We start from the raw sequence: 54,888 nt of genomic DNA on the forward strand, positions 1-54,888 counted from the left end.
GCCAACTGGAGGGCAGCCCGCTCGTCCAGTCCACGATCCTGGTCGGCGCCAAGGACGTCGAGGAAGTCGGCACCGAGAGCGTCGAGGGCGCTGCGACCATCCACTACCGGGGCACGGTCACGAACCAGGGACTGAAGGACGCCCAAAGTGCCGCCAAGGGCAAGGAGACCTGGGAGCTCCGGACCCACAGCCGCGACCAGTTCATGAGCCTGCGCCTGCGCGTCGGCAGCGCACTGGCCATGGACCTGTGGGTCGACGAGGACGGCCGGGCCAAGCAGTTCCGGCTGCGGGGGCGGACCAGTGCGCTGGACGGCGACGGGCGCTGGGCCGACACCGGCCCGCTCGACCTGACCTACACCTTCCTGGACGTCGGCCGGCCGGTGACCGTCGACACCCCGGCGGCCGAGGACACCGTGGACCTCGGGGAGCTGGTGGACGGGGCCGGAGCGGGCTGAGCGGCCGCCCCCGGGACCGGATTTGCTTGACAGGGATACGGTCCCGTACTCTTCCGAAGAAGCCAAAGACCGCTGGTCGTCGCCGTGTGCTTGTGAGAGGGCACGGTGGCCGAAGGATCCGCTGAACTGCGGACGACCCGCGCAGGTGACTGTGGAAGTTGCTCCTGGTCCGGTTCCGTCTTCGTACGGAATTCGTCCGGTCGAGCCACGCCCCGAGCGCCTGCGCCGGGGCGTTTCGTTTTCCCCAGCCCCTTCCGAGCGGTCCTCATCACCCGGAAGGAGGCCGACGCTCTATGGCAAGGCCCGACAAGGCTGCCGCGGTGGCCGAGCTCACGGAGCAGTTCCGTAGCTCGAATGCCGCCGTGCTGACCGAGTACCGGGGTCTCACCGTGGCGCAGCTCAAGACGCTGCGTCGTTCGCTCGGTGATGACGCCCAGTACGCCGTGGTGAAGAACACGCTGACCAAGATTGCGGCCAACGAGGCCGGGATCTCGACGCTCGACGACCTGTTCAACGGTCCGACGGCAGTCGCCTTCATCACCGGTGACCCGGTGACGTCGGCGAAGGGTCTTCGTGACTTCGCCAAGGACAACCCCAACCTCGTCATCAAGGGCGGTGTCCTTGACGGCAAGGCGCTGTCCGCCGACGAGATCAAGAAGCTTGCGGACCTCGAGTCCCGCGAGGTTCTGCTCTCCAAGCTGGCGGGTGCCTTCAAGGGCAAGCAGTCCCAGACTGCCTCCCTCTTCAAGGCGCTTCCCTCGAAGCTCGTCCGCACCGTGGACGCCCTTCGCGCCAAGCAGGACGAGCAGGGCGGTGCCGAGTAACTCGGCTCGCGAAATGACCGCCGCCTGAGGCTCCGCGCCCGAGGCAACGGTCGTAGCGGGCCGATCGTACGCCCGCCAGACATGTACATACCGGCACCAGCCGAATTAGTGGAAGGATCGCCCATCATGGCGAAGCTCAGCCAGGAAGACCTGCTCGCGCAGTTCGAGGAGATGACCCTCATCGAGCTCTCCGAGTTCGTGAAGGCGTTCGAGGACAAGTTCGACGTCACCGCTGCCGCCGCCGTCGCCGTCGCCGCCCCGGGTGCCCCCGGCGCCCCGGCCGACGCCGTCGAGGAGCAGGACGAGTTCGACGTCGTCCTCACGGGCGCCGGCGAGAAGAAGATCCAGGTCATCAAGGTCGTGCGTGAGCTGACCTCCCTGGGCCTGAAGGAGGCCAAGGACCTCGTGGACGGCGCTCCGAAGCCCGTTCTCGAGAAGGTCGCCAAGGAGGCCGCCGAGAAGGCTGCCGAGTCCCTCAAGGCCGCCGGCGCCTCCGTCGAGGTCAAGTAAGGCCTCGCTGGTCCGCCAGCTCTCCTGGATCCGCGAGGATCCGTGCGGGACGGTTCCGGGGCGAGTGTCAAAAACTCGTTCGAGGCTGTAACGCAAACGTACCGAAGGGCGATCACCCAACTGGGTGGTCGCCTTTCGGCGTTCGGGGACGTCGAGTGACGGCTGCCTTGCACTGCCGGTGGCGACGAGTATGGTGATCTTCGTTGTGCCTCCGACGCCCTGGGTGACGAGCCGCGAGTGACGATCGCGGCACCCGGATCGGGTATGAGGGGCCTTGACGAACTGCACGCAGCGCGCAATTCTCAGGACGCGTCGTCACACCGATCCGAACTCCGAGGCATGGATCGACGGCGAAGAGGGCAGTATCAACGTGCATTGAGGGCGTGGGCTTGCGTAGGTGTCGAGAACAACGAGGGTCTCAAAAAACCCGCACTGGACATCAGTGTGCCAAGTGGCTACACTGACCCTTTGCGCTGCCTGTTAGCTGTCCCCTGCCCGTCACCAGGGGCATGCCCTCACTTGAGCATCGACGAACAGACCATTCCTGACCTGGCCCTATCCGTCAGTTCAGGAACTGCCTGCTCTCTTTGCACAGGAGAGGGGCCGGTACGCGCGTAGTGAGTCCGAGCCCTCGGAAGGACCCCCTCTTGGCCGCCTCGCGCAACGCCTCGACCTCGAATACGAACCCAGCCGCCAGCACTGCCCCGCTGCGCATCTCTTTTGCAAAGATCAAGGAGCCTCTCGAGGTTCCCAACCTGCTCGCGCTGCAGACCGAGAGCTTCGACTGGCTGCTCGGCAACACCGCCTGGCAGAGTCGGGTCGAGGAGGCTCTGGAGAACGGACAGGACGTCCCCACCAAGTCCGGTCTGGAGGAGATCTTCGAGGAGATCTCCCCGATCGAGGACTTCTCCGGGTCGATGTCTCTGACGTTCCGCGACCACCGTTTCGAGCCGCCGAAGAACAGCATCGACGAGTGCAAGGACCGCGACTTCACGTACGCGGCCCCGCTCTTCGTCACGGCCGAGTTCACCAACAACGAGACCGGTGAGATCAAGTCCCAGACGGTCTTCATGGGCGACTTCCCGCTCATGACCCACAAGGGCACCTTCGTCATCAACGGCACCGAGCGTGTCGTGGTGTCGCAGCTGGTCCGTTCGCCCGGTGTCTACTTCGACTCCTCGATCGACAAGACGTCCGACAAGGACATCTTCTCCGCCAAGATCATCCCGTCCCGGGGTGCCTGGCTGGAGATGGAGATCGACAAGCGCGACATGGTCGGTGTCCGTATCGACCGCAAGCGCAAGCAGTCCGTGACCGTCCTCCTCAAGGCTCTCGGCTGGACCACCGAGCAGATCCTGGAGGAGTTCGGCGAGTACGAGTCCATGCGCGCCACCCTGGAGAAGGACCACACCCAGGGTCAGGACGACGCGCTGCTCGACATCTACCGCAAGCTGCGTCCGGGCGAGCCCCCCACGCGTGAGGCCGCGCAGACGCTTCTGGAGAACCTGTACTTCAACCCGAAGCGCTACGACCTCGCGAAGGTCGGCCGTTACAAGGTCAACAAGAAGCTGGGTGGGGAGGCTCCGCTCAACGCGGGCGTCCTGACCGTCGAGGACGTCATCGCGACGATCAGGTACCTGGTCAAGCTGCACGCCGGCGAGACCGAGACGACCTCCGACAACGGCACGTCGATCGTCGTCGAGACCGACGACATCGACCACTTCGGCAACCGTCGTCTGCGCAGTGTCGGCGAGCTCATCCAGAACCAGGTCCGTACGGGTCTGGCGCGTATGGAGCGTGTCGTCCGCGAGCGCATGACGACCCAGGACGTCGAGGCGATCACGCCGCAGACCCTGATCAACATCCGGCCGGTCGTCGCCTCCATCAAGGAGTTCTTCGGCACCAGCCAGCTGTCGCAGTTCATGGACCAGAACAACCCGCTGTCGGGTCTCACCCACAAGCGCCGTCTGTCGGCTCTTGGCCCCGGTGGTCTCTCCCGTGAGCGGGCCGGCTTCGAGGTCCGTGACGTGCACCCGTCCCACTACGGGCGCATGTGTCCGATCGAGACGCCCGAAGGCCCGAACATCGGTCTGATCGGTTCGCTCGCCTCCTACGGCCGCGTCAACGCGTTCGGTTTCGTGGAGACGCCGTACCGCAAGGTCGACGGGGACGTCGTCACCGACGAGGTCGACTACCTGACGGCCGACGAAGAGGACCGGTTCGTCATCGCGCAGGCCAACGCCACGCTCGACGACGACATGCGCTTCACCGAGAACCGCGTCCTGGTCCGCCGTCGTGGCGGCGAGGTCGACTACGTCCCCGGTGACGACGTGGACTACATGGACGTCTCGCCGCGCCAGATGGTGTCGGTCGCGACCGCCATGATCCCGTTCCTCGAGCACGACGACGCCAACCGTGCCCTCATGGGCGCGAACATGATGCGTCAGGCCGTGCCGCTCATCAAGAGCGAGGCCCCGCTCGTCGGCACCGGCATGGAGTACCGCTCCGCCGTCGACGCCGGCGACGTGGTCAAGGCCGAGAAGGCGGGTGTGGTCCAGGAGGTCTCCGCGGACTACATCACCACCACCAACGACGACGGCACGTACATCACGTACCGCCTGGCCAAGTTCGCCCGCTCCAACCAGGGCACCTCGGTCAACCAGAAGGTCATCGTCAACGAGGGCGACCGGATCATCGAGGGCCAGGTCCTGGCCGACGGTCCGGCCACCGAGAACGGCGAGATGGCGCTGGGCAAGAACCTGCTCGTGGCGTTCATGCCGTGGGAGGGTCACAACTACGAGGACGCGATCATCCTGTCGCAGCGCCTCGTGCAGGACGACGTCCTCTCCTCGATCCACATCGAGGAGCACGAGGTCGACGCCCGTGACACCAAGCTCGGCCCCGAGGAGATCACCCGGGACATCCCGAACGTCTCCGAGGAGGTCCTCGCCGACCTCGACGAGCGCGGCATCATCCGTATCGGTGCCGAGGTCGTCGCCGGTGACATCCTCGTCGGCAAGGTCACGCCCAAGGGTGAGACCGAGCTGACCCCCGAGGAGCGTCTGCTCCGCGCGATCTTCGGCGAGAAGGCCCGTGAGGTCCGTGACACCTCGCTGAAGGTGCCGCACGGCGAGATCGGCAAGGTCATCGGCGTCCGCGTCTTCGACCGCGAGGAGGGCGACGAGCTTCCCCCCGGTGTGAACCAGCTGGTGCGCGTGTACGTGGCGCAGAAGCGCAAGATCACCGACGGTGACAAGCTCGCCGGCCGTCACGGCAACAAGGGTGTCATCTCGAAGATCCTGCCGATCGAGGACATGCCGTTCCTGGAGGACGGCACCCCGGTCGACATCATCCTCAACCCGCTGGGTGTGCCGTCCCGAATGAACCCGGGACAGGTCCTGGAGATCCACCTCGGCTGGCTCGCCAGCCGCGGCTGGGACGTCTCCGGTCTCGGTGAGGACTGGGCGCAGCGCCTGCAGGTCATCGGCGCCGACCAGGTCGCCCCGGGTACCAACGTCGCCACCCCGGTGTTCGACGGTGCGCGTGAGGACGAGCTCGCGGGTCTGCTGAACCACACCATCCCGAACCGCGACGGCGAGCGCATGGTGCAGCCGACCGGCAAGGCGAGGATGTTCGACGGCCGCTCCGGCGAGCCGTTCCCGGACCCGATCTCCATCGGTTACATGTACATCCTCAAGCTCCACCACCTGGTCGACGACAAGCTGCACGCTCGGTCGACCGGTCCGTACTCGATGATCACCCAGCAGCCGCTGGGTGGTAAGGCCCAGTTCGGTGGCCAGCGCTTCGGTGAGATGGAGGTGTGGGCGCTGGAGGCTTATGGCGCCGCGTACGCCCTCCAGGAGCTGCTGACCATCAAGTCCGACGACGTCACCGGCCGCGTGAAGGTCTACGAGGCCATCGTCAAGGGCGAGAACATTCCCGAGCCCGGCATCCCCGAGTCCTTCAAGGTTCTCATCAAGGAGATGCAGTCCCTGTGCCTCAACGTGGAGGTGCTGTCCTCGGACGGCATGTCCATCGAGATGCGCGACACCGACGAGGACGTCTTCCGCGCTGCGGAGGAGCTTGGCATCGACCTGTCCCGGCGTGAGCCGAGCAGCGTCGAAGAGGTCTGACGGGAGTTCGGAGGCCTTCGTGACGAAGGCCTCCGGCCCCAGGACCCCCGTATCAGACCCCATGACTTACAACCCTGAGAGGGATTGACGCATAGTGCTCGACGTCAACTTCTTCGACGAGCTCCGGATCGGTCTGGCCACCGCTGACGACATCCGTCAGTGGAGCCACGGCGAGGTCAAGAAGCCCGAGACGATCAACTACCGCACGCTCAAGCCCGAAAAGGACGGACTCTTCTGCGAGAAGATCTTCGGTCCGACCCGGGACTGGGAGTGCTACTGCGGCAAGTACAAGCGTGTCCGCTTCAAGGGCATCATCTGTGAGCGCTGTGGCGTCGAGGTCACGCGCGCCAAGGTGCGCCGTGAGCGGATGGGCCACATCGAACTGGCCGCTCCCGTCACCCACATCTGGTACTTCAAGGGCGTTCCGTCGCGGCTGGGCTACCTGCTCGACCTCGCCCCGAAGGACCTGGAGAAGGTCATCTACTTCGCGGCGTACATGATCACGTACGTCGACGAGGAGCGCCGCACCCGCGACCTGCCCTCCCTGGAGGCGCATGTCTCCGTCGAGCGGCAGCAGGTCGAGAACCGTCGCGACGCCGACCTCGAGGCCCGCGCCAAGAAGCTCGAGACCGACCTGGCCGAGCTCGAGGCCGAGGGTGCCAAGGCCGACGTGCGCCGCAAGGTGCGCGAGGGCGCCGAGCGTGAGATGAAGCAGCTGCGCGACCGTACGCAGCGCGAGATCGACCGTCTCGACGAGGTGTGGACCCGGTTCAAGAACCTCAAGGTCCAGGACCTGGAGGGCGACGAGCTCCTCTACCGCGAGCTGCGTGACCGCTTCGGCACGTACTTCGACGGTTCGATGGGTGCCGCGGCGCTGCAGAAGCGCCTGGAGTCCTTCGACCTGGACGAGGAGGCCGAGCGCCTCCGCGAGATCATCCGCACCGGCAAGGGCCAGAAGAAGACCCGTGCGCTCAAGCGCCTCAAGGTCGTCTCCGCGTTCCTGCAGACCAGCAACAGCCCCAAGGGCATGGTGCTCGACTGCGTGCCGGTCATCCCGCCGGACCTCCGCCCGATGGTGCAGCTGGACGGTGGCCGCTTCGCGACCTCCGACCTGAACGACCTGTACCGCCGTGTGATCAACCGGAACAACCGACTGAAGCGGCTTCTCGACCTCGGCGCGCCCGAGATCATCGTGAACAACGAGAAGCGCATGCTCCAGGAGGCCGTCGACGCGCTGTTCGACAACGGTCGTCGTGGCCGTCCGGTCACCGGTCCCGGTAACCGCCCGCTGAAGTCCCTCAGCGACATGCTGAAGGGCAAGCAGGGTCGATTCCGTCAGAACCTGCTCGGCAAGCGTGTGGACTACTCCGCGCGTTCCGTAATCGTCGTCGGTCCGCAGCTGAAGCTGCACCAGTGCGGTCTGCCGAAGGCGATGGCGCTGGAGCTCTTCAAGCCGTTCGTGATGAAGCGGCTCGTGGACCTCAACCACGCGCAGAACATCAAGTCCGCCAAGCGCATGGTGGAGCGCGGCCGCACCGTCGTGTACGACGTCCTCGAAGAGGTCATCGCCGAGCACCCGGTGCTGCTGAACCGTGCTCCCACCCTGCACCGCCTCGGCATCCAGGCCTTCGAGCCGCAGCTGGTCGAGGGCAAGGCCATCCAGATCCACCCGCTCGTCTGCACCGCGTTCAACGCGGACTTCGACGGTGACCAGATGGCTGTGCACCTGCCGCTCTCCGCGGAGGCGCAGGCCGAGGCCCGCATCCTGATGCTGTCCTCGAACAACATCCTCAAGCCCGCCGACGGCCGTCCGGTGACGATGCCGACCCAGGACATGGTCCTCGGTCTGTTCTTCCTCACCACCGACGGCGAACTGCGTGACACCAAGGGCGAGGGGCGTTCGTTCGCCTCCACGGCCGAGGCGATCATGGCGTTCGACGCCGGCGAGCTCGCGCTGCAGTCCCAGGTGGACATCCGCTTCCCGGTGGGCACCATCCCGCCGCGTGGCTGGATGCCGCCGGCGCGCGAGGAGGGCGAGCCGGAGTGGCAGCAGGGTGACAGCTTCCGGCTGAAGACCACGCTGGGCCGCGCGCTCTTCAACGAGCTGCTGCCCGAGGACTACCCGTTCGTCGACTACTCGGTGGGCAAGAAGCAGCTCTCCGAGATCGTCAACGACCTGGCCGAGCGCTACCCCAAGGTCATCGTGGCGGCGACGCTCGACAACCTGAAGGCGGCCGGCTTCTTCTGGGCGACCCGTTCCGGTGTCACCGTGGCCATCTCCGACGTCGTCGTTCCCGAGGCGAAGAAGGAGATCGTCCGCGGGTACGAGGCGCAGGACGAGAAGGTCCAGAAGCAGTACGAGCGCGGTCTGATCACCAAGGAAGAGCGCACGCAGGAGCTCATCGCGATCTGGACCAAGGCGACCAACGAGGTCGCCGAGGCGATGAACGCGAACTTCCCCAAGACCAACCCCATCTTCATGATGGTTGACTCGGGTGCCCGAGGAAACATGATGCAGATGCGGCAGATCGCCGGTATGCGTGGTCTGGTGTCGAACGCGAAGAACGAGACCATCCCGCGTCCGATCAAGGCCTCGTTCCGTGAGGGCCTGTCCGTGCTTGAGTACTTCATCTCCACGCACGGTGCCCGTAAGGGTCTGGCGGACACCGCCCTGCGTACCGCCGACTCGGGTTACCTGACCCGTCGTCTGGTGGACGTCTCGCAGGACGTCATCATCCGCGAGGAGGACTGCGGCACCGAGCGTGGTCTGAAGCTGCGGATCGCCTCGAAGGACGAGACCGGGGTCCTGCGCAAGGCCGAGGACGTCGAGACCAGCGTCTACGCCCGCATGCTCGCCGAGGACGTCGTCATCGACGGCAAGGTGATCGCGCCGGCCAACGTGGACCTGGGCGACGTGCTCATCGACCAGCTCGTGCACCACGGTGTCGAGGAGGTCAAGACCCGCTCGATCCTGACCTGTGAGTCCAAGGTCGGCACGTGTGCCATGTGCTACGGCCGCTCCCTGGCCACCGGCAAGCTGGTCGACATCGGTGAGGCGGTCGGCATCATCGCCGCCCAGTCCATCGGTGAGCCCGGTACCCAGCTGACGATGCGTACCTTCCACACCGGTGGTGTGGCCGGTGACGACATCACGCAGGGTCTGCCGCGTGTCGTCGAGCTCTTCGAGGCCCGTACGCCGAAGGGTGTCGCCCCGATCTCCGAGGCGGCCGGTCGCGTCCGCATCGAGGAGACCGAGAAGACCAAGAAGATCGTCATCACGCCGGACGACGGCAGCGACGAGACGGCGTTCCCGATCTCGAAGCGCGCCCGTCTGCTGGTGAGCGAGGGCGAGCACGTCGAGGTGGGCCAGAAGCTCACCGTGGGTGCCACCAACCCGCACGACGTGCTGCGCATCCTGGGTCAGCGTGCCGTCCAGGTCCACCTGGTCGGCGAGGTCCAGAAGGTCTACAACTCGCAGGGTGTGTCGATCCACGACAAGCACATCGAGATCATCATCCGGCAGATGCTCCGCCGCGTGACGATCATCGAGTCCGGCGACGCCGAGCTGCTGCCCGGTGAGCTGGTCGAGCGTTCGAAGTTCGAGACCGAGAACCGTCGTGTGGTCCAGGAGGGCGGTCACCCGGCCTCCGGTCGTCCGCAGCTGATGGGTATCACCAAGGCCTCGCTGGCGACGGAGTCCTGGCTGTCGGCCGCCTCCTTCCAGGAGACGACCCGAGTGCTGACGGACGCGGCGATCAACGCCAAGTCCGACAGCCTCATCGGCCTCAAGGAGAACGTCATCATCGGTAAGCTCATCCCGGCCGGTACGGGTCTGTCCCGCTACCGCAACATCCGGGTCGAGCCGACCGAGGAGGCCAAGGCCGCGATGTACTCGGCCGTCGGCTACGACGACATCGACTACTCGCCGTTCGGCACGGGCTCCGGCCAGGCCGTCCCGCTGGAGGACTACGACTACGGTCCGTACAACCAGTAGGCGAGCGGTAGCAGTTGCTTGAGTTGAGGGGCGGTCACCTTCGGGTGGCCGCCCTTCGGCGTGGGGTACGGGTGTTCGGTGTGGCAGAACCGGGACGAAACTGGGGCAGGGAACCCGTGCCCAGGGCCGGGCGTTGGAGCATCATGGAGGGACAACCAGTCCGGGGGAGTGTTTCTCGTGTCGAACCCGTCGTGGCAGCCGATGCCGTGGCAGCAGGCGCAGGGCAACAGCCCTTCTCTGCTCGCCGCACATGCCGACCGTGAGCGTGCCGTGGATGTGCTGAAGGCGGGCTTCAGCGAGGGCCGCCTTCCGCAGGACGAGTACGAGAGGCGCGTGGAGAGGGCCTACAAGGCCCGCACAGTGGGGGAACTGGCCCTGCTGGTCGCGGACCTGCCCCAGGGCCCCTCAGGGATGCAGCCGACCGCGATGGCGGCCCCGATGGCTCCCATGGTTCCGAGAACCTTCATGCCGGCGCCCGCACTGCCCCCGCCGACCAACGGCAAGGCCGTCGGCTCGATGGTGTGCGGTGTCCTCACCACCATGACGCTGGGCCTCACCGGCATTCCGGCGGTCGTCCTCGGCCACACCGCCCGCGCCGAGATGAAGCGCACCGGCGAGGGCGGCGAGGGCTTCGCCCTGGCCGGTCTCATCCTGGGCTGGCTCTCCGTGGCGGGCTGGGCCTTCTTCCTCATGATCATGATGATCGCGGGGGTGTCGTCGAGCAGCGGAGTCTGAGCCCCGCGGCGGTGCCCGTCGGCGCGGAAGCGACCGCCCTTAAACCCCCGCCTGTCCATTTGTTTTGACCATAGCGAATGAGGTAGGTACGCTCAGACCTTGTGCCTGGGGTGTGCCCTGGCTCCCGTGCGTGCCTTCAACCGCACAGGGGGAGCCGCAGCGGCCACCGTATTCTGCGCTCTTTCTGCCTCGCGGCGGGAGTCTGCAGTTTCGACACACCCGACCGCGTGGGTCGGCGAATGTTCCAGGTTAGCTTCACCATTCGGCACACAGAAACCGGAGAAGTAGTGCCTACGATCCAGCAGCTGGTCCGGAAGGGCCGGCAGGACAAGGTCGAGAAGAACAAGACGCCCGCACTCGAGGGTTCGCCCCAGCGTCGCGGCGTCTGCACGCGTGTGTTCACGACCACCCCGAAGAAGCCGAACTCGGCCCTGCGTAAGGTCGCGCGTGTGCGTCTGACCAGCGGGATCGAGGTCACTGCTTACATTCCGGGTGAGGGACACAACCTGCAGGAGCACTCCATCGTGCTCGTGCGCGGCGGCCGTGTGAAGGACCTGCCCGGTGTTCGCTACAAGATCATCCGCGGTTCGCTTGACACCCAGGGTGTCAAGAACCGCAAGCAGGCCCGCAGCCGCTACGGCGCCAAGAAGGAGAAGTAAGAATGCCTCGTAAGGGCCCCGCCCCGAAGCGCCCGGTCATCATCGACCCGGTCTACGGTTCTCCTCTTGTCACCTCGCTGATCAACAAGGTGCTGCTGAACGGCAAGCGCTCCACCGCCGAGCGCATCGTGTACGGCGCCATGGAGGGCCTGCGCGAGAAGACCAGCAATGACCCGGTCATCACGCTGAAGCGCGCTCTGGAGAACATCAAGCCGACCCTCGAGGTCAAGTCCCGCCGTGTCGGTGGTGCGACGTACCAGGTTCCGATCGAGGTCAAGCCCGGTCGTGCCAACACGCTCGCGCTGCGCTGGCTGGTCGGTTACTCCCGCGCCCGTCGCGAGAAGACCATGACCGAGCGTCTGCTCAACGAGCTTCTCGACGCCTCCAACGGCCTCGGTGCCGCTGTGAAGAAGCGCGAGGACACCCACAAGATGGCCGAGTCCAACAAGGCCTTCGCGCACTACCGCTGGTAGTCGCTACCCCCATCGAGACCGAGAGAAGACCGAAGCCTTATGGCTACCACTTCACTTGACCTGGCCAGGGTCCGCAACATCGGGATCATGGCCCACATCGACGCGGGCAAGACGACCACCACCGAGCGGATCCTCTTCTACACCGGCGTCAGCTACAAGATCGGTGAGGTCCACGACGGCGCCGCCACCATGGACTGGATGGAGCAGGAGCAGGAGCGTGGCATCACGATCACCTCTGCTGCCACCACCTGTCACTGGCCGCTCGAGGACGACGACTACACGATCAACATCATCGACACCCCGGGGCACGTCGACTTCACGGTCGAGGTGGAGCGTTCGCTCCGCGTGCTCGACGGTGCCGTCACCGTGTTCGACGGTGTCGCCGGTGTCGAGCCGCAGTCCGAGACGGTGTGGCGTCAGGCCGACCGCTACGGCGTGCCGCGCATCTGCTTCGTGAACAAGCTGGACCGTACCGGCGCCGAGTTCCACCGTTGTGTGGACATGATCTCGAGCCGCCTGGGTGCCGTCCCGCTCGTCATGCAGCTGCCGATCGGCGCCGAGATGGACTTCAAGGGCGTTGTGGACCTGGTCCGCATGAAGGCGCTCGTGTGGTCCGCCGAGGCCGCCAAGGGCGAGATGTACGACGTCGTCGACATCCCGGCCACGCACACCGAGGCTGCCGAGGAGTACCGCGGCAAGCTGGTCGAGGCCGTCGCGGAGAACGACGACGAGATCATGGAGCTGTTCCTGGAGGGCCAGGAGCCCACCGAGGAGCAGCTGTACGCCGCGATCCGTCGCATCACCATCGCGACCGGCAAGTCCGACGGCGTCACGGTCACCCCGGTGTTCTGTGGCACCGCGTTCAAGAACAAGGGCGTCCAGCCCCTGCTCGACGCGGTCGTGCGCTACCTCCCGACCCCGCTCGACGTCGAGGCCATCGAGGGCCACGACGTGAAGGACCCGGAGCTGGTCGTCAAGCGCAAGCCGTCCGACGACGAGCCGCTGTCGGCGCTGGCGTTCAAGATCATGAGCGACCCGCACCTCGGCAAGCTCACCTTCGTCCGGATCTACTCCGGTCGCCTGGAGTCCGGCACCGCCGTGCTGAACTCCGTCAAGGGCAAGAAGGAGCGCATCGGCAAGATCTACCGTATGCACGCGAACAAGCGTGAGGAGATCGAGTCGGTGGGCGCCGGCGACATCGTCGCCGTCATGGGCCTCAAGCAGACCACCACCGGTGAGACGCTGAGCGACGACAAGCAGCCGGTGATCCTGGAGTCCATGGACTTCCCGGCGCCGGTCATCCAGGTCGCCATCGAGCCCAAGTCCAAGGGTGACCAGGAGAAGCTGGGTGTCGCCATCCAGCGTCTCGCGGAGGAGGACCCCTCCTTCCAGGTCCACTCGGACGAGGAGACGGGCCAGACCATCATCGGTGGTATGGGCGAGCTGCACCTCGAGGTGCTGGTCGACCGTATGCGCCGTGAGTTCAAGGTCGAGGCCAACGTCGGCAAGCCGCAGGTCGCCTACCGTGAGACGATCCGTAAGGCCGTCGAGCGCGTCGACTACACGCACAAGAAGCAGACTGGTGGTACCGGCCAGTTCGCCAAGGTGCAGATCGCGATCGAGCCGATCGAGGGCGGCGACGCGTCGTACGAGTTCGTGAACAAGGTCACCGGTGGCCGTATCCCGAAGGAGTACATCCCTTCGGTGGACGCCGGTGCGCAGGAGGCCATGCAGTTCGGCATCCTCGCCGGGTACGAGATGACGGGCGTCCGCGTCATTCTTCTCGACGGTGGCTACCACGAGGTCGACTCCTCCGAGCTCGCCTTCAAGATCGCCGGTTCGCAGGCCTTCAAGGAGGCCGCGCGCAAGGCGTCCCCCGTGCTCCTTGAGCCGATGATGGCCGTCGAGGTCACCACGCCCGAGGACTACATGGGTGAGGTCATCGGTGACATCAACTCCCGCCGTGGTCAGATCCAGGCCATGGAGGAGCGGGCCGGTGCCCGCGTCGTGAAGGGCCTCGTGCCCCTCTCGGAGATGTTCGGCTACGTCGGAGACCTCCGCAGCAAGACCTCGGGTCGCGCAAGCTACTCGATGCAGTTCGACTCCTACGCCGAGGTTCCGCGGAACGTCGCCGAGGAGATCATCGCGAAGGCCAAGGGCGAGTAACGCACAGCGTTCGCACGCTTTAGGCTTGACTCCGGAGCCTCAGGGGGCAAACACCCGCAAACACGGGTGTTTGCCCAAGGACCCGGACTTTCCAGCAAAGATCACCTGGCGCCGATGAAGTAAGGCGTACCAGAACCACTCCCAGGAGGACCCCAGTGGCGAAGGCGAAGTTCGAGCGGACTAAGCCGCACGTCAACATCGGCACCATCGGTCACATCGACCACGGTAAGACGACCCTCACGGCCGCCATTACCAAGGTGCTGCACGACGCGTTCCCGGACCTGAACGAGGCCTCGGCGTTCGACCAGATCGACAAGGCTCCCGAGGAGCGCCAGCGCGGTATCACGATCTCGATCGCGCACGTCGAGTACCAGACGGAGACCCGTCACTACGCCCACGTCGACTGCCCCGGTCACGCGGACTACATCAAGAACATGATCACGGGTGCGGCGCAGATGGACGGCGCCATCCTCGTTGTCGCCGCCACCGACGGCCCGATGCCGCAGACCAAGGAGCACGTGCTCCTGGCCCGCCAGGTCGGCGTTCCGTACATCGTCGTCGCGCTGAACAAGGCCGACATGGTGGACGACGAGGAGATCCTGGAGCTCGTCGAGCTCGAGGTCCGTGAGCTGCTCTCCGAGTACGAGTTCCCGGGCGACGACCTGCCGGTCGTCAAGGTCTCGGCGCTCAAGGCCCTTGAGGGTGACAAGGAGTGGGGCCAGTCCGTCCTCGACCTGATGAAGGCCGTCGACGAGAACATCCCGCAGCCCGAGCGTGACGTCGACAAGCCGTTCCTGATGCCGATCGAGGACGTCTTCACGATCACCGGTCGTGGCACCGTCGTCACCGGCCGTATCGAGCGTGGTGTCCTCAAGGTCAACGAGACCGTCGACATCGTCGGTATCAAGCAGGACAAGACCACCACCACGGTCACCGGCATCGAGATGTTCCGCAAGCTGCTCGACGAGGGCCAGGCCGGTGAGAACGTCGGTCTGCTCCTCCGTGGCATCAAGCGCGAGGACGTCGAGCGCGGCCAGGTCATCATCAAGCCCGGTTCGGTCACGCCGCACACCGAGTTCGAGGCCCAGGCCTACATCCTGTCCAAGGACGAGGGTGGCCGCCACACGCCGTTCTTCAACAACTACCGCCCGCAGTTCTACTTCCGTACGACGGACGTGACCGGCGTGGTGACCCTCCCCGAGGGCACCGAGATGGTCATGCCCGGCGACAACACGGAGATGAAGGTTGAGCTCATTCAGCCCATCGCCATGGAAGAGGGCCTGAAGTTCGCCATCCGTGAGGGTGGCCGGACCGTGGGCGCCGGCCAGGTCATCAAGATCACGAAGTGATCTTGAACTGACCCGGTAGGTCTCAGGACCCGGTCGGGTCCGAGGACTCGGTAGTTCTCTGGAGAGGCCCGTACGACTTCGGTCGTACGGGCCTCTTCTGTTTCCCTCAGCGCCCTTGTAACGCCTTTCCCGCCCCGGTCCAAGTACAAGTGACAGCACGACCGACCACGGGAGGTACGTACCTTGGCACCGGACAGCAGAAGCCGCGGCGGTCCGCCGGGAGGCAGCATGTACGATCCGGCGGCCTTCGAGGTGTTCTACCGCCGTCATGTCGACGCCGTCACCCGCTTCATGGCCCGGCGGGTCACCGATCCGCACACCGTCGCCGATCTCACCGCCGAGACCTTCCTCGCGGTGATCGACTCCGCCCGCACGTACCGCCCCGACCTCGGGAGCGAGACGGCCTGGCTCTACGGCATCGCGCGCAACGTGGTCGCGGCGGAGGCGCGGCGCAGTGCACGGCAGAGCGCGCTCGGCGGCCGGATGGCCGGCCGTCGGCTGCTGGAGGCCGACGACATCGGCCGACTGGAGGACAAGCTCGACGCCGAGGCGGCCGGACGGCGGGCGCTGGCCGCGCTGGACGGGCTCCCCGAGGGTGAGCGCGCGGTCGTCGAACTCGTCGCCGTCGACCAGTTGAGCGTCTCCGAGGCGGCCGCGGCGCTCGGGATACGCAAGGTCACGGCGCGCGTACGGCTGCACCGGGCCAGGCGGACGCTGCGCTCGGCAACGGTGGTCAGTGATCATCCGGCAGGGCTCAGCTACGCAGGGGGAGAGGCATGACGACGAGGACGACGAAGACCTTCGAGGACCGGCTGCTGGACGAGCTCCAGCGGGAGATCGCGCTGCGGGCCGAGGATGTGCCCGAGCCCGTGATCCGCCGCACGATCACCACGCGGCGCGCGCTCGTCGCCCTCGCGGCGTGCGTCGCGGCGGCGGGGGTGGTGGTCGGGCTGCCGTCGTCGACCGGTGGGGCGCAGGCGTACGCGGTGGAGCGGAACGACGACGGCACCGTCACCGTGACCGGTGAGGAACTCGCAACCTGGGAGCACCGGGGCGAGCTGGCAGAGCAACTGCATGACGTGGGCATTCGGACGAGTTTCGACAGGCCCAGGAGCGGCTACGTCTGTGCGAAGCCGCGTGGCGAGACGCCGGGGCCGGAGAAGGTCACGGATCCGGGCGCTCTCTGGACGTACACCCTGCGTCCCGGCGACACTCTGGTCTTTGAGGACCCGGAGCCGATCAAGGACTCGGTCAGCCCGGCCGGGGTCATGTACGTGGTCAAGGGGAAGGCGAAGCCCTGCCGGGAGGTGCCCTATGAGGGGTTGGCGGAATTCGAGGCGTCCTTGAAGTGATGCGGCCGAGTGGCCCGCACGGCGCCGACCGTGCGGGCCGCTCCGGGGCTTCGGTCTTCGAAACTATTCGGCGCGTACGACCCGTTGTCCCCTCGCTTCACTCCCTCCACCATTTGTCATGGCGCTGAGCAAATTCAGCCTTCGGGATGACCGGTCGAGGGGTGGGGCATGTCCGCGGACGTCAGCCGTAGAACCGTTCTGGGAGCGGGCGCAGGTCTCGCCGTCTTGCCCGCCCTGCCGGGGGTGGCGCGGGCGGAGGAGGTGTCGGCGGAGGGTGTGTCGGGCGGGCCGCGGGTCACCGACCCCGGTGCGTACATCTCCTTCACCGGCGGGGCGTTCGCGCTGGTCGGGGCCCCGGTCGTGGTCAGCCCCGAGGATCACCCCGGAGTCGTACGGGCCGCGGGGGATCTGCGGGACGACATCGAGCGGGTGACGGGGGAGCGGCCCGGGAGCGCGATGGCGGCCGAGGTCGTGCTGGTGGGGACCATCGGCCGGAGTCCGCTGATCGACGGGCTGATCGCCGCCGGGAAGCTGGATGTCGGCGGGGTGCGGGGTGAGTGGGAGACCTCGTTGCAGACGGTCGTCGATCGGCCGATGCCCGGGGTGAAGCGCGCCTTCGTCGTCGCGGGCAGCGATCCGCGGGGCACGATCTTCGGGGCGTACGACGTCTCGTACGGCCTCGGTGTCTCTCCCTGGTACTGGTGGGACGACGTGTCGCCGGTCCACCGGGAGGCGGTGTACGTGCGGGCGGGCCGCTTCAGCCAGGGGACGCCGGCCGTGAAGTACCGGGGCGTCTTCATCAACGACGAGAACCCGGCGCTCGGGACGTGGGCGCCGGCGTACTTCGGGCCCGGGAAGGCGCCGGGGCATCCCGGGGGCTTCAACGCGGACTTCTGGGCGAAGGTCTTCGAAGTGTTGCTGAGGCTGAAGGGGAACTACGTCTGGCCGGCGGTGTGGGGGCGGGCCTTCGCCGAGGACGATCCGGAGAACCACGCGCGGGCGAAGGAATACGGGATTGTCATGGGCACGTCGCATGAGGCGCCCATGATGCGGGGGATCGAGGAGTGGAACCGGCACGCGGTCCCTGCGGTGCGGGACGGCGCGGGCAAGGTGGTGACCCCCGGACGGGACCCCTACGGGGGTACCGGGGAGTGGTCGTACCGCCGGAACGCCGAGGCCGTCAGGGCGTACTGGCGGGACGGCATCAAGCGGATGGTGGAGCAGGACTTCGAGGGTGTCGTCACGCTGGGCATGCGGGGGAACGGCGACACCAGCCTGCCCGACGGCGACGGCATCGAGCTGATGCGGGAGATCATCGATACCCAGCGGCGGATCATCGCGGAGGTGACCGGCCGCCCGGCGGAGGAGACCCCGCAGGTGTGGACCCTCTACAAGGAGGTCCAACGGTACTGGGACCGGGGGCTGCGGGCGCCGGACGATGTCACGGTCGTCCTCACGGACGACAACTGGGGGAACATCCGTAAGCATCCGGACCCGGGGGAGCCCGTACGACCCGGGGGTTACGGGTTGTACTACCACTTCGACTACGTCGGTGTCGGGCGCAACTACAAGTGGGTCGACACGGCGAACCTCGCGAATCTGTGGGAGCAGCTGCACCAGGCCGACGCGTACGGCAACCACGGTCTGTGGGTGGTGAACGTCGGCGACTTGAAGGGGAACGAGCTGCCGACCGAGTTCTTCCTGAACTACGCCTGGAATCCGAGGCGTTGGGGCCTGGAGAACCTGGGGGAGTGGGAGCGGGGGTTCGCTCGGCAGAGCTTCGGGGCGGAGGTGGCGGCGGAGGTCGCCGAGGTGCTGAGTGAGTACGGGCAGCTGCAGGCCCGCCGCAAGCCCGAGCTGCTGAACCGCCGGATCACCCTTGACGAGACGAAGGACCCCACCAAGGACGAGCGGGCGATCGTCTACGACGACCAGGAGACGCCCTTCTTCTTCGGCCACCGGGAGCTGGAACGCGTCACGGAGGAGTGGCGGGCGCTGGCGAAGCGGGCGGAACGGGTGGGGAGGCGGCTTCCCGCGGCCGTTCGGGACGCGTGGTTCGAGCTGGTCGGGTACGCGGTGCTGGCGACGGCGAACCTGTACGGGCTGCGGGCGGCCGAGTTCGAGAACCTGCTGTACGCGGGTCAGGGGAGGGCGGCGACGAACGACCGGGCTGAGGCTGCCGAGGCGGCACTGGCACGGGACTTCGCGTTGGCCCGTCGCTTCAACTCCGAGGTGGCGGGCGGGAAGTGGCGGGGTTTCCAGACGCAGCCGCACATCGGGTACGGGGATGTGGAGCGCTACGGCCCGAACGCCGGGTGGCAGCAGCCGGAGCGGAACAACGTGGCGCTGCCGGACGAGATCTTCCCCAAGGTGCGGCGGATCGAGGTGCCTCAGGCCGCGGAGCTGGGGGTGGCGGTCGACGGGGCGGACGACTCGGGGCAGTGGTGGCCCGGATCGGCGACGGAGGCGGTCCTGCCGGTCTTCAGCCCGTATCAGACACGTCCCCAGCAGTACGTGGAGATCTTCAACCGGGGGCGTACGCCCTTTTCATACCGGATCGAGTCGTCGGTGCCGTGGCTGGTGGTGGAGCGGTCGCGGGGGCGGGTCGAGGAGCAGGTGCGGGTGGCGGTCCGGGTGGACTGGGGGCGGGTGCCCGCGGGGGGTGCCGAGGCTTCGTTGCGGGTGAGCGGGGCCGGGGCCTCGGTCACGGTGAAGGCCGTCGCGGCGAAGCCGTCGGCGCGCCAGGCGCGGAAGCTGCGGGGGTTCGTCGAGGCGGGCGGGTACGTGGCGATCGACGCGGAGCACCACGCGCGGGCGGTGGGGTCGCCCGACGGGCGGGTGCGCTGGCGCCGGATCGAGCGGATCGGGCGCACCGGCGCGGGGGTGACGCCGTGGCCGGTGACGGCAGCCCGGCAGGTGCCGGGGGGTGACGGGCCGCGCCTGGAGTACGAGGTCGGCTTGGTGTCGGCCGTGGACGAGGTGACGGTCCTGGCGTACGTCTCACCTCGGAACCCCGCGTTGGCCACGGGCGGGCTGCGGTACGCCGTGTCCTTCGGCGCCGGCGCTCCTCAGGTCGTCGACATCAACGCCGTCACCGGGGCCGACGACGGGCTGATGAACAAGCAGTGGGCACGGAACACCTCGGACAACGTGAACGTGACGGCGACCCGGCACGCGATCACCGGGCCCGGGGTGCACCGCCTGACGTTCTGGATGGTCGACCCGACGGTGGTGCTGCAACGGCTGGTGATCGACACGGGCGGACTGACGCCGACATATCTGGGGCCGCTGGAGAGCCACCGAATCTGAGAGAGGGACCACGGATGACGCACATGAACCGCTTCCGCTTCCGCTTCCGTACGCCCGTGCTCGCGCTGGTCGCCGGGGCGCTGCTGTCCACGGCGGTGGCCGTGCAGCCGGCCTCGGCACATGACCCGTACGGCTCGTCCGGCCTGTCCGACGCGTCCGGCCAGTCCGGCCAGTCCTTGAGGAAGCTCGCCGACCGGGCCGGCGTACGCATCGGCACCGCCGTGGACATGAACGTGTTGGCCGAGGACCGCACGTACCGCCGGACGACCGCACGCGAGTTCGACTCGGTGACCGCCGAGAACGCCATGAAGTGGGAGTCGGTGGAGCCGCAGCGGGGCGTCTACGACTGGAAGCAGGCCGACGGCCTCGTCCGCTACGCCCGCGCCCACGGGCAGGTCGTCCGCGGCCACACCCTCGTCTGGCACAGCCAGTTGCCGGCCTGGCTGACGTCCGGTGTGGCGGACGGGTCGATCGGCTCGGCGGAGCTGCGGGGCATTCTGCGCAAGCACATCACGACGGAGGTGAAGCGGTACAAGGGGAAGATCCAGCAGTGGGACGTGGTGAACGAGGTCTTCGAGGAGGACGGCAGCCTGCGGAACTCGATCTGGCTGCGTGAACTGGGGCCGTCGTACATCGCGGACGCTTTCCGCTGGGCCCACGCCGCCGACCCGAAGGCGAAGCTCTTCCTCAACGACTACAACGTGGAGGGCGTCAACGCGAAGTCCACGGCGTACTACGAACTGGCGAAGCGGTTGCGTGCTCAGGGCGTGCCCGTGCAGGGCTTCGGCGCTCAGGGCCACCTCGCGATCCAGTACGGCTTCCCGGGGCAGGTCGCCGAGAACCTCGCCCGCTTCGGGGCGCTGGGGATGCGGACGGCGTTCACCGAGGTGGACGTGCGGATGATCCTGCCGGTGGACGAGACGAAGTCGGCGACCCAGGCGAGCTACTTCCGGGGGCTGTTGGACGCCTGTCTGGGGGCGCGGAGCTGCACGTCGTTCACGGTGTGGGGGTTCACGGACCGGTACTCGTGGGTGCCGGGGGTCTTCGACGGCCAGGGGGCGGCGACGCCGATGGACGAGGAGTACGGGCGGAAGCCGGCGTACGGGGCGCTGCGGGAGGGGCTGGCGGCGGGGAGGTGACCGGCGTCGCCCTCAGCCCTTGTCCGGGTATCGGGGCAGGTTCTCCGTGGAGATGGTCCAGTCGGCGACGGTGACGTCCTCGCCGTAGACGAAGTCCTTGCGGGTGGCGTAGCGCGGGCCGTCCGGGGTGGCGTGGATGTCGGTGAGGACGGCGCCTTCGCCGCTGCGGGGGTCGAAGACCGCGTACACGGGGATGCCGAGCAGCGGGTAGTCGCGCATCTTGGCGACCCAGTCGTTGTCGGGGTTGGAGCGGGAGACGACCTCGACGGCGGCGTGAATCGTGCGGGGATCGAAAGTTCCCTCGACCTCCATGTCGGCTTCGGCGATCACCATCACGTCGGGCCGTCGCATGATGCCTTCGGCTTCGCCCTCCACGTCCGGCTCACCGGTATGGGCCACGATCTCCTCCGGCATCACCCTTTCCAGGCGCTTCCGCAGGCGCAGCACGGTGAGCTCGTGCGGGCCGACGGGCGCCAGCATGTCGTGAACGATCCCTTCCTTGGTGATCTCGAACTTGCCGGGGAGTGTGTCGTCCATCGACTGAACGAAGTCCCGCATGGCCCGGTAGAGGTGGGAGGAGCCGTGCTGTGCGTTGTCCGGCACGATGGTCATGGCGCTCGCTCCTCGTCGTCTGTGCCCGGGGGCAAGGATCGTCACGTTCATGCTAGGCGTCCTCCATGAGGTCGGGCGTGGTGTGGTCGGGCCCGCAGTCGCGGCAGCGGCTCCCCTTCGGGCCCCGGAAGCCGCGGTCGCAGCCGTCGCAGTTCGTCATCTCGTAGTGAACGGATGGCGGTGACGCCGGCGCTCGGAACGGCGGCAGGGGCGGCAGCTGCGCCACGAGCCGGTGGGCCAGGAGGGCGGCCGGGCGGTGGAGCGGTTCGTTCGGGAGGTCGCCGGTCAGGGCGTCGCGTACGGCGGTGGGGGTGAGGTCGCGCTCCAGCCAGGCGGCCACGCCCGGCGCGAGGTGGGCGGTGTCGCAGGCCGACAGCAGGAGGCGGGGGTCCGCGCGGCGCAGGTCGGCGAGGAGGTCGGTGGCGGTCTGGAGGAGGGTGGGGGAGCGGTAGGCGGGCTGGGGGACGGAGGGGAGGGGCTTGCGAGGTGCCTTCTGCTGCCGGGGCGCGCGTGCCGGGCGTACGGGCTCGCTCTCCGCGTGGTCCTTGCCGCGACCGGGCTGGTTGCAGGAGATCGTGCGGGTGATGATCCGGCCGCCGGGGACGCGTTCGCGCTCGCGGCGCAGATAGCCGTGGGCTTCGAGTTCGCGCAGGGCGGCGGCGATACGGGTCGTGCCCTCCGCGAAGCGGCCGGCGAGCGTCTTGATGTCGACGCGGGCGCCCTTGGGCAGCGACTGGATGTGCGCGGCCAGCCCGATCGCGACGAGCGACAGCTCGGGGTGCTGGGCGAGGTGGTTGCCGATCACGGTGAAGCGGGTCGTGTGACGGGAGTGGTCGTGCGTCAGACCGCCGCCGTACGGGCTCTGCCGTTTCGGGTGCTTGTTGTCGGCAAGCCGGGCCTGGGCGCGCGAGGGCGCGCTAGGGTTCTGCGTATCCATCGGGAAGGTGCTTTCTTCCTTGGTGGTCAGGCCCTCGCACTGGGATTGCCGTCCCGGCGGGGGCCGTCGTATGTCTGCGGTTGTTGTGCGGTTGCGGTGTCCTGCTGCGCTGAGAGTAAGGGCATCAACCGGCCCCGAATCCAGCTGAGTCGGCGATGTTCACCCGCGAGGGTGAGACCGCCCGCCGGGCGGGAGGAGGGGTGGGGTTTGGTGGGGTTCTTTCTCTCCCCGGTCCTTTGAGGAAAGACCGCCCGCCGCACCGAAGCACGCGTCTGCGGGTTCCGGTGCCTGTCGGACGGTGACCTCGGCCCAGACCGTCTTGCGTGGCGGCAGCCCCGGCGCGGTGCCCCAGCGGTCGGCCAGCGCCTCGACGAGGAGCAGGCCCCGGCCGGACTCGGCGTCCGGGGAAGGGTGTTGGGCTCTGGGCAGCTGTTCGCCGCGCGTGTCCGTGACCTCGATGCGGAGGGTGCCGCCGACCACGCAGAGCGTGTGACGCTCCAGGTGATGCCGACCAACAGTGGTGCTCACCCGGGGCTGGACGGCCGGGTCGAGGTGCTGAAGTTCGACGACGGTACGGCAGTGGGCCGCGCCGATGGTGTCTTCCAGGGTCGGCCTGTCTCCGATCCACGACAACTCCGCGTTATCGAGCTGCTGTATGGCACCATCCGGGCGCAAGCTCTCCCGACGCGGGAGTCGCTGGCCTTCATCGAGCAACTGCTGGGAGAGACATGATCCGCAAGGCCTCCGCCGAGGACGCCCCCGAACTGGCGTGGTTCAAGAGCAGCTACAGCGATGGCACCAATGGCGAGTCATGCGTCGAGATCGCCCACGCCCCCGGCACCGTCCACATCCGCGACTCCAAGGACACACGGCTCCCTCAGCTCACGCTGACATCGACCGCCTGGGCGGACTTCGTGTCGTACGCGATCGAGGGCTGAGCGTCCCTGCGGGATGCGGGAATCGTCCCGTCGGCGACCAGTTCCGCCACGGTGTCGCCGTGGTTGCGCACCAGGTAGTCCATCGCGTGTTCGGTGGAGGACTGGTATTCCAGCTGTTGGCCGTAGAAGCGGAGCCGAGTCTCACAGTCCTGGACGAGCTCGCCCCAGGTGCGTACCCAGATCCGGTATGTCGGCTGGTTGAGAGCGCAGCCGGGGGGATTGTGTGGTTGATGCGAGAGTTCCCGGAGTGTGTCAGTCATGTCGTTGCCGACAAGCCAGAAGTCCCACGTCGTGCGGGTGTCCCGGAATCGGTCGTCCTTCCGGACAGCCTGCGCGTAGCTGCTGAGCTGCTCGAACTCGGCCGACCCCAGAACGAGGGCAGGGCGCTTGAGTTCGATCACCAGGTGGTGCCGTTCATCGCGCCGGTGACGGGACGCTCGCGACAGCATGAGGTCGACGATTCCACGGCGCCCGTCGGGGCGCAGCACGGCGGAGCCCGTCGGTTCCTCGCGGCCGAGCAGATGGCAGTGCTGCCGCAGGACCTCGTTGAGGCTTCGATCGCTCACATGCAGGCCGTACTCCTCGCCGAAGACCCAGCACTCGTTCTCCAGGATCCGGTGGAGCTCGGAGCGTTCCCTCACGCGGTCCTTGGCTTCGGGGTCGAAGACGAGGTGTTCCAGAGCCGCCAGGAAGTCCAGCCGACTGGTTGCGGCCGTTGAGGCCTTGACCAGAGCCGACAAGGGAGTGCGGTCGAGAAGTCGGTTGAGCTGCTCTCGTTCCTGCTTCGAGAGACTGAACAGTTCCTCGGCGATCCGCAGGACGTCCGACGGCTCGTGCGCGAGCACGGACCGAAGCAGGGCGAAAGTGGTCCTGCGCGTTCCGGTGGACTTGGGCAGGTGACGGAAGACGGTCGTGGCCACCGCGTCGAACGTCTCACGTTCGGTGCGTTCGCGTGCGCCGCCGGGTTGCCCCGTGTACGGGTAGATGCCTTCCCGACGCCATTCAGCGACCTGTTCCCGACGCCGTGCGTCCACGCGTGCCCGGAAGTGGACCTTCAACTGGTCGCGGGCGGCCGCCAGGACATCGGCAAGAGGGCCGTGCAACACCCAGTCGGTGAAAGCGAGGTCCTCGGAGTCGACGTCGTCGAAACCGCCCCAGGTGAGATGGGCGGTGAAATCGAAGCCGGGGGCCTGGATGCCAGGCTTGAGCTGCGCCCGGGACATGCCCTCGCCATCGCACAGAAACAGCGCACGGGTGACGGGCCTGCGCCACTCGACGACTCTGAGGCGCGCCGGCTTGTCGGCTGAGTTGGAAGGCGACGGCAGGACGTAGTCGCGTACGTGAAGTCGCTCGCCGGCCGGGTCGAGCTCCCGGCCGTCGTACTCGATGCGTACGTCCGGGTACTTCTCCAGGTATGTGGCGAAGGCCGTGGTGAGTGATGACCTGGCGCGCTCCTCAGCCAGGGCGTTCAGTTGCTCATCCCCGCCGAACGCCTCGAAGAGCGTGCCGGTGGGATCGTCGGTGGGCTCCGGGTCGCCGATGTCGAACTCGTCCATGGAACGCCGGTCCGCCTCTATGACCAACTGCTGCCGGCCTCCGACGGCGTCGCTGACGCTGGTCCAGCGCACCTGGGTGCCGAGCGCGAAGGCGCGCACCCGACCGCGTCCGTTCTTCCCGTGCAGGGCACGCTTCTTCACCGGGCTCCCCTGCGAGCGCTTCTTCCAGGAGGCACCGATCGGCCGGAAGTACTCCTCACAGTGCTCGGCCGACATCCCGCTGCCGTCGTCCTGAACGCGAACCCTGTCCACGCCGCCCAGGTCGTTGCGCTCCAGCGTGACGACAACGTGTCCGGCGTCGGCGTCGACGCTGTTCCAGATCAGCTCCTCGACCGCGCCGACGGGGTCCCGCAGCCGTGCCAGCTCGGCGACGTGCTCCCGGCTGGTCTCCAGCCGCACCTTCACCATGACGTGGGCCTCTCTGTCGTGCGCCCCGAATCGAGAGCACAGTTTGCCCGCTCCGGGGAGTTCGACGTGTGGAATCGCCGGGAGATCACCCTTGGTAGCCTGCCGCCTTCTGGATAGGCATCTTTACTGAAGAGGCGTGAATGAAGTCAGGCAGACGAACCGTCGCGGTGGCCGCGCTAGTGGGGGCGCTGGGGCTCTCGGTGCTGAACGCGCCGGCGGCTCAGGCGGCGGACACCGGTATCACCGTGTCGGACATCGTCATCAACAAGGGCAAGCCGATCGTGGTCGGTACGACGAAGGAGGTGCGGCCGTCCGTCACCTTCAACATCGCCCTGCCGGCCGGTCTCAGCACCGCGGACCCGTCCGACTACACCGTGTATCCCTTCACCTACCGCGGCACCCCGAAAGCGGCCGCCGAGAGCGCTGACAACTACATAGGCCCCGGCATCTACACCTGCTTCGAGACCGACGCCAAGCACGCCCGGTGCGAGGGCACCTTCCACATCGACCCGCACCCGAGCCGGAAGCAGGTCAACTCCAACAACGACGCCACGACCTGGAAGACCGCCGTCTGGCTGCGTCTGTGGAAGGCGAGCGGCGGGCTGAAGACCGAGGAGTACGAGACCCGGTCCCAGACCGTGCAGCTCAAGCGCGCGGCCAGGGCCACCGTCGGTGCCACGCCGGAGACGGTCACCAAGGGCAAGAAGATCACCGTCACGGGCAAGCTGACCCGGGCGAACTGGAGCACCAAGAAATACGGCGGCTACAGCGGCCGTACGGTCAGCCTCCAGTACCGCGCCTCGGACGCCACCTCCTTCAAGACGGTCAAGAAGGTCACCACCAGCACCACCGGCGCCCTGAACACCACGGCCACCGCCTCGGCCGACGGCTTCTACCGCTGGGTGTACTACGGCAACTCGACCACCGACGCGGTCACCACCCCGGCCGTCTACGTCGACGTCCGCTGACCTCCGCGTTCAGCGGAGCGTCGGTACCTCGCCCCCCTCGGCCCTTGCCAGCGTGACCCCCGCCAGACCGCGCAGCCTGCGTTCCGCCACAGCGGCCAGGTCCGCGGCGGTCGGTGGGGTCGGGCCCAGGCCGATGGCGTAGCGGGCGGGGGCCGTGGCGAAGGGGCGGGGCCAGGCGTGGCACTCGGGAGCCGCCTCGGCGAGGTCGGTGATCAGGGCCCGCATCCTGCCCCGTACCCGGCCCTCGTCCGCACCCCCGTACGCACCCCCTTCCACCGTCACGACCGCCCAGGCAGCGTGGCGGCGGTGGAGCGGGGGAGGGGTGAGGAGGCCCGAGAACGCGGTGCCCTCCTCCAACAACTCCCAGGCCCGGAACAGCTCTTGGGTGATCAGGTCGCGCATGCCCGTCGTGACCTGGTCCGTGCAGGGGCGGACCGGGGCCGAGGGCGTCGCGATGGCGAGGGGGAGCCCGCCGGAGTGGCCTACGAGCCCGCCCACCGGCTCTACGAGCCCGCCCACCGGCTCTACGAGCCCGCCCACCGGCTCTACGAGCCCGCCCACCGGCTCTACGAGCCTGCCCACCGGCTCGCGCCAGTCCCACGCCGCCCACGTCGCGAAGAAATGCCGTAGGAGATCGGCCGACGGCAGGTCTCCCGCCTCGCTCGCCGTGCGGGCCGCCAGCACGGACCAGGCCAGGCCCGGCAGGCCGCCGAACGGTGCCGAGTCCAGACCCCGCGCCTTCGCCCATGCCTTGACCTGCCTGGCCAACCCGGCGAACGCCGGACCGTGGCCGCTCACCGAGGCGAGCACCGCCTCCGCGTCGCTCACCGCGCTGAGCGCGACCGCCGCGGCCTCACCCAACTCGGCCCGCCGGTCCACCGCCTCCATGGGCTCCAGCGGTCCGGTGGCCACGACGGCCAGGTCGACGTCCAGCCCGTCGAGCCGCAGCCGCAGACCGGGTACGCGTGCCCCCACCACTTCGCGCACGTCACAGGCCTCATGCGTCACTTCACTCAACTTCGCCCGAACAGTGGCCAGTTCGACCGGGCCGGGCAGTGCCGCCACCAGGTCCAGGTCGGCGCCGGGCAGCGCGCAGCCCATGCGCCGGGAGCCGACGACGTGCACGACGCCGTCGGGGAACGCGTCCGCGACGAGGCGAGTGACCCGGCCGGCTACGCCTACCCCGCCGTCCTCGTCATCCCCGCCGACCTCGTACAGCGCCGACTCTTCCCTCCAGCGCACCTCTCCCGTCCCCAGACTCACCGTCCCCCGCACCCGCATCGGCTCGTCCCCGCGTCGCGACAGCAGCGCCAGCTCGCCGACCCTGGTGGGCATGGGGGTGAGCCGGGCCGCGCAGGCGGCGGCCAGGGTGTTCGGGTCGGTGGCGCGGCCCAGGCTCAGGTGGGGGGTGAAGCCCTCGTAGCGGCCGCGGCAGCGCGGGAAGTGGCGTACGAGGGTGCTGTGCAGCTCGGCCCAGGGCTTCTCGCCGGCCGCCGCCGGGTCGAGCCACACGGTCGCGTCGTCCCGGTGGCCGAACCAGTGCACACCCTCCAGCCGGGCGTCGAACGGAGCCGTCGTGGCCGTCGCGAGCACCGAGGCCGCCTGCTCGAAGGTGTGTTCCGGTACGAAGCCGAAGAGCAGGTTCACATGCGGGGGCCAGCGGTGGATCTGCGGGTCGTGCTCCCGGCGGATGTCCTGCAACGGCGGCCACAGCTCCTCGGGAGGCAGCCACGCCAGGGCCGTACGGGCGGTCGGCCGGACGTCGAGGCACGCGAAGGCGGTGTCCGGGGCGTCAGGTCCCACCTCCGCCCGTACGGCGTAGTGGTCCGAGACGTACAGCCCGTCCGGCGAGGGCGCGTCCCCGTACAGCTCGGCCGACCGCACCCCCAGACCCTGCCCGCGCACCAGCACCCGGTCCAGCCGGGAGGCCCGACCCGTCAGGGACGAGACCGCCGCCAGCGGGTTGGCACCAGGGTCGAAGGTCGGCGTCCTGTCGTCCGGACCGTGCGTCTCGCTCCACGCGTCCCGCATCCCGAGCGTCACCTGCGGTGTGTCGCCGCCGTCGTTGAAGTCGCCCAACAGGACGAGATCGGCGTCCAGGGCCGCCAGTCCCTCGGCGATCCGGGCCAGTTCGGCGGCGCGGCGACCGGCACCGTTCTCGGAATGGTCGCTGCTCAGATGGGTGGCCGCGACGACGAGGGGCCGTGTGGCCGTGTCCACCACGACGGAGGTCACCGCCTTGTGCGGGCCCAGCGCGTGGAACGCGGCCTCACGGACCGGCAACCGGCTCAGGAGCAGCAGACCGCACGCGTCCACGTCCCGCCCGCGCGGGTCCGTCCCCAGCGTCCATCCGGCTCGTACCCAGGGCTCGCGCAGCAGCATCGCCAGCAGCTCCGCCTCGACCTCCTGCAACGCGATCACGTCGGCCTCGGCCTCCCGCAGGGCCCGCAGCAGCAACGGCCTGCGCCCGGCGCTGTCGATGAGGTCGGCGTCGTACCGGTCCCAGAGGGTGTTCCAGGTCAGCACCCGTACGCCTTCGGAGCCCGGCTCGGAGGTCACCGCGCGCGGCGAACGAGTCGAGGGCACCCACTCCTCCCCGTCCCACGCGTGCGGCGTGCGCGCCGTGAAGAAGGGCGCCCGGAGCAGGCGGGCCTCCTGCACGCGCCCCGCCTCCGTCGCGTCGATCCGGTCCACCCCCGTGGCCCGGTCCCACACCGTCTCGCCGTCCGCCTCGAAGAACAGCACCCGGTGCCACGGGATCTCGCCGCCGGGCACGAAGGCGGGCAGCGGAACCCGCTTGGGCGCGGCGTTCCGCTGCAGGACGCCGAGCACGAAGCGCACCGGATCGAAGCGCGCGTCCCAGCGCACCCGGTGATAGATCTCCTCGCTCGTACGCACGGTTCCTCAGACCTCTTCCTCTGTGGTCCCGCTCGCCCCGATGTACCAGGTGCGGTGCGCGTCGCCCGGATACGGCGGGGCGAAGCGGCGCAGCTGGGCGGTGAGCACCTCGGGCGGTACCGGGTGCTCGCGGCGGGTGTTGCGCCGGATCAGCTCGTCCTCGTCGACCAGGACCACGGCATGGGTGAGCAGGGCGTTGCGGCGGTGGGCGACCGCGTGCACCAGCGAGCGCTGCTGATGGTTGAGCGAGGTGGCGTCCCACACCACCGTCCCACCGGCGGCCAGTGCCCCGTCCAGCCGGTCGAGCCCCGCGCGCAGCACGTCCGGGTTGGCCCGCTGGTCGGCCCGTGCGCCGCGCGCCTCGCGCAGATCGTCCAGCGAGACGTACGTGTCCACTCCCGTGAGCCCCCGCGCGAACGTGCTCTTGCCGCTGCCCGCCGGACCGACCAGCTGGATCAGCCTCGGGAAGGCCCCCGACCGCCAGCGCCACGTCGCGGCGACGGCCTCGTCGCAAGCGCCGGAGCCGCCCCCACCCATGCGCCCCCGCGCGTACGCCTCCCGCGCCTCGGCCCGGCACCGGACGGCCGCCTCGGAAGGCAGCCCGGCGAACGCCTCCCGCAGGGCACCCTCGTCCAGTCCCGGCACCTCCTCGGCGTGCAGCGCCGACCACTCCACCTGCTCGCGCGCCTCGTCCGTCGCCGCGGTGGCGCGGGCGACCGCGTGCAGCAGACCGAGGTCGGCGGCGAGGGACAGCCTGGCCAGGCCCGTTGGGCGGTCCTCGTCCGGGTACGGCCGGTGCAGCGCGGGGTGCAGCCCCACGACGTCGGCGACCCGGCGCGCGAGCGGCATGCCCACGACCCCGGCCAGCCGCGCCGCGAGCCGGGCTCGTCGGCCGCCCCGGTCGTGGCCGTGCAGCAGCGCGGCCAGCACGCCCACGAGCCGGTCGTCGCCGGTCCGCCCCGCCGCGTCGAAGCGGGCGACGGCCCCACGGTCGCCCTCGCCGGGCAGCCCGACGGCCTCCGCCAGCGCGTCGGCGTCGGCGGGCGCCCCGGAACGCACCGCCCACAGCGGGGCCCGCGCGCCCAGCCCGTTCTCCACGACGGCCGCGTGCATCCAGTGCGTGTCCGTCCGTACGTGCCCGGCCCGCACCCACTTGGCGACGCGGGCGCCGAACTCCTGCGCGCCGAAGCCGTCCACGACCCGGACGACGTACCCCTCCTGGCGTGCGAGGTCCAGCCGCAGCGCGTGCAGCGCCCGCTCGTCGAACACGCCCCGCCACAGGACACGCGGCACGGGGACACCGAGTCCGCGCAGGAAGGCCACCGTCCGGTCCCAGTCCAGGCAGCGCCCGTCCCCGTCCCACACGGAGAATCCGTAGAACCAGCTGTCCAGGTCGTCGTACGCGATCGAATGCCGGGCGAACATGTTCTCCCCGCACACCCGCCAGCCCTCCGGAACGGCGTGGCCGATACGGGCCTGGAGCGCCTTGACCCAGGTACGGGAGGGGTGGTGCGCGGAGTCGAGTGAGCGGGCGTGCAGGCCGTCGGCGTACAGCGTGGTGTTCTCGCCGTCGAGCTTCTCGGTCACCACGACCTCGCGACCGCGCAGGCCGGACAGGTCGGTGACCCGCAGATCGTCGGCGGTGGCGCCGGGGGACCAGGGCAGATGCCTGGTCCGCGGATAGTGCGTGCGCATGATGAACGTTCCCCCGTGTCAGCCGACGTACCTGAACCGCCGACGTACCTGATCAGCGTAGGAGCGTCGGCCGGTGGCGGGCGAGCGGATTACCCCACGCTTAGGGTCCCGGTATGAAGCAGGTCCTGGTATGAAGCAGGTCCCGGTATGAAGCAAGCCCAGGTATGAAGCCCCGAGCGGGCGTCGGGCTCACCTCGGTCATGGTGGCGCTGACGCTGACGACCGGCATGATCGAGGCCGTCAGCTTCCTCGTGCTCGGCCCGGTGTTCACCGCGGTGCAGACCGGGAACCTCCTCTTCCTCTCCTTCGCGCTCACCGGCGCCGCCGGCCTGTCCCCGGCGGCGGCGGGCGTCTCGTTCGTGGGCTTCACGGTCGGCGCGGTGCTCGGCTCCCGGTTCGAGTCGAGCGTGGACGCCCACGGCCGCCGCTGGTTCGTCCCCGCGCTGATCGTCGAGGCCCTGCTGCTGGGGCTCGGCGGACTGGTCGCCTGGCGCGCCGGCCTCGACGCGACGGGCGCCCCGGCGGACGACCCGCACTTCACCGTCGTCGCCCTGGTCGCCGGGGCCATGGGCGTGCGCAACGTCACCACCCTGCGCGCGCGGGTCGCGGACGTTCCCACCACGGTGTCCACCCGCGCCCTGACCGCGCTGCTCAGCGGCCTGCCCCCGTACCCCGACAGCCACGCGGGAACAGGCGCGAGGAACGAGGGCCGCCGCCTCGCCTCGGTCGCCGCGATGTTCGCCGGGGGCCTGCTGGGCGCCTGGCTGCTGCTGCACGAAGAGGTGTCCCCGGCGCTGGTCCTGCTGATCCCCGCCGCGCTGGTCCTGATTCTGGGCGCGCTCTACCGGGGGGTGCCACGCCGGCGTATGCCGGAGCCCTCGGAGCCCGGCTGAATCGTGACACCCTCGCGAGGTCGCGCCTGATCATGGACGCATGAGCCTTTCAGTGAGCCGTCTCGTCGGTGCGGCCCTCATGGTCACCGGAATCGGCGTCAGCCTTTGGCTGGCACTCGGCGTACCCCAGGAGTGGACCGGAGGGATGCGGTGGGCGGGGGTTGCGCTGCGGCTGACGTCCCTGGGGGCCATCTTTCTCGGAGCTTGCTTCGTGTACCCCGACCGCGCGGCGAAGACCCCGGGCGATGCCCCGCACGGCGTGGATGCCGATGCCCCGCACGGCGCCGATGTCCACGCCCCGGGCGGCCTCGACGGCTCCCGGGTTTGACCTGCGTCACTCTCGGGGTAATCTCTCCGGCTCGATTGGCGGAGGTGCTGGGCCGTATGGCAGACTAGCGGGGTTGCTCGGTCGAGTGTTGATGCTGCACGCCTCCCGTCGGGAGGACCGGAAGCGAGTCCCACAGTACTCGTCGCCCCAACTGCCTTACGGCAGCGCTGGAGCGGACGTACGGGAATCTTTCGGGAAGTGCCAGTGCGGCGCCGGCCAGGCACCCGGTGGGCTTCTGCTCCCGGCCTGCGGTTCCGGAAGGGCCGTGTTTCCCGGACAAGGGATGCTCGAACAAGGGGCATCCGTGTCAGCGGAAGCGCGACACACCCGACCGCGTGGGTCGGAGGAGAGCAAGGGAACGCCGGGTTCCAGAGCGTTAAACCAGACAAAGGACTACTGAGTAGCCATGGCGGGACAGAAGATCCGCATCCGGCTCAAGGCCTACGACCACGAGGTCATCGACAGCTCGGCGAAGAAGATCGTCGAGACGGTGACCCGCACTGGTGCGTCGGTCGCGGGCCCGGTGCCGCTGCCCACTGAGAAGAACGTGTACTGCGTCATCAAGTCGCCGCACAAGTACAAGGACTCGCGCGAGCACTTCGAGATGCGCACGCACAAGCGCCTGATCGACATCCTCGACCCGACGCCCAAGACCGTTGACTCTCTGATGCGACTCGACCTCCCGGCCGGTGTCGACATCGAGATCAAGCTCTGAAGGCCGGTGATCTGAGAATGGCTAAGCAGATCAAGGGCATCCTGGGCGAGAAGCTCGGCATGACGCAGGTGTGGGACGAGAACAACCGTGTTGTTCCGGTCACCGTCGTCAAGGCCGGCCCCAACGTCGTGACCCAGGTCCGTACGAACGATGTCGACGGCTACGAGTCGGTCCAGATCGCCTTCGGCGAGATCGACCCTCGCAAGGTGAACAAGCCCCTCAAGGGCCACTTCGCCAAGGCCGACGTCACCCCCCGCCGTCACCTCGTCGAGATCCGCACCGCGGACGCCTCCGAGTACACGCTGGGCCAGGAGATCTCCGCCGAGGTCTTCGAGGCCGGCGTCAAGGTGGACGTGACCGGCAAGAGCAAGGGCAAGGGCTTCGCCGGTGTCATGAAGCGTCACAACTTCAAGGGCCTCGGCGCCGGTCACGGCACCCAGCGCAAGCACCGCTCTCCCGGCTCCATCGGTGGCTGCGCCACCCCGGGCCGTGTGTTCAAGGGCCTCCGCATGGCGGGTCGCATGGGCAACGAGCGGGTCACCACCCAGAACCTGACCGTCCACGCCGTTGACGCGGAGAAGGGTCTGCTGCTCATCAAGGGCGCTGTCCCCGGTCCGAACGGCGGCCTCGTCCTGGTCCGCACTGCGGCCAAGGGGGCCTGAGGTACCGATGAGCACTGTTGACATCCTTTCGCCTGCAGGCGAGAAGACCGGAAGCGTCGAGCTCCCCGCGGAGATCTTCGGCGTGGAGAAGATCAGCATCCCGCTGATCCACCAGGTCGTCGTCGCGCAGAACGCGGCTGCCCGCCAGGGCACGCACAAGACCAAGCGTCGCGGTGAAGTCCGTGGTGGCGGTAAGAAGCCGTACCGCCAGAAGGGCACCGGCCGCGCCCGTCAGGGCTCGACCCGTGCGCCGCAGTTCGCCGGCGGTGGCGTCGTCCACGGCCCGCAGCCGCGTGACTACTCGCAGCGGACCCCGAAGAAGATGAAGGCCGCGGCCCTGCGCCACGCCCTCACCGACCGGGCCCGCCACAACCGCATCCACGTCGTCTCCGGCGTCGTCGAGGGTGAGAACCCGTCGACGAAGGCCGCCCGGACGCTGTTCGGCAAGATCTCGGAGCGCAAGAACCTGCTCCTGGTCGTCGACCGCGCCGACGAGGCCGCGTGGCTCTCCGCCCGCAACCTGCCCCAGGTGCACATCCTGGAGCCGGGCCAGCTGAACACGTACGACGTGATCGTCTCGGACGATGTGGTCTTCACTCAGGCCGCCCTTGAGTCCTTCGTGTCCGGCCCGAACAAGGCCAACGACACCGAAGGGAGCGAGGCCTGATGGCTACGCGTCACCCGAGCATTGCCCCCAAGGCTGCCAAGGCCGCCAAGGCCGCGCGCGTCGCCAAGGCGAAGCGCCACGCGACCGAGGGCAAGAACACCGTCGTCACCGCGCCCAGCAAGGCGTTCACGGACCCCCGTGACGTGCTGCTGAAGCCGGTCGTGTCGGAGAAGAGCTACGCGCTCCTCGACGAGGGCAAGTACACCTTCATCGTCGCCCCCGGCGCCAACAAGACCCAGATCAAGCAGGCCGTCCAGGCGGTCTTCTCGGTCAAGGTCACCGGGGTCAACACGATCAACCGCATCGGCAAGCGCAAGCGCACCAAGACCGGTTTCGGTCAGCGTGCCGGCTCCAAGCGCGCCATCGTGACCCTTGCCGAGGGCGACCGCATCGACATCTTCGGCGGTCCGACCGCGTAAGCGGGTCGGAGCGTCCAGATAATCGGAAACTTCCGAGGACTGAGAGACAATGGGTATCCGCAAGTACAAGCCGACTACGCCGGGCCGTCGTGGCTCCAGCGTCGCCGACTTCGTCGAGATCACGCGGTCCACGCCGGAGAAGTCGCTGGTCCGCCCGCTGCACAGCAAGGGCGGCCGTAACAACGCCGGTCGTGTGACCGTTCGCCACCAGGGTGGCGGACACAAGCGCGCCTACCGCGTCATCGACTTCCGTCGTCACGACAAGGACGGCGTGCCGGCGAAGGTCGCGCACATCGAGTACGACCCCAACCGCACCGCGCGCATCGCGCTGCTGCACTACGCGGACGGCGAGAAGCGCTACATCCTCGCCCCGCGCAACCTGCAGCAGGGCGACCGCGTGGAGAACGGTCCCGGGGCCGACATCAAGCCGGGCAACAACCTGGCGCTCCGCAACATCCCGGTCGGTACCACGATCCACGCGATCGAGCTCCGTCCCGGTGGCGGCGCCAAGTTCGCCCGCTCCGCCGGTACCTCCGTGCAGCTGCTCGCGAAGGAGGGCTCGATGGCCCACCTTCGCATGCCGTCCGGTGAGATCCGCCTGGTCGACGCGCGCTGCCGCGCCACCGTCGGCGAGGTCGGCAACGCCGAGCAGAGCAACATCAACTGGGGCAAGGCCGGCCGTAAGCGCTGGCTCGGCGTCCGCCCGACCGTCCGCGGTGTGGCGATGAACCCGGTTGACCACCCGCACGGTGGTGGTGAGGGCAAGACCTCCGGTGGTCGCCACCCGGTCAGCCCCTGGGGTCAGAAGGAGGGTCGTACTCGCTCGCCGAAGAAGGCTTCGAGCAAGTACATCGTCCGCCGCCGCAAGACGAACAAGAAGCGCTAGGAGCGGGTTTAGATGCCGCGCAGTCTCAAGAAGGGGCCCTTCGTCGACGGACACCTCATCAAGAAGGTGGACGTACAGAACGAAGCCGGCACCAAGAACGTCATCAAGACCTGGTCCCGTCGCTCGATGATCATCCCGGCCATGCTCGGCCACACGATCGCGGTGCACAACGGCAAGACCCACATTCCGGTGTTCGTCACCGAGTCGATGGTCGGCCACAAGCTCGGCGAGTTCTCGCCGACGCGCACCTTCCGGGGTCACGTCAAGGACGACCGGAAGTCGAAGCGCCGCTAACGCGGGGTGGAATGACCATGACAGACACTGGAAGGACAACCATGGAAGCCAGGGCCCAGGCGCGGTACATCCGCGTTACGCCCATGAAGGCCCGCCGTGTGGTGGACCTCATCCGTGGCATGGATGCCACGGAGGCTCAGGCGGTCCTGCGTTTCACTCCGCAGGCCGCGAGCGTGCCGGTCGGCAAGGTGCTGGACAGCGCCATCGCCAACGCCGCGCACAACTACGACCACACGGACGCCTCTTCGCTGGTCATCAGCGAGGCGTACGTCGACGAGGGTCCGACCCTGAAGCGGTTCCGGCCGCGTGCCCAGGGCCGTGCCTACCGGATCCGCAAGCGGACCAGCCACATCACCGTGGTCGTCAGCAGCAAGGAAGGAACCCGGTAATGGGCCAGAAGGTTAACCCGCATGGGTTCCGGCTCGGCATCACCACGGACTTCAAGTCCCGGTGGTACGCCGACAAGCTGTACAAGGACTACGTCGGTGAAGACGTCGCCATCCGTCGGATGATGACGTCCGGCATGGAGCGCGCCGGCATCTCGAAGGTTGAGATCGAGCGCACCCGTGACCGTGTCCGCGTGGACATCCACACCGCGCGTCCGGGCATCGTCATCGGCCGCCGTGGCGCCGAGGCCGACCGTATTCGTGGCGACCTGGAGAAGCTGACCAAGAAGCAGGTCCAGCTCAACATCCTCGAGGTCAAGAACCCGGAGACGGACGCTCAGCTGGTGGCCCAGGCCGTCGCCGAGCAGCTCTCCTCCCGCGTCTCCTTCCGTCGCGCCATGCGTAAGAGCATGCAGGGCACGATGAAGGCCGGCGCCAAGGGCATCAAGATCCAGTGCGGTGGCCGCCTCGGCGGCGCCGAGATGTCCCGCTCGGAGTTCTACCGCGAGGGCCGTGTGCCCCTGCACACGCTCCGCGCGAACGTGGACTACGGCTTCTTCGAGGCCAAGACGACCTTCGGCCGCATCGGTGTGAAGGTCTGGATCTACAAGGGCGACGTCAAGAACATCGCCGAGGTCCGCGCCGAGAACGCCGCTGCCCGCGCCGGCAACCGCCCGGCTCGTGGTGGCGGCGGCGCCGACCGCCCGGCCCGTGGTGGCCGTGGTGGCGAGCGTGGCGGTCGCGGTCGTAAGCCGCAGCAGGCTGCCGGCGCCGAGGCCCCCAAGGCCGAGGCTCCCGCCGCCGCCGCTCCGGCTGAGAGCACCGGAACGGAGGCCTGAGGGACATGCTGATCCCCCGTAGGGTCAAGCACCGCAAGCAGCACCACCCGAAGCGCCGCGGCCAGGCCAAGGGTGGCACGACGGTCGCGTTCGGCGAGTACGGCATTCAGGCCCTCACGCCGGCGTACGTGACCAACCGCCAGATCGAGGCGGCCCGTATTGCCATGACCCGCCACATCAAGCGTGGCGGCAAGGTCTGGATCAACATCTACCCGGACCGCCCGCTCACGAAGAAGCCTGCCGAGACCCGCATGGGTTCCGGTAAGGGTTCGCCGGAGTGGTGGATCGCGAACGTGCACCCGGGCCGGGTCATGTTCGAGCTGTCCTACCCCAACGAGAAGATCGCCCGTGAGGCCCTCACCCGCGCAGCCCACAAGCTGCCGATGAAGTGCCGGATCGTCAAGCGCGAGGCAGGTGAAGCGTGATGTCGGCCGGTACCAAGGCGTCCGAGCTGCGCGAGCTGGGTGACGAGGAGCTTCTTGCGAAGCTTCGCGAAGCCAAGGAAGAGCTGTTCAATCTCCGCTTCCAGGCGGCGACCGGACAGCTTGAGAACCATGGCCGTCTGAAGGCGGTCCGCAAGGACATCGCGCGGATCTACACCCTGATGCGCGAGCGTGAGCTGGGCATCGAAACGGTGGAGAACGCCTGATGAGCGAGAACAACGTGACTGAGACGAACGACGAGACGCGCGGCTTCCGCAAGACTCGTGAGGGCATCGTCGTCAGCGACAAGATGGACAAGACCGTCGTCGTCGCCGTCGAGGACCGCAAGAAGCACGCCCTGTACGGCAAGGTCATCCGCAGCACGAGCAAGCTCAAGGCGCACGACGAGCAGAACGCCGCCGGCATCGGCGACCGTGTCCTCCTCATGGAGACCCGGCCGCTGTCCGCCACGAAGCACTGGCGTGTCGTCGAGATCCTCGAGAAGGCCAAGTAATTCCTGCGGGGTACATCCGCAGGTCAGTTCCGCCAGGCTCGGCAGGGGCCTCGTACATGAGGCCCCTGCCGGGAACCGGCAGACAATCAGGAGATAGACGTGATCCAGCAGGAGTCGCGACTGCGTGTCGCCGACAACACTGGTGCGAAGGAAATCCTTTGCATCCGTGTGCTCGGTGGCTCCGGTCGCCGCTACGCGGGCATCGGTGACGTCATCGTCGCCACCGTCAAGGACGCGATCCCCGGCGGCAACGTGAAGAAGGGTGACGTCATCAAGGCGGTCATCGTTCGCACCGTCAAGGAGCGCCGCCGTCCGGACGGCTCGTACATCCGCTTCGACGAGAACGCCGCTGTCATTCTCAAGAACGACGGCGACCCTCGTGGCACCCGCATCTTCGGCCCGGTCGGCCGGGAGCTGCGCGAGAAGAAGTTCATGAAGATCATCTCGCTCGCGCCGGAGGTGCTGTAAGCATGAAGATCAAGAAGGGCGACCTGGTTCAGGTCATCACCGGTAAGGACAAGGGCAAGCAGGGCAAGGTCATCACGGCCTTCCCCCGCGAGGACCGCGTCCTGGTCGAGGGTGTCAACCGGGTCAAGAAGCACACCAAGGCCGGCCCGACCGCCAAGGGTTCGCAGGCCGGTGGCATCGTCACTGTCGAGGCGCCGATCCACGTCTCCAACGTCCAGCTGGTCGTTGAGAAGGACGGCAAGAAGGTCGTCACGCGTGTCGGCTACCGCTTCGACGACGAGGGCAACAAGGTTCGCGTTGCCAAGCGGACGGGTGAGGACATCTGATGGCTACCACCACGACTCCGCGTCTCAAGACGAAGTACCGCGAGGAGATCGCGGGCAAGCTGCAGGAAGAGTTCTCGTACGAGAACGTCATGCAGACCCCCGGTCTCGTCAAGATCGTGGTCAACATGGGTGTGGGCGACGCCGCCCGCGACTCCAAGCTGATCGAGGGCGCCATCCGCGACCTCACCACGATCACCGGTCAGAAGCCGGCCGTCACCAAGGCCCGTAAGTCCATCGCGCAGTTCAAGCTGCGTGAGGGTCAGCCGATCGGTGCCCACGTCACGCTTCGTGGCGACCGCATGTGGGAGTTCCTGGACCGCACCCTGTCGCTCGCGCTGCCGCGCATCCGCGACTTCCGTGGTCTGTCCCCCAAGCAGTTCGACGGCCGTGGCAACTACACCTTCGGTCTCACGGAGCAGGTCATGTTCCACGAGATCGACCAGGACAAGATCGACCGCACCCGGGGTATGGACATCACCGTGGTGACCACGGCGACCAACGACGCTGAGGGCCGCGCGCTCCTCCGTCACCTCGGCTTCCCCTTCAAGGAGGCGTGAGCGAGATGGCGAAGAAGGCTCTGATCGCGAAGGCTGCTCGCAAGCCCAAGTTCGGTGTGCGTGGCTACACGCGCTGCCAGCGCTGCGGCCGTCCCCACTCCGTGTACCGCAAGTTCGGCCTGTGCCGCGTGTGCCTTCGTGAGATGGCTCACCGTGGCGAGCTGCCGGGCGTGACCAAGAGCTCCTGGTAGTCCCTTCTTTTAGGGATTCCAGAAGCTCTCGGTAAGCACTGGGCGTGTCAGGCGCCCACCCATCCATGGCTTAGGCTTGGAGGGTTGGGCGCCTGACGGTAGCCCGTACGACTTACTACGCCGTAGGTCCCCGCACCGCACCCGTCCCGCCACCGAGTGGGGAGAGGGATGGCGCATACAGGAAACCCCGGCGAGAGAGGCCGAAGGCCAATTCATGACCATGACTGATCCGATCGCAGACATGCTTACGCGTCTGCGGAACGCGAACTCGGCATACCACGACTCCGTGTCGATGCCGGCATCGAAGATCAAGTCTCACATCGCGGAGATCCTCCAGCAGGAGGGCTTCATCACGGGCTGGAAGGTCGAGGACGCCGAGGTCGGCAAGAACCTCGTCCTCGAGCTGAAGTTCGGCCCGAACCGTGAGCGCTCCATCGCGGGCATCAAGCGGATCTCCAAGCCCGGTCTCCGGGTTTACGCGAAGTCCACCTCCCTGCCCAAGGTGCTGGGTGGCCTCGGCGTGGCGATCATCTCCACGTCGCACGGTCTCCTCACTGGACAGCAGGCCGGCAAGAAGGGCGTAGGCGGAGAAGTCCTCGCCTACGTCTGGTAGCGGAAGGGAACGGAGGAAACAGCTATGTCGCGTATTGGCAAGCTCCCCATCACGGTTCCCGCCGGCGTGGACGTCACCATCGACGGCCGTACGGTCTCGGTCAAGGGCCCCAAGGGCACGCTGACCCACACCGTCGCTTCGCCGATCGACATCGCCAAGGGTGAGGACGGCGTTCTCAACGTCACCCGCCCCAACGACGAGCGTCAGAACAAGGCCCTGCACGGCCTGTCCCGCACGCTGGTGGCGAACATGATCACCGGCGTGACCCAGGGTTACGTGAAGAAGCTCGAAATCAGCGGTGTCGGTTACCGAGTGCAGGCCAAGGGTTCGAACCTCGAGTTCGCGCTCGGCTACAGCCACCCGATCACCGTCGAGGCGCCCGAGGGCATCAGCTTCAAGGTCGAGAACCCGACGCGGTTCTCGGTCGAGGGCATCGACAAGCAGAAGGTCGGCGAGGTTGCGGCCAACATCCGCAAGCTGCGCAAGCCTGACCCGTACAAGGCCAAGGGCGTCAAGTACGAGGGCGAAGTCATCCGCCGCAAGGTCGGAAAGGCGGGTAAGTAAGCCATGGCATACGGTACGAAGATCGCTAAGGGCGATGCTTACAAGCGTGCTGCCATCAAGCGGCGCCAGATCCGGATCCGTAAGAAGGTCAACGGTACGGCTGAGCGTCCCCGCCTGGTCGTGACCCGCTCGAACCGCCACATCGTGGCCCAGGTGATCGACGACCTCAAGGGTCACACCCTTGCGTCGGCGTCCACCCTGGACTCGTCGATCCGTGGTGCGTCGGAGGACAAGTCGGCGCAGGCCGGCAAGGTCGGCGCCCTGGTCGCCGAGCGTGCCAAGGCCGCCGGTGTCGAGGCCGTCGTGTTCGACCGTGGTGGTAACCGGTACGCGGGTCGCATCGCGGCCCTGGCCGACGCCGCCCGCGAGGCCGGGCTCAAGTTCTGAGCTCGCTGCGTAGCTAGCGGAAAGAGAGAGGTAAATCCAATGGCTGGACCCCAGCGCCGCGGTGGCGGTGCCGGTGGCGGCGAGCGGCGGGACCGGAAGGGCCGTGACGGCGGCGCAGCTGCCGCCGAGAAGACCGCGTACGTTGAGCGCGTTGTCGCGATCAACCGCGTCGCCAAGGTTGTGAAGGGTGGTCGTCGCTTCAGCTTCACTGCGCTCGTCGTAGTGGGCGATGGTGACGGCACCGTCGGTGTCGGTTACGGCAAGGCCAAGGAGGTGCCGGCCGCGATCGCCAAGGGTGTTGAAGAGGCCAAGAAGCACTTCTTCAAGGTCCCCCGTATCCAGGGCACCATCCCGCACCCGATCACGGGCGAGAAGGCCGCGGGCGTCGTCCTGCTCAAGCCTGCTTCCCCCGGTACCGGCGTTATCGCCGGTGGCCCGGTGCGTGCCGTGCTCGAGTGCGCCGGTGTGCACGACATCCTGTCGAAGTCGCTCGGCTCGTCCAACGCGATCAACATCGTGCACGCGACCGTGGAGGCCCTGAAGGGTCTGCAGCGTCCCGAGGAGATCGCGGCCCGCCGTGGTCTGCCCCTCGAGGACGTCGCTCCCGCGGCTCTGCTCCGTGCGCGTGCGGGAGCGGGTGCGTAATGGCTCGCCTCAAGGTCACGCAGACGAAGTCGTACATCGGCAGCAAGCAGAACCACCGTGACACCCTGCGGTCCCTTGGTCTCAAGGGGATCAACACCGTGGTCGTCAAGGAGGACCGCCCCGAGTTCCGCGGAATGGTTCACACCGTCCGCCACCTCGTGTCGGTTGAGGAGGTCGACTGATCATGGCGGAGAACAACCCGCTCAAGATCCACAACCTCCGTCCTGCCCCGGGCGCCAAGACCGCCAAGACCCGTGTGGGTCGTGGTGAGGCGTCGAAGGGTAAGACGGCTGGACGTGGTACCAAGGGTACGAAGGCCCGCTACCAGGTTCCGGAGCGCTTCGAGGGTGGCCAGATGCCCCTCCACATGCGTCTTCCGAAGCTGAAGGGCTTCAAGAACCCGTTCAAGACGGAGTTCCAGGTCGTGAACCTGGACAAGCTCGCCGCCCTCTACCCCGAGGGTGGGGAGGTCACCGTTGCCGACCTGGTCGACAAGGGTGCCGTCCGCAAGAACAGCCTCGTCAAGGTCCTCGGCCAGGGCGAGATCTCCGTGGCGCTGCAGGTGACGGTCGACGCCGTCTCCGGCTCCGCCAAGGAGAAGATCACCGCCGCCGGCGGTACCGTCACCGAGCTCGTCTGAACACATCAGGTGTCTCGATGACTTGAGCGATCCCGACCGGGGATACCCCACAAATGGGGTATCCCCGGTTGGTCGTTCCTAGGGAAGCAGTCTCGCCGGTAAGGTGACCTGCGCTGCCCGTTTTCACAGGGCGCTCATACACGGGCACTCGACGCGGCAGTTAAACGTTACGTAAGTCGTCCTCATCAGAATCTCAAAACCGTCACCCTTGACGCAGTAGCGCGGGGGTCGCAGGAGGCACCGTGCTCACCGCGTTCGCCCGGGCGTTCAAGACGCCCGACCTGCGCAAGAAGCTGCTCTTCACGCTCGGCATCATCGGGATCTACCGGATCGGTACACATGTGCCGATCCCCGGTGTCGACTACTCCGCCGTCCAGTTCTGCATCGACCAGGCCCAGACCACCTCGGGGCTCTTCGGTCTGGTCAACATGTTCAGTGGTGGCGCGCTGCTGCAGATCACCATCTTCGCGCTCGGCATCATGCCGTACATCACGGCGAGCATCATTCTGCAGCTGCTGACCGTGGTGATTCCGCGTCTGGAAGCCCTGAAGAAGGAGGGGCAGTCCGGTACGGCGAAGATCACGCAGTACACGCGTTATCTGACGGTGGCCCTGGCCATCCTGCAGGGCACCGGCCTCGTCGCCACCGCCCGCAGCGGCTCGCTGTTCAGCGGCTGCCCGCAGGCAGCCGGGATCGTGCCCGACCGGTCGATCTACACCACCATGGTCATGGTCATCACCATGACCGCCGGTACGGCCGTCGTCATGTGGCTCGGTGAGCTCATCACCGACCGCGGCATCGGCAACGGCATGTCGATCCTGATGTTCATCTCGATCGCCGCCACGTTCCCGTCCGCGCTGTGGGCCATCAAGGAGCAGGGCGACCTGGCGGGCGGCTGGATCGAGTTCGGCATCGTGATCGCCGTCGGCTTCGTCATGGTCGCGCTCGTGGTCTTCGTCGAGCAGGCCCAGCGCCGCATCCCGGTCCAGTACGCGAAGCGCATGATCGGCCGTCGGTCCTACGGCGGTACGTCGACGTACATTCCGTTGAAGGTCAACCAGGCGGGCATCATCCCTGTGATCTTTGCCTCGTCACTGCTCTACATCCCGGCGCTGGTCGCGCAGTTCGCTGGTGGAACTTCCGGCTGGAAGACCTGGATCGAGAAGAATCTTGCGCAACCGGACGCTCCGGCGCACATCACCCTCTACTTCTTCCTGATCATTTTCTTCGCGTTCTTCTACGTGGCCATCTCGTTCAACCCCGAGGAAGTCGCGGACAACATGAAGAAGTATGGTGGCTTCATCCCGGGCATCCGGGCTGGCCGACCGACCGCTGAGTACCTGAGTTACGTACTCAACCGGATCACCTGGCCGGGTTCGCTGTACCTGGCTCTGATCGCTCTCGTGCCGACGATGGCATTGGCCCCCATGGGGGCAAACGCCAACTTCCCGTTCGGCGGTACCAGCATCCTGATCATCGTGGGTGTCGGTCTGGAGACGGTGAAGCAGATCGAGAGCCAGCTCCAGCAGCGCAATTACGAAGGGTTCCTCCGCTGATGCGAATCGTCCTCGTCGGGCCGCCGGGTGCCGGTAAGGGAACGCAGGCCGCGTTCCTCGCCCAGAACCTGTCGATCCCGCACATCTCCACGGGCGACCTGTTCCGGGCCAACATCAGCAAGCAGACGGAGCTCGGCAAGCTCGCGAAGTCCTACATGGACAAGGGCGAGCTGGTGCCGGACGAGGTCACCATCGCGATGGCCAAGGACCGCATGGAGCAGCCGGACGCCGAGCACGGCTTCCTGCTCGACGGCTTCCCGCGCAACGTCTCGCAGGCCGAGGCGCTCGACGTGACGCTCCAGGACGAGTCCATGAACCTGGACGCGGTGCTGGACCTGGAGGTCCCCGAGGAAGAGGTCGTCAAGCGGATCGCCGGTCGGCGCATCTGCCGGAACGACTCCGCCCACGTCTTCCACGTCACGTACAAGAAGCCGAAGCAGGAGGGCGTCTGCGACGCCTGCGGCGGCGAGCTGTACCAGCGTGACGACGACTCCGAGGAGACCGTCCGCAAGCGTCTGGAGGTCTACCACACCCAGACCGAGCCGATCATCGACTACTACAAGGCCCAGGGCCTCGTGGTGACGATCACGGCCCTCGGCCCGGTGGAGGAAGTCACCCAGCGCGCCATGGAGGCGCTCAAGCGCGAGGACGACGACAAGTAAGGTCAGTCAGCCAGTACGTAGGCCGCGGTGCCCGTGAGGGGCGCCGCGGCTGCTTTTTGCGGTGAACCGTCCCCGCTCTCGCGGACGTGGTGATTCGCCGTTGTGCTTGCCCCATCGGTGGTTGCGGCACACTTGACCCAGACGTGCTTACCGGAAGTGGAGAGGCGAGAGCCTGATGGTGCAGATCAAGAGCCCCGAGCAGATCGCCAAGATGCGCGAGGCGGGGCTGGTCGTCGCCGCCATCCACGCGGCCACCCGGGAGGCCGCCGTACCCGGCGCCTCCACGAAGGATCTTGACGAGGTGGCCCGCAAGGTGCTCGCGGAGCACGGGGCGAAGTCGAACTTCCTCGGGTACGGCGGCTTCCCGGCGACGATCTGCACGTCGGTGAACGAGGTCGTGGTGCATGGGATTCCGAGCGACGAGGTCGTGCTGAAGGACGGCGACATCATCTCCATCGACTGTGGAGCGATCGTCGACGGCTGGCACGGTGACGCGGCCTACACCGCGTTCGTGGGATCCGGTCACGCCCCGGAGCTGATCGAGCTGTCGCGGGTGACCGAGGAGTCCATGTGGGCCGGGATCGCCGCGATGAAGGTCGGGAACCGGCTCGTGGACGTCTCCCGGGCCATCGAGACGTACATCCGCCGGCAGCCGAAGCCGGGCGGGGGCAAGTACGGGATCGTCGAGGACTACGGCGGCCATGGCATCGGGACCGAGATGCACATGGACCCGCATCTGCTGAACTACGTCGAGCGGCGGCGGGGGAAAGGGCCGAAGCTCGTCCCCGGGTTCTGCCTCGCGATCGAGCCGATGGTGGCGCTGGGTACGCCGAAGACCGAGGTTCTCGCGGACGACTGGACCGTGGTGAGCACGGACGGGACGTGGTCCTCGCACTGGGAGCACTCGGTGGCGTTGACGGAGGTCGGGCCGCTGGTGCTGACCGCGCCCGACGGGGGCAGGGCGAAGCTGGCGGAGTACGGGATCACCGCGGCCCCTGACCCGCTGGGCTGAGCGGGTCGGCCGACTGCGGGCCGTGTGTGGCCGGCAGCGGGGTCGGCCGACTGCGGGCCGTGTGCGGCCGGGCGCGCCCACGTGGCGGAGTCGCACGGTGACACAGTCCCGCACCCTTCTGGGCCTGAGGCCCATCGAGGGGCGCCGCAACCGGCCCGAGTAATGATCTTCTGCGATGGGCAGTCTTACCCGAATTCGTGTTTCTCGGGGGCCTGACGTAGACTGACTCGTCGGCTCTCGTGTTTCCGTGTGTCTTCATTCGGTTACGCCGAGTCGATCAAGGTAGTCGATTCGAAGGGCGAAGCGTGGCCAAGAAGCAAGGTGCCATCGAGATCGAGGGCACTGTCGTCGAGTCTCTTCCGAACGCCATGTTCAAGGTCGAGCTCCAGAACGGCCACCAGGTCCTGGCACACATCAGCGGCAAGATGCGTATGCACTACATCCGTATCCTCCCTGACGACCGGGTCGTGGTGGAGTTGTCTCCGTACGACCTGACGCGTGGCCGGATCGTCTACCGGTACAAGTGAGCTTGGGCGGGTCCTGTACTCGCCCCGGCGGCCGGGAGGGTCGTCGCTGGACAGGCTTAGACCTGTCAAACTCCCCGGAGCGATCCAGGGGAGAGTCTTCCTGATCCACCGGAAGAGAACTCCAACGCTACAAGTAGATCTTGTCTTGTCCGCCCCTGCCCCGTGCGGGAGCACTGACCCGGAGAACCTCACCCCATGAAGGTCAAGCCGAGCGTCAAGAAGATCTGCGACAAGTGCAGGGTGATCCGCCGTCACGGTCGGGTCATGGTCATCTGCGAGAACCCGCGCCACAAGCAGCGCCAGGGCTGACGCACGTTCGACCTCTCCCTCTGCATCGACATCGCAGGGATTCGCGCGACGCGAGCTGAATTTGTTCATACGCAGGACCCAGGCGTGCTCAGCGTCTGACACCCCCGGCTCGGAGGCCGGGGACCCGGGTCGTACCCACTCTTCGACACGTAAGAGGCCGGCGGCCGGGATCTGGTTCTGCGGAAGACCTCCGACAATCACCAGGAGCCATTGAATGGCACGCGTTTCCGGTGTTGACATCCCGCGCGACAAGCGCGTGGAGGTCGCCCTCACCTACGTGTTCGGCATCGGCCGGACCCTCTCCCAGGAGACGCTGGCAGCGACCGGCGTCAACCCCGACACCCGCGTCCGCGACCTCTCCGAGGAGCAGCTCGTCGCGATCCGCGAGTACGTGGACAACAACATCAAGACCGAGGGTGACCTCCGTCGCGAGGTTCAGGCCGACATCCGCCGCAAGGTGGAGATCGGCTGCTACCAGGGCCTCCGTCACCGTCGTGGTCTGCCCGTCCGCGGTCAGCGCACCAGCACGAACGCCCGCACCCGCAAGGGCCCGCGTCGCGCCATCGCCGGTAAGAAGAAGCCGGGCAAGAAGTAGTCCTCAGCGGACAACGCTTCATCAGCGGTCTTCGCTGTAGGACCGACCACCTCCCCGTAGGAGTTTGTAGATGCCCCCCAAGGGTCGTCAGGGCGCTGCCAAGAAGGTGCGCCGCAAGGAAAAGAAGAACGTCGCTCACGGTCACGCGCACATCAAGAGCACGTTCAACAACACGATCGTCTCGATCACGGACCCCTCGGGCAACGTGATCTCCTGGGCCTCCGCCGGCCACGTCGGCTTCAAGGGCTCCCGGAAGTCCACGCCGTTCGCCGCGCAGATGGCCGCCGAGTCGGCTGCCCGTCGCGCGCAGGAGCACGGCATGCGCAAGGTCGACGTGTTCGTCAAGGGCCCGGGTTCGGGTCGTGAGACGGCCATCCGTTCGCTGCAGGCGACCGGTCTCGAGGTCGGCTCCATCCAGGACGTCACGCCCACCCCGCACAACGGCTGCCGTCCGCCCAAGCGTCGCCGCGTCTGATCGCGTCGGCTCAGGGCGGCTCGGCTTCCGGCTGGGGGTGTGGGGGTCATTCCCCACAATGTCGCAGTACGGCTGCCGTCCGCCCGAGCGTCGCCGCGTCTGACCCTTCGGGGCCGATGCACGGCAGCTTGGTCTGAGGTTTTCGGGCGGTATGGCTCTTCATGGCCATATCGCCCGTACCCTTGTAGTTCTCAAGGGCATCAAATAGTGGGTGCCCATGACTGAAGGATTCACTTCATGCTGATCGCTCAGCGTCCCTCGTTGACCGAAGAGGTCGTCGACGAGTTCCGCTCCCGGTTCGTGATCGAGCCGCTGGAGCCGGGCTTCGGCTACACCCTCGGCAACAGCCTTCGCCGTACGCTCCTGTCGTCGATCCCCGGTGCGGCGGTCACGTCCATCCGTATCGACGGTGTCCTGCACGAGTTCACCACCGTGCCGGGCGTCAAGGAGGACGTCACCGACCTGATCCTCAACATCAAGCAGCTGGTCGTCTCCTCGGAGCACGACGAGCCGGTCGTGATGTACCTGCGCAAGCAGGGCCCGGGTCTGGTCACCGCCGCCGACATCGCGCCCCCGGCCGGTGTCGAGGTGCACAACCCCGACCTCGTCCTCGCCACGCTCAACGGCAAGGGCAAGCTGGAGATGGAGCTGACGGTCGAGCGTGGCCGCGGTTACGTCTCCGCCGTGCAGAACAAGCAGGTGGGCCAGGAGATCGGCCGTATCCCGGTCGACTCCATCTACTCGCCGGTTCTCAAGGTCACGTACAAGGTCGAGGCGACTCGTGTCGAGCAGCGCACCGACTTCGACAAGCTGATCGTCGACGTCGAGACCAAGCAGGCGATGCGTCCGCGTGACGCCATGGCCTCCGCCGGTAAGACGCTGGTCGAGCTGTTCGGTCTCGCCCGTGAGCTGAACATCGACGCCGAGGGCATCGACATGGGCCCGTCCCCGACGGACGCCGCTCTCGCCGCCGATCTCGCCCTGCCGATCGAGGAGCTGGAGCTCACCGTTCGGTCGTACAACTGCCTCAAGCGCGAGGGCATCCACTCCGTGGGTGAGCTCGTGGCTCGTTCCGAGGCGGACCTGCTCGACATCCGCAACTTCGGTGCGAAGTCGATCGACGAGGTCAAGGCGAAGCTGGCGGGTATGGGCCTGGCGCTCAAGGACTCCCCGCCCGGATTCGACCCGACCGCCGCCGCCGACGCGTTCGGCGCGGACGACGACGCGGACGCCGGGTTCGTGGAGACCGAGCAGTACTAAGAGCTCGGGCCATCCGGTCCGTACTTGGGTGCGGGTGCGCTGTGGCTTGTCGCGCAGTTCCCCGCGCCCCTTCCGGGAGCGTCCCTTCGGGACTGCTCCCGGATCTTCGACGGGCATCCGCCCGCTCGGATACTGACCTCGGTACCTGATACGGCCGGGGCAGACACCTAGGAGAAACACCATGCCGAAGCCCACCAAGGGTGCCCGTCTGGGCGGCGGCGCCGCGCACGAGAAGCTGCTCCTCGCGAACCTCGCGAAGGCGCTCTTCGAGCACGGCCGCATCACCACCACCGAGGCGAAGGCCCGCCGTCTGCGGCCGTACGCCGAGCGTCTGGTCACCAAGGCGAAGAAGGGCGACCTTCACAACCGCCGCCAGGTGCTCCAGGTCATCACGGACAAGAGCATCGTGCACACGCTCTTCACCGAGATCGGCCCGCGGTACGAGAACCGTCCGGGTGGCTACACCCGTATCACCAAGATCGGTAACCGCCGTGGCGACAACGCGCCCATGGCCGTCATCGAGCTGGTCGAGGCGCTGACGGTCGCGCAGCAGGCCACCGGTGAGGCCGAGGCCGCCACCAAGCGTGCCGCCAAGGACGCGGAGGCGCCTGCCGCTGAGGCCAAGGTGGACACGACCAAGGCCGACGAGGCCGCGGACGAGGCTGCCGAGGAGTCGAAGGACGCGTAAGCGTTCTGCGGGGGCTGTGCGTCGGCGGCCGCGGGTTCGTTGTGGTTGTTCGCGCAGTTCCCCGTGCCCCTGAAAGACGGGGCGTGTGTGAGCGGGCCCGTTCCTTTCGAGGAACGGGCCCGCTTTTCTGTACCTGAGAGGATCTTCGTGTGAGTGATGAAGCGGCGCCCGGTCATGTCCGTGTCCGGCTGGACCTGTCGTACGACGGGAGTGAGTTCTCCGGGTGGGCCAAGCAGGCCGGGGGACGGCGGACGGTGCAGGGGGAGATCGAGGACGCTCTGCGGACCGTTACGCGGTCGAGCGAGACGTATGAGCTGACCGTGGCGGGGCGGACCGACGCGGGGGTGCACGCGCGGGGCCAGGTGGCGCATGTCGATCTGCCGCGGGAGGTCTGGGACGAGCACCACGGGAAGCTGCTCAAGCGGCTCGCAGGGCGGCTCTCCCGGGACGTACGGGTCTGGGCCCTGCGGGAGGCTCCCAGTGGCTTCAACGCCCGGTTCTCGGCCGTCTGGCGGCGGTACGCCTATCGGGTGACCGACAACCCCGGCGGTGTCGATCCGTTGCTGCGCAGCCACGTGCTGTGGCACGACTGGCCGCTGGACGTGGACGCCATGAACGACGCCGCCTCGCGGCTGCTCGGGGAGCACGACTTCGCGGCCTACTGCAAGCGGCGGGAGGGCGCGACCACGATCCGTACGCTGCAGCGGCTCAGTCTGGTGCGGGGGGACGACGGAATCATCACCGCGACCGTGCGGGCCGACGCCTTCTGCCACAACATGGTGCGCTCGCTGATCGGGGCGCTGCTGTTCGTCGGAGACGGGCACCGGGGGGCCGAGTGGCCCGGGAAGGTGCTGGCCGCCGGTGTGCGGGACTCCGCCGTGCATGTCGTACGGCCGCACGGGCTGACCCTGGAGGAGGTCGGGTATCCGGCCGACGAACTGCTGGCCGCGCGCAGCAAGGAGGCGCGCAACCGGCGGAGTCTGCCGGGGGTGCCCGGGGTCGGCTGCTGCTGACCTCGGGCGGCGGCATGGGTACGGGTGGTCACTGCCCGTTGGCAGCGGCGGCGGCCTGGGTCTCACCCCGGCGGCGGATCTGTTCGTACGTGGACTCACTGAGGTCGTCGCCGGCCGTGAAGACGGCGGTGTCCTTCTCCGTGACGTCCTTGCCGTCGGTGAAGCCGGCCAGGGTGAAGTGGGCGTAGCGGCCGTAGGAGTTGGCGGTCGTACGGCAGAACGTCGTACGGCAGAAGGTGGGCACGCCGTCGCCGGAGAGGGAGACGAGGGTGCTCTTCTTGTCCCAGTCCTTCTTGACCTTGGTCGCCTTGGCCTCGGTGTCGAACAGGGCGACGCCGACCGTGACCGCGATCTTGTCCCGGTAGTAGGTCACGCGCATGAAGCGGGTGCAGTCGTTGCTGGTCAGCAGCTTGCCGAGGGTGCCCTGGACGGCCGAGGCGCAGTCTGTCGTCGAGGCTGTGGCGCCCTTTCGGTAGACGACGTTGTCGCGCTTGGTCAGCTGGGAGCCCGGGAAGAGGATGTCCGGGCTGATCGGCGCCTTGTCCTTGCCCGAGCTGGAGATGAAGTCCTTCGGGTTCAGCGGTGGCGGGGCCGAGGTCGGCGCGAACGACGGGTCCGTCTTGGCGCTGGCGCTCGGGATGTCCGCGGTGGCCGGCAGGTCGTTCGGGCCGTTCGCCGTGGTGGTGCCGCTGTCCGCGTTGACGACGGCGACGGCCACGGCGACGCCTATGCCGACCGTGGCGAGAGCGCCGCCGACGATCATCAGGAGTCTGCGGCGTCTGTTGCGTGTTTCGGACTGCTCGGCGAGTGACGCCCAGTCCGGGGTCTGGTTACTGGTGGAATTCCGCTGATTGTCCCACGGGTTGTGGGAACCTCCGGGGCTCCACTGAGACCCCCCCTGCCCAAAGCTCATGGGCCGCAGTTTAGACGGGCGAGGCGAGGCCTTCTTCAGTTATGGGTTACGCCAGGTATCGGGTTACGCCTTGTCCTTCCAGCCTTTGAACTTCATGTCGCAGGTCTTGCTCTTGCCCTTGGCCTCGCACCAGTCCGTCGTCGGGTTCTTCGCTGACAGGTCGGGTTCTTCGCGGAGAGGTCGTGGACGGGGACGCGGAGGGCCGGTCCTGCCCGCCTTCAAGTCCCAGACCTTGAGGATCTCGCCCTTGGGCGTGAACTTCACCTGGCCGCCGGGCGCCGAGTAGCGGCTCGACGCGGACGCCGTCCCGGCGGTGCCCGGCGTCAGGGCGACCCCGGCCGCCACGGTCGAGGCGACGGCACTCTTGCGAGACTTCATACGTGGACCCCGGTTTTTCAGGCTGCATGCCTGATCATGTGCCTGCCTCGCGGCGCGTGAGGCCGGATCGCATCGAACCCGTGGGCGAAGTGGATCAAGGGTGCGGCGGCCCCCGGCCCGGACCCGTTTTGACCTGTCCGGGGCGGCGCGGGTAGCCTTCCAGTTTGTTATGCGTATGGGCTTGGTCGTTCTCACGCGAGAGGCCCTTACGTAGGTTCCCTGGAGCAGTTACCAGTGGGCGGCATACGGGCAGCGTCCCCGGCACTGTCGTCCCCAGCTGCACGATCGCTTCAGTGATGCCATGTGTCAGCACCCATCCACTGAAGAAGAAGGCTGCGAAGTGCGTACGTACAGCCCCAAGCCCGGCGATGTGACTCGCCAGTGGCACGTCATTGACGCTCAGGACATCGTCCTGGGCCGTCTGGCTACCACTGCCGCGAACCTCCTCCGCGGCAAGCACAAGCCGACCTATGCCCCGCACATGGACATGGGCGACTTCGTCATCATCATCAACGCCGACAAGGTTCACCTGTCCGGCAACAAGAAGACCCAGAAGCTGGCGTACCGCCACTCCGGCTACCCGGGTGGTCTGCGCTCCGTCCGCTACGACGAGCTGCTGGCGAAGAACCCCGAGAAGGCCGTCGAGAAGGCCATCAAGGGCATGATCCCCAAGAACACCCTGGGCCGTCAGATGATCTCGAAGCTGAAGGTCTACTCGGGCGACCAGCACCCGCACGCTGCGCAGCAGCCGGTGCCGTTCGAGATCACCCAGGTCGCGCAGTAGTTCCGGCCACAACCCCCCTAAGACAGAAAAGAATCTGAGGAGAATCGTGGCCGAGACCACCGTTGAGCAGCCGGTCGAAGAGACCGAGAGTGAGCTCGTCGACATCGAGAGCTACACCACCGAGTCCGAGGTGCCCGTCGAGGGCGAGTACACCACTGAGACCTCGGGTGACCTTGCCGGCCGCTTCGGCGACCCGCAGCCGGCCGCCGGCCTGGGCCGTCGCAAGAACGCCATCGCCCGCGTCCGGATCGTCCCGGGCTCCGGCAAGTGGAAGATCAACGGGCGTACGCTCGAGGACTACTTCCCGAACAAGGTGCACCAGCAGGAGGTCAACGAGCCGTTCAAGGTTCTTGAGCTCGAAGGCCGCTACGACGTCATCGCCCGCATCGCCGGTGGCGGTGTCTCCGGTCAGGCCGGTGCGCTCCGTCTCGGTGTCGCCCGCGCGCTGAACGAGGCCGACGTCGACAACAACCGTGGCGCCCTCAAGAAGGCCGGCTTCCTCCGCCGCGACGACCGTGCGGTCGAGCGCAAGAAGGCCGGTCTGAAGAAGGCCCGCAAGGCTCCGCAGTACAGCAAGCGCTAAATCGCGCTCGCGCCGTATCGCGCGTATCGCCCCGGTGGCACGTACCTGTGCCGCCGGGGCGGTTTGCGTAGCAGGGGCGATCGTTCATCGCAGACTTATACACAGACTGTCGGTACAACCCCGAAAGGGGGAGGACAGTCTCAGGGGATGTACTTGGTCCGGGGAATGCCGGGACACTCGGGGACAGCCGGTGCGGGACCGCCCGGTAGGGGACCATCAGGTACGAGCCGCACATTCTCAGCAATTCGGAGGACACCACAGTGGGACGACTCTTCGGCACGGACGGCGTGCGCGGTGTCGCCAACGCGGATCTGACGGCCGAGCTCGCGCTCGGACTCTCCGTCGCGGCGGCACACGTACTCGCCGAGGCGGGAACGTTCGAGGGCCACAAGCCGGTGGCGGTGGTCGGGCGGGATCCGCGGGCGTCCGGAGAGTTCCTGGAGGCGGCCGTCGTGGCCGGCCTCGCCAGCGCGGGCGTCGACGTGCTGCGCGTCGGTGTGCTGCCCACCCCCGCGGTGGCGTTCCTCACCGGCGAGCTGGGCGCCGACCTCGGCGTGATGCTCTCCGCCAGCCACAACGCCATGCCCGACAACGGCGTCAAGTTCTTCGCCCGCGGCGGGCACAAGCTCGCCGACGATCTGGAGGACCGGATCGAGGGCGTGTACGAGCAGCACCGCACCGGGGCGCCCTGGGACCGGCCCACGGGTGCGGGTGTCGGGCGCGTCCGGTCGTACGACGAGGGCTCCGCGCGGTACGTCGAGCATCTGCTCTCCGTCCTCCCCAACCGCCTCGAAGGGCTGAAGGTCGTCCTCGACGAGGCGCACGGCGCCGCCGCCGCGGTCTCGCCGGAGGCGTTCACGCGCGCCGGCGCCGAGATCCTCACCATCGGGGCCGAGCCGGACGGGCTCAACATCAACGACGGGTGCGGGTCGACGCACCTCGGGAAGCTGCGGGCCGCCGTCGTCGAGCACGGGGCGCACCTCGGGATCGCGCACGACGGGGACGCCGACCGGTGCCTGGCCGTGGACCACGAGGGCAACGAGATCGACGGGGACCAGATCCTCGCGGTGCTCGCGCTGGACATGCGCGAGCGCGGGGCGCTCCGGTCGGACACCGTGGTCGCCACCGTGATGTCCAACCTCGGCTTCAAGCTGGCGTTGGAGCGGGAGGGGCTCAAGCTGGTGCAGACCGGGGTCGGGGACCGGTATGTGCTGGAGGAGATGAAGCGCCACGGGTACGCCCTCGGGGGCGAGCAGTCCGGGCATGTGATCATCTCCGACCACGCGACGACGGGTGACGGCACGTTGACGGGGCTGCTGCTCGCGGCTCGGGTCGCGCGGACCGGTCGTACGCTCAAGGAGCTGGCCGGGGTGATGGAGCGGTTGCCGCAGGTGCTCATCAACGTGCCGGATGTGGATCGGTCGCGGGTGGGGACGTCCGCGGAGCTGGCGGCGGCGGTGGGTGAGGCCGAGCGGGAACTGGGTTCTACGGGGCGGGTGTTGTTGCGTCCTTCCGGGACCGAGCCGTTGGTGCGGGTGATGGTGGAGGCGGCGGATATCGAGCAGGCTCGGTCTGTTGCGGGGCGGCTTGCGGATGCGGTGAAGTCC

General features: G+C 67.7%; 59 protein-coding genes and 2 pseudogenes (2 of these 61 cut by a window edge). 53 read left to right on the plus strand and 8 right to left on the minus strand.

The genetic code is table 11. The features are described 5' to 3' along the window. The 14 genes from OG858_RS27915 to OG858_RS27980 all read left to right on the plus strand — a co-directional run. Positions 1 to 455: the final stretch of a LolA-like protein gene (locus tag OG858_RS27915; RefSeq protein ID WP_179200872.1), read on the plus strand. It extends 460 nt beyond the left edge of the window; the window shows 455 of its 915 coding nt (coding positions 461–915); its start codon lies beyond the left edge, outside the window; it ends in the stop codon at positions 453 to 455. Between the two features lie 293 nt (positions 456 to 748). Continuing rightward, entirely contained in the window at positions 749 to 1,279 is a 531-nt protein-coding gene (gene rplJ, locus OG858_RS27920) for a 50S ribosomal protein L10 (protein ID WP_037694056.1), read from the plus strand. Positions 1,280 to 1,405: 126 nt separating this feature from the next. Continuing rightward, complete coding sequence (gene rplL, locus OG858_RS27925; protein WP_086747319.1) at positions 1,406 to 1,789, plus strand: 50S ribosomal protein L7/L12; 384 nt, start codon at positions 1,406 to 1,408, stop codon at positions 1,787 to 1,789. Between the two features lie 647 nt (positions 1,790 to 2,436). Further along, positions 2,437 to 5,922, plus strand: coding sequence for a DNA-directed RNA polymerase subunit beta (gene rpoB, locus OG858_RS27930; RefSeq protein WP_086747318.1), 3,486 nt, complete (start codon positions 2,437 to 2,439; stop codon positions 5,920 to 5,922). 94 nt (positions 5,923 to 6,016) lie between these two features. Beyond that, positions 6,017 to 9,916, plus strand: a complete 3,900-nt coding sequence (locus OG858_RS27935) for a DNA-directed RNA polymerase subunit beta' (protein ID WP_086747317.1) — start codon at positions 6,017 to 6,019, stop codon at positions 9,914 to 9,916. 177 nt (positions 9,917 to 10,093) lie between these two features. Continuing rightward, complete coding sequence (locus tag OG858_RS27940) at positions 10,094 to 10,651, plus strand: DUF1707 and DUF4190 domain-containing protein (protein ID WP_319316673.1); 558 nt, start codon at positions 10,094 to 10,096, stop codon at positions 10,649 to 10,651. A gap of 287 nt (positions 10,652 to 10,938) precedes the next feature. Further along, complete coding sequence (gene rpsL, locus OG858_RS27945) at positions 10,939 to 11,310, plus strand: 30S ribosomal protein S12 (protein ID WP_003948652.1); 372 nt, start codon at positions 10,939 to 10,941, stop codon at positions 11,308 to 11,310. Between the two features lie 2 nt (positions 11,311 to 11,312). Continuing rightward, complete coding sequence (rpsG, locus tag OG858_RS27950) at positions 11,313 to 11,783, plus strand: 30S ribosomal protein S7 (RefSeq protein ID WP_005481264.1); 471 nt, start codon at positions 11,313 to 11,315, stop codon at positions 11,781 to 11,783. A gap of 39 nt (positions 11,784 to 11,822) precedes the next feature. Beyond that, on the plus strand, positions 11,823 to 13,949 hold the full coding sequence (gene fusA / locus OG858_RS27955; RefSeq protein ID WP_037694086.1) for an elongation factor G: 2,127 nt from the start codon (positions 11,823 to 11,825) through the stop codon (positions 13,947 to 13,949). 155 nt (positions 13,950 to 14,104) lie between these two features. Continuing rightward, positions 14,105 to 15,298, plus strand: coding sequence for an elongation factor Tu (gene tuf, locus OG858_RS27960; protein ID WP_037694088.1), 1,194 nt, complete (start codon positions 14,105 to 14,107; stop codon positions 15,296 to 15,298). Between the two features lie 228 nt (positions 15,299 to 15,526). Beyond that, positions 15,527 to 16,078, plus strand: coding sequence for an RNA polymerase sigma factor (locus OG858_RS27965; protein WP_086747316.1), 552 nt, complete (start codon positions 15,527 to 15,529; stop codon positions 16,076 to 16,078). Then, positions 16,075 to 16,650 carry a hypothetical protein gene (locus tag OG858_RS27970; protein ID WP_086747315.1) on the plus strand — a complete coding sequence of 192 codons (576 nt, stop codon included), beginning with the start codon at positions 16,075 to 16,077 and terminating at the stop codon, positions 16,648 to 16,650. Before OG858_RS27965 ends, OG858_RS27970 begins: the two co-directional genes overlap by 4 nt. A 168-nt stretch (positions 16,651 to 16,818) precedes the next feature. Further along, positions 16,819 to 19,959 carry a glycosyl hydrolase 115 family protein gene (locus tag OG858_RS27975; protein ID WP_328544306.1) on the plus strand — a complete coding sequence of 1,047 codons (3,141 nt, stop codon included), beginning with the start codon at positions 16,819 to 16,821 and terminating at the stop codon, positions 19,957 to 19,959. Positions 19,960 to 19,973: 14 nt separating this feature from the next. Further along, positions 19,974 to 21,098, plus strand: coding sequence for an endo-1,4-beta-xylanase (locus tag OG858_RS27980; protein ID WP_328544305.1), 1,125 nt, complete (start codon positions 19,974 to 19,976; stop codon positions 21,096 to 21,098). A gap of 12 nt (positions 21,099 to 21,110) precedes the next feature. Here OG858_RS27980 and OG858_RS27985 read toward each other — a convergent pair whose 3' ends face one another. From OG858_RS27985 to OG858_RS27995, 3 genes and pseudogenes are all read right to left on the minus strand, one after another. Then, the gene (locus tag OG858_RS27985; RefSeq protein WP_328544304.1) at positions 21,111 to 21,710 is read right to left on the minus strand and encodes a Uma2 family endonuclease; all 600 of its coding nucleotides are present in this window, start codon (positions 21,708 to 21,710) and stop codon (positions 21,111 to 21,113) included. 52 nt (positions 21,711 to 21,762) lie between these two features. Beyond that, the gene (locus OG858_RS27990) at positions 21,763 to 22,647 is read right to left on the minus strand and encodes a helix-turn-helix domain-containing protein (protein ID WP_327744855.1); all 885 of its coding nucleotides are present in this window, start codon (positions 22,645 to 22,647) and stop codon (positions 21,763 to 21,765) included. 159 nt (positions 22,648 to 22,806) lie between these two features. Further along, positions 22,807 to 23,136: pseudogene (locus OG858_RS27995) on the minus strand (ATP-binding protein); the annotation flags it as partial. On the opposite strand from OG858_RS27995, the pseudogene OG858_RS28000 reads away from it, so the two are divergent. After that, a pseudogene (locus OG858_RS28000) lies at positions 23,137 to 23,379 on the plus strand (Scr1 family TA system antitoxin-like transcriptional regulator); the annotation flags it as partial. Then, entirely contained in the window at positions 23,376 to 23,585 is a 210-nt protein-coding gene (locus OG858_RS28005) for a DUF397 domain-containing protein (RefSeq protein ID WP_086747997.1), read from the plus strand. The pseudogene OG858_RS28000 and the gene OG858_RS28005, both read left to right, overlap by 4 nt. On the opposite strand, the gene OG858_RS28010 is transcribed toward OG858_RS28005, so the two are convergent. Then, positions 23,525 to 25,549 (minus strand): ATP-binding protein, encoded by a 2,025-nt coding sequence (locus OG858_RS28010; RefSeq protein ID WP_328544303.1) that lies wholly within the window; start codon positions 25,547 to 25,549, stop codon positions 23,525 to 23,527. The genes OG858_RS28005 and OG858_RS28010 overlap by 61 nt on opposite strands. 140 nt (positions 25,550 to 25,689) lie before the next feature. Here OG858_RS28010 and OG858_RS28015 point away from each other — a divergent pair, with 140 nt between their 5' ends. Then, the gene (locus OG858_RS28015) at positions 25,690 to 26,517 is read left to right on the plus strand and encodes a hypothetical protein (protein WP_328544302.1); all 828 of its coding nucleotides are present in this window, start codon (positions 25,690 to 25,692) and stop codon (positions 26,515 to 26,517) included. A gap of 9 nt (positions 26,518 to 26,526) precedes the next feature. Here OG858_RS28015 and OG858_RS28020 read toward each other — a convergent pair whose 3' ends face one another. Together OG858_RS28020 and OG858_RS28025 are read right to left on the minus strand one after the other, a co-directional pair. Beyond that, complete coding sequence (locus tag OG858_RS28020; RefSeq protein WP_328544301.1) at positions 26,527 to 29,415, minus strand: poly(A) polymerase; 2,889 nt, start codon at positions 29,413 to 29,415, stop codon at positions 26,527 to 26,529. 6 nt (positions 29,416 to 29,421) lie between these two features. Further along, the gene (locus OG858_RS28025) at positions 29,422 to 31,110 is read right to left on the minus strand and encodes an RNA ligase family protein (RefSeq protein WP_319317501.1); all 1,689 of its coding nucleotides are present in this window, start codon (positions 31,108 to 31,110) and stop codon (positions 29,422 to 29,424) included. 164 nt (positions 31,111 to 31,274) lie between these two features. Between OG858_RS28025 and OG858_RS28030 the strand changes: the two genes are divergently transcribed. The 33 genes from OG858_RS28030 to truA all read left to right on the plus strand — a co-directional run bounded on the left by OG858_RS28030 (position 31,275) and on the right by truA (position 50,623). Continuing rightward, positions 31,275 to 32,003 carry a YoaK family protein gene (locus tag OG858_RS28030; RefSeq protein WP_086749364.1) on the plus strand — a complete coding sequence of 243 codons (729 nt, stop codon included), beginning with the start codon at positions 31,275 to 31,277 and terminating at the stop codon, positions 32,001 to 32,003. A gap of 40 nt (positions 32,004 to 32,043) precedes the next feature. After that, positions 32,044 to 32,331: a hypothetical protein gene (locus OG858_RS28035; RefSeq protein ID WP_319266911.1), complete on the plus strand. Its 288-nt coding sequence runs from the start codon at positions 32,044 to 32,046 to the stop codon at positions 32,329 to 32,331. 406 nt (positions 32,332 to 32,737) lie between these two features. Then, the gene (gene rpsJ, locus OG858_RS28040; protein WP_003948644.1) at positions 32,738 to 33,046 is read left to right on the plus strand and encodes a 30S ribosomal protein S10; all 309 of its coding nucleotides are present in this window, start codon (positions 32,738 to 32,740) and stop codon (positions 33,044 to 33,046) included. A 17-nt stretch (positions 33,047 to 33,063) separates the two neighbouring features. Continuing rightward, complete coding sequence (gene rplC, locus OG858_RS28045; protein WP_005481233.1) at positions 33,064 to 33,708, plus strand: 50S ribosomal protein L3; 645 nt, start codon at positions 33,064 to 33,066, stop codon at positions 33,706 to 33,708. A gap of 7 nt (positions 33,709 to 33,715) precedes the next feature. Continuing rightward, complete coding sequence (gene rplD / locus OG858_RS28050) at positions 33,716 to 34,375, plus strand: 50S ribosomal protein L4 (protein ID WP_037694109.1); 660 nt, start codon at positions 33,716 to 33,718, stop codon at positions 34,373 to 34,375. Then, entirely contained in the window at positions 34,375 to 34,794 is a 420-nt protein-coding gene (gene rplW, locus OG858_RS28055; RefSeq protein WP_037694112.1) for a 50S ribosomal protein L23, read from the plus strand. The genes rplD and rplW overlap by 1 nt, the downstream gene beginning before the upstream one ends. Before the next feature lie 49 nt (positions 34,795 to 34,843). Then, a complete protein-coding gene (gene rplB / locus OG858_RS28060) occupies positions 34,844 to 35,680 on the plus strand; it encodes a 50S ribosomal protein L2 (RefSeq protein WP_037694116.1) in 837 nt (278 codons plus the stop codon). A 12-nt stretch (positions 35,681 to 35,692) separates the two neighbouring features. Further along, a complete protein-coding gene (gene rpsS / locus OG858_RS28065; protein WP_013001415.1) occupies positions 35,693 to 35,974 on the plus strand; it encodes a 30S ribosomal protein S19 in 282 nt (93 codons plus the stop codon). A 41-nt stretch (positions 35,975 to 36,015) separates the two neighbouring features. Next, positions 36,016 to 36,363, plus strand: coding sequence for a 50S ribosomal protein L22 (rplV, locus tag OG858_RS28070; protein WP_037694118.1), 348 nt, complete (start codon positions 36,016 to 36,018; stop codon positions 36,361 to 36,363). After that, a complete protein-coding gene (gene rpsC, locus OG858_RS28075) occupies positions 36,363 to 37,199 on the plus strand; it encodes a 30S ribosomal protein S3 (RefSeq protein ID WP_046704426.1) in 837 nt (278 codons plus the stop codon). The genes rplV and rpsC overlap by 1 nt, the downstream gene beginning before the upstream one ends. A gap of 5 nt (positions 37,200 to 37,204) precedes the next feature. Further along, on the plus strand, positions 37,205 to 37,624 hold the full coding sequence (gene rplP, locus OG858_RS28080; RefSeq protein ID WP_004927269.1) for a 50S ribosomal protein L16: 420 nt from the start codon (positions 37,205 to 37,207) through the stop codon (positions 37,622 to 37,624). Continuing rightward, positions 37,624 to 37,848 (plus strand): 50S ribosomal protein L29, encoded by a 225-nt coding sequence (gene rpmC, locus OG858_RS28085; protein WP_030831683.1) that lies wholly within the window; start codon positions 37,624 to 37,626, stop codon positions 37,846 to 37,848. The genes rplP and rpmC overlap by 1 nt, the downstream gene beginning before the upstream one ends. Continuing rightward, on the plus strand, positions 37,848 to 38,135 hold the full coding sequence (gene rpsQ / locus OG858_RS28090) for a 30S ribosomal protein S17 (protein ID WP_086749366.1): 288 nt from the start codon (positions 37,848 to 37,850) through the stop codon (positions 38,133 to 38,135). Before rpmC ends, rpsQ begins: the two co-directional genes overlap by 1 nt. 99 nt (positions 38,136 to 38,234) lie before the next feature. Then, positions 38,235 to 38,603, plus strand: a complete 369-nt coding sequence (rplN, locus tag OG858_RS28095; protein ID WP_003992364.1) for a 50S ribosomal protein L14 — start codon at positions 38,235 to 38,237, stop codon at positions 38,601 to 38,603. Positions 38,604 to 38,605: 2 nt separating this feature from the next. Next, positions 38,606 to 38,929, plus strand: a complete 324-nt coding sequence (gene rplX / locus OG858_RS28100) for a 50S ribosomal protein L24 (RefSeq protein ID WP_037694132.1) — start codon at positions 38,606 to 38,608, stop codon at positions 38,927 to 38,929. Beyond that, the gene (gene rplE / locus OG858_RS28105) at positions 38,929 to 39,486 is read left to right on the plus strand and encodes a 50S ribosomal protein L5 (RefSeq protein ID WP_005481216.1); all 558 of its coding nucleotides are present in this window, start codon (positions 38,929 to 38,931) and stop codon (positions 39,484 to 39,486) included. The genes rplX and rplE overlap by 1 nt, the downstream gene beginning before the upstream one ends. Before the next feature lie 5 nt (positions 39,487 to 39,491). Beyond that, positions 39,492 to 39,677 (plus strand): type Z 30S ribosomal protein S14, encoded by a 186-nt coding sequence (locus OG858_RS28110; protein ID WP_003948630.1) that lies wholly within the window; start codon positions 39,492 to 39,494, stop codon positions 39,675 to 39,677. Between the two features lie 214 nt (positions 39,678 to 39,891). Then, entirely contained in the window at positions 39,892 to 40,290 is a 399-nt protein-coding gene (gene rpsH / locus OG858_RS28115; protein WP_046704424.1) for a 30S ribosomal protein S8, read from the plus strand. Between the two features lie 24 nt (positions 40,291 to 40,314). Then, on the plus strand, positions 40,315 to 40,854 hold the full coding sequence (gene rplF / locus OG858_RS28120) for a 50S ribosomal protein L6 (protein ID WP_037694136.1): 540 nt from the start codon (positions 40,315 to 40,317) through the stop codon (positions 40,852 to 40,854). 3 nt (positions 40,855 to 40,857) lie between these two features. Further along, positions 40,858 to 41,241, plus strand: coding sequence for a 50S ribosomal protein L18 (gene rplR, locus OG858_RS28125; protein ID WP_037694138.1), 384 nt, complete (start codon positions 40,858 to 40,860; stop codon positions 41,239 to 41,241). Positions 41,242 to 41,280: 39 nt separating this feature from the next. After that, on the plus strand, positions 41,281 to 41,886 hold the full coding sequence (gene rpsE, locus OG858_RS28130; RefSeq protein ID WP_046704422.1) for a 30S ribosomal protein S5: 606 nt from the start codon (positions 41,281 to 41,283) through the stop codon (positions 41,884 to 41,886). Continuing rightward, positions 41,886 to 42,068 (plus strand): 50S ribosomal protein L30, encoded by a 183-nt coding sequence (gene rpmD, locus OG858_RS28135; RefSeq protein WP_046704421.1) that lies wholly within the window; start codon positions 41,886 to 41,888, stop codon positions 42,066 to 42,068. The genes rpsE and rpmD overlap by 1 nt, the downstream gene beginning before the upstream one ends. Positions 42,069 to 42,070: 2 nt before the next feature. Further along, positions 42,071 to 42,526, plus strand: coding sequence for a 50S ribosomal protein L15 (gene rplO, locus OG858_RS28140; protein ID WP_005481206.1), 456 nt, complete (start codon positions 42,071 to 42,073; stop codon positions 42,524 to 42,526). A 242-nt stretch (positions 42,527 to 42,768) separates the two neighbouring features. Then, positions 42,769 to 44,082 carry a preprotein translocase subunit SecY gene (secY, locus tag OG858_RS28145; protein ID WP_319066277.1) on the plus strand — a complete coding sequence of 438 codons (1,314 nt, stop codon included), beginning with the start codon at positions 42,769 to 42,771 and terminating at the stop codon, positions 44,080 to 44,082. Beyond that, positions 44,082 to 44,744: an adenylate kinase gene (locus tag OG858_RS28150; RefSeq protein ID WP_086749368.1), complete on the plus strand. Its 663-nt coding sequence runs from the start codon at positions 44,082 to 44,084 to the stop codon at positions 44,742 to 44,744. Before secY ends, OG858_RS28150 begins: the two co-directional genes overlap by 1 nt. Before the next feature lie 175 nt (positions 44,745 to 44,919). Continuing rightward, positions 44,920 to 45,756, plus strand: a complete 837-nt coding sequence (gene map / locus OG858_RS28155; protein ID WP_086749369.1) for a type I methionyl aminopeptidase — start codon at positions 44,920 to 44,922, stop codon at positions 45,754 to 45,756. Positions 45,757 to 46,061: 305 nt separating this feature from the next. Continuing rightward, positions 46,062 to 46,283, plus strand: coding sequence for a translation initiation factor IF-1 (gene infA / locus OG858_RS28160; RefSeq protein WP_003948620.1), 222 nt, complete (start codon positions 46,062 to 46,064; stop codon positions 46,281 to 46,283). A 195-nt stretch (positions 46,284 to 46,478) separates the two neighbouring features. After that, a complete protein-coding gene (gene rpmJ / locus OG858_RS28165; protein WP_003998809.1) occupies positions 46,479 to 46,592 on the plus strand; it encodes a 50S ribosomal protein L36 in 114 nt (37 codons plus the stop codon). Positions 46,593 to 46,806: 214 nt separating this feature from the next. Next, the gene (gene rpsM / locus OG858_RS28170) at positions 46,807 to 47,187 is read left to right on the plus strand and encodes a 30S ribosomal protein S13 (RefSeq protein ID WP_005481202.1); all 381 of its coding nucleotides are present in this window, start codon (positions 46,807 to 46,809) and stop codon (positions 47,185 to 47,187) included. A gap of 70 nt (positions 47,188 to 47,257) precedes the next feature. Then, positions 47,258 to 47,662, plus strand: a complete 405-nt coding sequence (gene rpsK / locus OG858_RS28175) for a 30S ribosomal protein S11 (RefSeq protein ID WP_003956432.1) — start codon at positions 47,258 to 47,260, stop codon at positions 47,660 to 47,662. 237 nt (positions 47,663 to 47,899) lie between these two features. Continuing rightward, the gene (locus OG858_RS28180) at positions 47,900 to 48,922 is read left to right on the plus strand and encodes a DNA-directed RNA polymerase subunit alpha (RefSeq protein ID WP_003966937.1); all 1,023 of its coding nucleotides are present in this window, start codon (positions 47,900 to 47,902) and stop codon (positions 48,920 to 48,922) included. A gap of 181 nt (positions 48,923 to 49,103) precedes the next feature. After that, complete coding sequence (rplQ, locus tag OG858_RS28185; RefSeq protein WP_037694157.1) at positions 49,104 to 49,610, plus strand: 50S ribosomal protein L17; 507 nt, start codon at positions 49,104 to 49,106, stop codon at positions 49,608 to 49,610. 149 nt (positions 49,611 to 49,759) lie between these two features. Continuing rightward, entirely contained in the window at positions 49,760 to 50,623 is an 864-nt protein-coding gene (gene truA, locus OG858_RS28190) for a tRNA pseudouridine(38-40) synthase TruA (protein WP_319317495.1), read from the plus strand. A gap of 28 nt (positions 50,624 to 50,651) precedes the next feature. Here the strand turns inward: truA and OG858_RS28195 are convergent, their stop codons facing one another. Further along, on the minus strand, positions 50,652 to 51,536 hold the full coding sequence (locus tag OG858_RS28195) for a hypothetical protein (protein ID WP_179201097.1): 885 nt from the start codon (positions 51,534 to 51,536) through the stop codon (positions 50,652 to 50,654). A gap of 63 nt (positions 51,537 to 51,599) precedes the next feature. Further along, positions 51,600 to 51,914 carry a hypothetical protein gene (locus tag OG858_RS28200; protein WP_179201098.1) on the minus strand — a complete coding sequence of 105 codons (315 nt, stop codon included), beginning with the start codon at positions 51,912 to 51,914 and terminating at the stop codon, positions 51,600 to 51,602. 340 nt (positions 51,915 to 52,254) lie between these two features. Between OG858_RS28200 and rplM the strand changes: the two genes are divergently transcribed. The 3 genes from rplM to glmM all read left to right on the plus strand — a co-directional run. Further along, positions 52,255 to 52,698 carry a 50S ribosomal protein L13 gene (gene rplM, locus OG858_RS28205; protein ID WP_013001400.1) on the plus strand — a complete coding sequence of 148 codons (444 nt, stop codon included), beginning with the start codon at positions 52,255 to 52,257 and terminating at the stop codon, positions 52,696 to 52,698. Between the two features lie 46 nt (positions 52,699 to 52,744). Further along, a complete protein-coding gene (rpsI, locus tag OG858_RS28210; RefSeq protein WP_086749372.1) occupies positions 52,745 to 53,281 on the plus strand; it encodes a 30S ribosomal protein S9 in 537 nt (178 codons plus the stop codon). 260 nt (positions 53,282 to 53,541) lie between these two features. Next, positions 53,542 to 54,888, plus strand: the 5' portion of a protein-coding gene (glmM, locus tag OG858_RS28215) for a phosphoglucosamine mutase (protein WP_319066270.1). It continues 12 nt past the right edge of the window; the window shows 1,347 of its 1,359 coding nt (coding positions 1–1,347); its start codon is at positions 53,542 to 53,544; its stop codon lies beyond the right edge, outside the window.

It is taken from the genome of Streptomyces europaeiscabiei (assembly GCF_036346855.1).
In the GTDB taxonomy this organism is placed as follows: domain Bacteria; phylum Actinomycetota; class Actinomycetes; order Streptomycetales; family Streptomycetaceae; genus Streptomyces; species Streptomyces europaeiscabiei.

What these genes read in the sequence shown, in the direction of transcription:
- rplJ (WP_037694056.1), top strand. Translation starts at nt 749, where the DNA reads ATGGCAAGGCCCGACAAGGCTGCCGCGGTGGCCGAGCTCACGGAGCAG.
- rplL (WP_086747319.1), top strand. Translation starts at nt 1,406, where the DNA reads ATGGCGAAGCTCAGCCAGGAAGACCTGCTCGCGCAGTTCGAGGAGATG.
- rpsG (WP_005481264.1), top strand. Translation starts at nt 11,313, where the DNA reads ATGCCTCGTAAGGGCCCCGCCCCGAAGCGCCCGGTCATCATCGACCCG.
- fusA (WP_037694086.1), top strand. Translation starts at nt 11,823, where the DNA reads ATGGCTACCACTTCACTTGACCTGGCCAGGGTCCGCAACATCGGGATC.
- OG858_RS27965 (WP_086747316.1), top strand. Translation starts at nt 15,527, where the DNA reads ATGTACGATCCGGCGGCCTTCGAGGTGTTCTACCGCCGTCATGTCGAC.
- OG858_RS27970 (WP_086747315.1), top strand. Translation starts at nt 16,075, where the DNA reads ATGACGACGAGGACGACGAAGACCTTCGAGGACCGGCTGCTGGACGAG.
- OG858_RS27975 (WP_328544306.1), top strand. Translation starts at nt 16,819, where the DNA reads ATGTCCGCGGACGTCAGCCGTAGAACCGTTCTGGGAGCGGGCGCAGGT.
- OG858_RS27980 (WP_328544305.1), top strand. Translation starts at nt 19,974, where the DNA reads ATGACGCACATGAACCGCTTCCGCTTCCGCTTCCGTACGCCCGTGCTC.
- OG858_RS27985 (WP_328544304.1), bottom strand. Translation starts at nt 21,710, where the DNA reads ATGACCATCGTGCCGGACAACGCACAGCACGGCTCCTCCCACCTCTAC.
- OG858_RS27990 (WP_327744855.1), bottom strand. Translation starts at nt 22,647, where the DNA reads ATGGATACGCAGAACCCTAGCGCGCCCTCGCGCGCCCAGGCCCGGCTT.
- OG858_RS28005 (WP_086747997.1), top strand. Translation starts at nt 23,376, where the DNA reads ATGATCCGCAAGGCCTCCGCCGAGGACGCCCCCGAACTGGCGTGGTTC.
- OG858_RS28010 (WP_328544303.1), bottom strand. Translation starts at nt 25,549, where the DNA reads ATGGTGAAGGTGCGGCTGGAGACCAGCCGGGAGCACGTCGCCGAGCTG.
- OG858_RS28015 (WP_328544302.1), top strand. Translation starts at nt 25,690, where the DNA reads ATGAAGTCAGGCAGACGAACCGTCGCGGTGGCCGCGCTAGTGGGGGCG.
- OG858_RS28025 (WP_319317501.1), bottom strand. Translation starts at nt 31,110, where the DNA reads ATGCGCACGCACTATCCGCGGACCAGGCATCTGCCCTGGTCCCCCGGC.
- OG858_RS28030 (WP_086749364.1), top strand. Translation starts at nt 31,275, where the DNA reads ATGAAGCCCCGAGCGGGCGTCGGGCTCACCTCGGTCATGGTGGCGCTG.
- OG858_RS28035 (WP_319266911.1), top strand. Translation starts at nt 32,044, where the DNA reads ATGAGCCTTTCAGTGAGCCGTCTCGTCGGTGCGGCCCTCATGGTCACC.
- rpsJ (WP_003948644.1), top strand. Translation starts at nt 32,738, where the DNA reads ATGGCGGGACAGAAGATCCGCATCCGGCTCAAGGCCTACGACCACGAG.
- rplC (WP_005481233.1), top strand. Translation starts at nt 33,064, where the DNA reads ATGGCTAAGCAGATCAAGGGCATCCTGGGCGAGAAGCTCGGCATGACG.
- rplD (WP_037694109.1), top strand. Translation starts at nt 33,716, where the DNA reads ATGAGCACTGTTGACATCCTTTCGCCTGCAGGCGAGAAGACCGGAAGC.
- rplW (WP_037694112.1), top strand. Translation starts at nt 34,375, where the DNA reads ATGGCTACGCGTCACCCGAGCATTGCCCCCAAGGCTGCCAAGGCCGCC.
- rplB (WP_037694116.1), top strand. Translation starts at nt 34,844, where the DNA reads ATGGGTATCCGCAAGTACAAGCCGACTACGCCGGGCCGTCGTGGCTCC.
- rpsS (WP_013001415.1), top strand. Translation starts at nt 35,693, where the DNA reads ATGCCGCGCAGTCTCAAGAAGGGGCCCTTCGTCGACGGACACCTCATC.
- rplV (WP_037694118.1), top strand. Translation starts at nt 36,016, where the DNA reads ATGGAAGCCAGGGCCCAGGCGCGGTACATCCGCGTTACGCCCATGAAG.
- rpsC (WP_046704426.1), top strand. Translation starts at nt 36,363, where the DNA reads ATGGGCCAGAAGGTTAACCCGCATGGGTTCCGGCTCGGCATCACCACG.
- rplP (WP_004927269.1), top strand. Translation starts at nt 37,205, where the DNA reads ATGCTGATCCCCCGTAGGGTCAAGCACCGCAAGCAGCACCACCCGAAG.
- rpmC (WP_030831683.1), top strand. Translation starts at nt 37,624, where the DNA reads ATGTCGGCCGGTACCAAGGCGTCCGAGCTGCGCGAGCTGGGTGACGAG.
- rpsQ (WP_086749366.1), top strand. Translation starts at nt 37,848, where the DNA reads ATGAGCGAGAACAACGTGACTGAGACGAACGACGAGACGCGCGGCTTC.
- rplX (WP_037694132.1), top strand. Translation starts at nt 38,606, where the DNA reads ATGAAGATCAAGAAGGGCGACCTGGTTCAGGTCATCACCGGTAAGGAC.
- rplE (WP_005481216.1), top strand. Translation starts at nt 38,929, where the DNA reads ATGGCTACCACCACGACTCCGCGTCTCAAGACGAAGTACCGCGAGGAG.
- OG858_RS28110 (WP_003948630.1), top strand. Translation starts at nt 39,492, where the DNA reads ATGGCGAAGAAGGCTCTGATCGCGAAGGCTGCTCGCAAGCCCAAGTTC.
- rpsH (WP_046704424.1), top strand. Translation starts at nt 39,892, where the DNA reads ATGACCATGACTGATCCGATCGCAGACATGCTTACGCGTCTGCGGAAC.
- rplF (WP_037694136.1), top strand. Translation starts at nt 40,315, where the DNA reads ATGTCGCGTATTGGCAAGCTCCCCATCACGGTTCCCGCCGGCGTGGAC.
- rplR (WP_037694138.1), top strand. Translation starts at nt 40,858, where the DNA reads ATGGCATACGGTACGAAGATCGCTAAGGGCGATGCTTACAAGCGTGCT.
- rpsE (WP_046704422.1), top strand. Translation starts at nt 41,281, where the DNA reads ATGGCTGGACCCCAGCGCCGCGGTGGCGGTGCCGGTGGCGGCGAGCGG.
- rpmD (WP_046704421.1), top strand. Translation starts at nt 41,886, where the DNA reads ATGGCTCGCCTCAAGGTCACGCAGACGAAGTCGTACATCGGCAGCAAG.
- rplO (WP_005481206.1), top strand. Translation starts at nt 42,071, where the DNA reads ATGGCGGAGAACAACCCGCTCAAGATCCACAACCTCCGTCCTGCCCCG.
- OG858_RS28150 (WP_086749368.1), top strand. Translation starts at nt 44,082, where the DNA reads ATGCGAATCGTCCTCGTCGGGCCGCCGGGTGCCGGTAAGGGAACGCAG.
- map (WP_086749369.1), top strand. Translation starts at nt 44,920, where the DNA reads ATGGTGCAGATCAAGAGCCCCGAGCAGATCGCCAAGATGCGCGAGGCG.
- rpmJ (WP_003998809.1), top strand. Translation starts at nt 46,479, where the DNA reads ATGAAGGTCAAGCCGAGCGTCAAGAAGATCTGCGACAAGTGCAGGGTG.
- rpsM (WP_005481202.1), top strand. Translation starts at nt 46,807, where the DNA reads ATGGCACGCGTTTCCGGTGTTGACATCCCGCGCGACAAGCGCGTGGAG.
- rpsK (WP_003956432.1), top strand. Translation starts at nt 47,258, where the DNA reads ATGCCCCCCAAGGGTCGTCAGGGCGCTGCCAAGAAGGTGCGCCGCAAG.
- OG858_RS28180 (WP_003966937.1), top strand. Translation starts at nt 47,900, where the DNA reads ATGCTGATCGCTCAGCGTCCCTCGTTGACCGAAGAGGTCGTCGACGAG.
- rplQ (WP_037694157.1), top strand. Translation starts at nt 49,104, where the DNA reads ATGCCGAAGCCCACCAAGGGTGCCCGTCTGGGCGGCGGCGCCGCGCAC.
- OG858_RS28195 (WP_179201097.1), bottom strand. Translation starts at nt 51,536, where the DNA reads ATGAGCTTTGGGCAGGGGGGGTCTCAGTGGAGCCCCGGAGGTTCCCAC.
- OG858_RS28200 (WP_179201098.1), bottom strand. Translation starts at nt 51,914, where the DNA reads ATGAAGTCTCGCAAGAGTGCCGTCGCCTCGACCGTGGCGGCCGGGGTC.